At 41.9% G+C, this 57,671-nt stretch carries 48 protein-coding genes and 1 pseudogene; 20 read left to right on the plus strand and 29 right to left on the minus strand.

The features are described from left to right. Positions 1 to 81 precede the first annotated feature (81 nt). Positions 82 to 1,386 (minus strand): annotated as a pseudogene (locus RM049_RS00005) (AAA-like domain-containing protein). A gap of 190 nt (positions 1,387 to 1,576) precedes the next feature. Between RM049_RS00005 and RM049_RS00010 the strand changes: the two are divergent. From RM049_RS00010 to RM049_RS00030, 5 genes are all read left to right on the plus strand, one after another. Next, entirely contained in the window at positions 1,577 to 2,911 is a 1,335-nt protein-coding gene (locus RM049_RS00010) for an AAA-like domain-containing protein (RefSeq protein ID WP_322702724.1), read from the plus strand. 56 nt (positions 2,912 to 2,967) lie between these two features. Continuing rightward, positions 2,968 to 3,237, plus strand: coding sequence for a type II toxin-antitoxin system prevent-host-death family antitoxin (locus tag RM049_RS00015; RefSeq protein WP_322702725.1), 270 nt, complete (start codon positions 2,968 to 2,970; stop codon positions 3,235 to 3,237). 280 nt (positions 3,238 to 3,517) lie between these two features. Continuing rightward, complete coding sequence (locus RM049_RS00020) at positions 3,518 to 3,649, plus strand: hypothetical protein (protein ID WP_322702726.1); 132 nt, start codon at positions 3,518 to 3,520, stop codon at positions 3,647 to 3,649. 133 nt (positions 3,650 to 3,782) lie between these two features. Then, entirely contained in the window at positions 3,783 to 4,031 is a 249-nt protein-coding gene (locus tag RM049_RS00025) for a type II toxin-antitoxin system HicA family toxin (RefSeq protein ID WP_322702727.1), read from the plus strand. Next, on the plus strand, positions 4,028 to 4,258 hold the full coding sequence (locus RM049_RS00030) for a type II toxin-antitoxin system HicB family antitoxin (RefSeq protein WP_322702728.1): 231 nt from the start codon (positions 4,028 to 4,030) through the stop codon (positions 4,256 to 4,258). Before RM049_RS00025 ends, RM049_RS00030 begins: the two co-directional genes overlap by 4 nt. Before the next feature lie 185 nt (positions 4,259 to 4,443). On the opposite strand, the gene RM049_RS00035 is transcribed toward RM049_RS00030, so the two are convergent. Next, the gene (locus tag RM049_RS00035) at positions 4,444 to 5,640 is read right to left on the minus strand and encodes a 1-deoxy-D-xylulose-5-phosphate reductoisomerase (RefSeq protein WP_322702729.1); all 1,197 of its coding nucleotides are present in this window, start codon (positions 5,638 to 5,640) and stop codon (positions 4,444 to 4,446) included. A 51-nt stretch (positions 5,641 to 5,691) separates the two neighbouring features. Further along, a complete protein-coding gene (locus tag RM049_RS00040) occupies positions 5,692 to 5,832 on the minus strand; it encodes a hypothetical protein (RefSeq protein ID WP_322702730.1) in 141 nt (46 codons plus the stop codon). 275 nt (positions 5,833 to 6,107) lie between these two features. Between RM049_RS00040 and RM049_RS00045 the strand changes: the two genes are divergently transcribed. Then, positions 6,108 to 7,415, plus strand: a complete 1,308-nt coding sequence (locus RM049_RS00045) for a mannosyltransferase family protein (protein ID WP_322702731.1) — start codon at positions 6,108 to 6,110, stop codon at positions 7,413 to 7,415. A gap of 45 nt (positions 7,416 to 7,460) precedes the next feature. Beyond that, the gene (locus RM049_RS00050; RefSeq protein ID WP_322702732.1) at positions 7,461 to 9,446 is read left to right on the plus strand and encodes a DMT family transporter; all 1,986 of its coding nucleotides are present in this window, start codon (positions 7,461 to 7,463) and stop codon (positions 9,444 to 9,446) included. A gap of 65 nt (positions 9,447 to 9,511) precedes the next feature. Here the strand turns inward: RM049_RS00050 and RM049_RS00055 are convergent, their stop codons facing one another. The 6 genes from RM049_RS00055 to RM049_RS00080 all read right to left on the minus strand — a co-directional run bounded on the left by RM049_RS00055 (position 9,512) and on the right by RM049_RS00080 (position 17,355). Further along, positions 9,512 to 11,050 carry a glycosyltransferase family 39 protein gene (locus tag RM049_RS00055; protein ID WP_322702898.1) on the minus strand — a complete coding sequence of 513 codons (1,539 nt, stop codon included), beginning with the start codon at positions 11,048 to 11,050 and terminating at the stop codon, positions 9,512 to 9,514. A 205-nt stretch (positions 11,051 to 11,255) separates the two neighbouring features. Next, the gene (locus RM049_RS00060; protein WP_322702733.1) at positions 11,256 to 11,906 is read right to left on the minus strand and encodes a Uma2 family endonuclease; all 651 of its coding nucleotides are present in this window, start codon (positions 11,904 to 11,906) and stop codon (positions 11,256 to 11,258) included. A gap of 166 nt (positions 11,907 to 12,072) precedes the next feature. Further along, on the minus strand, positions 12,073 to 12,459 hold the full coding sequence (locus RM049_RS00065) for an endonuclease domain-containing protein (protein WP_322702734.1): 387 nt from the start codon (positions 12,457 to 12,459) through the stop codon (positions 12,073 to 12,075). Positions 12,460 to 12,803: 344 nt separating this feature from the next. Next, entirely contained in the window at positions 12,804 to 13,277 is a 474-nt protein-coding gene (locus tag RM049_RS00070; protein ID WP_322702735.1) for a hypothetical protein, read from the minus strand. 81 nt (positions 13,278 to 13,358) lie between these two features. Continuing rightward, entirely contained in the window at positions 13,359 to 15,647 is a 2,289-nt protein-coding gene (locus RM049_RS00075) for a PhoD-like phosphatase (RefSeq protein ID WP_322702736.1), read from the minus strand. A gap of 316 nt (positions 15,648 to 15,963) precedes the next feature. Continuing rightward, complete coding sequence (locus RM049_RS00080) at positions 15,964 to 17,355, minus strand: malic enzyme-like NAD(P)-binding protein (RefSeq protein ID WP_322702737.1); 1,392 nt, start codon at positions 17,353 to 17,355, stop codon at positions 15,964 to 15,966. 302 nt (positions 17,356 to 17,657) lie between these two features. On the opposite strand from RM049_RS00080, the gene RM049_RS00085 reads away from it, so the two are divergent. Beyond that, on the plus strand, positions 17,658 to 19,079 hold the full coding sequence (locus tag RM049_RS00085; protein WP_322702738.1) for a protein kinase domain-containing protein: 1,422 nt from the start codon (positions 17,658 to 17,660) through the stop codon (positions 19,077 to 19,079). A gap of 130 nt (positions 19,080 to 19,209) precedes the next feature. On the opposite strand, the gene RM049_RS00090 is transcribed toward RM049_RS00085, so the two are convergent. From RM049_RS00090 to RM049_RS00125, 7 genes are all read right to left on the minus strand, one after another. Further along, positions 19,210 to 21,861 carry a tetratricopeptide repeat protein gene (locus RM049_RS00090; protein WP_322702739.1) on the minus strand — a complete coding sequence of 884 codons (2,652 nt, stop codon included), beginning with the start codon at positions 21,859 to 21,861 and terminating at the stop codon, positions 19,210 to 19,212. Continuing rightward, positions 21,858 to 22,685, minus strand: coding sequence for a serine protease (locus RM049_RS00095; RefSeq protein ID WP_322702740.1), 828 nt, complete (start codon positions 22,683 to 22,685; stop codon positions 21,858 to 21,860). The genes RM049_RS00090 and RM049_RS00095 overlap by 4 nt, the downstream gene beginning before the upstream one ends. A gap of 22 nt (positions 22,686 to 22,707) precedes the next feature. Further along, positions 22,708 to 23,295, minus strand: coding sequence for a COP23 domain-containing protein (locus RM049_RS00100; protein WP_322702741.1), 588 nt, complete (start codon positions 23,293 to 23,295; stop codon positions 22,708 to 22,710). Positions 23,296 to 23,494: 199 nt separating this feature from the next. Beyond that, positions 23,495 to 24,577 (minus strand): photosystem II q(b) protein, encoded by a 1,083-nt coding sequence (psbA, locus tag RM049_RS00105; protein WP_322702742.1) that lies wholly within the window; start codon positions 24,575 to 24,577, stop codon positions 23,495 to 23,497. Between the two features lie 462 nt (positions 24,578 to 25,039). After that, the gene (gene psbA, locus RM049_RS00115; protein ID WP_322702743.1) at positions 25,040 to 26,122 is read right to left on the minus strand and encodes a photosystem II q(b) protein; all 1,083 of its coding nucleotides are present in this window, start codon (positions 26,120 to 26,122) and stop codon (positions 25,040 to 25,042) included. Between the two features lie 352 nt (positions 26,123 to 26,474). Further along, on the minus strand, positions 26,475 to 27,974 hold the full coding sequence (locus tag RM049_RS00120; RefSeq protein WP_322702744.1) for an MBOAT family protein: 1,500 nt from the start codon (positions 27,972 to 27,974) through the stop codon (positions 26,475 to 26,477). 115 nt (positions 27,975 to 28,089) lie between these two features. After that, the gene (locus tag RM049_RS00125; RefSeq protein ID WP_322702745.1) at positions 28,090 to 31,110 is read right to left on the minus strand and encodes a DUF1574 family protein; all 3,021 of its coding nucleotides are present in this window, start codon (positions 31,108 to 31,110) and stop codon (positions 28,090 to 28,092) included. 473 nt (positions 31,111 to 31,583) lie between these two features. Here RM049_RS00125 and RM049_RS00130 point away from each other — a divergent pair, with 473 nt between their 5' ends. The 3 genes from RM049_RS00130 to RM049_RS00140 all read left to right on the plus strand — a co-directional run bounded on the left by RM049_RS00130 (position 31,584) and on the right by RM049_RS00140 (position 35,326). Then, positions 31,584 to 31,838, plus strand: a complete 255-nt coding sequence (locus RM049_RS00130; RefSeq protein ID WP_322682203.1) for a hypothetical protein — start codon at positions 31,584 to 31,586, stop codon at positions 31,836 to 31,838. Positions 31,839 to 31,922: 84 nt separating this feature from the next. Continuing rightward, the gene (locus tag RM049_RS00135) at positions 31,923 to 35,027 is read left to right on the plus strand and encodes a phosphoenolpyruvate carboxylase (protein WP_322702746.1); all 3,105 of its coding nucleotides are present in this window, start codon (positions 31,923 to 31,925) and stop codon (positions 35,025 to 35,027) included. Between the two features lie 44 nt (positions 35,028 to 35,071). Next, positions 35,072 to 35,326: a hypothetical protein gene (locus RM049_RS00140; protein WP_322702747.1), complete on the plus strand. Its 255-nt coding sequence runs from the start codon at positions 35,072 to 35,074 to the stop codon at positions 35,324 to 35,326. Between the two features lie 109 nt (positions 35,327 to 35,435). Here the strand turns inward: RM049_RS00140 and RM049_RS00145 are convergent, their stop codons facing one another. Continuing rightward, positions 35,436 to 36,221 (minus strand): ferritin-like domain-containing protein, encoded by a 786-nt coding sequence (locus RM049_RS00145; protein ID WP_322702748.1) that lies wholly within the window; start codon positions 36,219 to 36,221, stop codon positions 35,436 to 35,438. Between the two features lie 113 nt (positions 36,222 to 36,334). Between RM049_RS00145 and RM049_RS00150 the strand changes: the two genes are divergently transcribed. From RM049_RS00150 to RM049_RS00160, 3 genes are all read left to right on the plus strand, one after another. Continuing rightward, positions 36,335 to 36,640 (plus strand): DUF4090 family protein, encoded by a 306-nt coding sequence (locus RM049_RS00150; protein ID WP_322685429.1) that lies wholly within the window; start codon positions 36,335 to 36,337, stop codon positions 36,638 to 36,640. Positions 36,641 to 36,884: 244 nt separating this feature from the next. Next, entirely contained in the window at positions 36,885 to 37,856 is a 972-nt protein-coding gene (locus tag RM049_RS00155; protein ID WP_322702749.1) for an aldo/keto reductase, read from the plus strand. A gap of 561 nt (positions 37,857 to 38,417) precedes the next feature. Next, the gene (locus RM049_RS00160; RefSeq protein WP_322702750.1) at positions 38,418 to 39,212 is read left to right on the plus strand and encodes a DUF2993 domain-containing protein; all 795 of its coding nucleotides are present in this window, start codon (positions 38,418 to 38,420) and stop codon (positions 39,210 to 39,212) included. A 141-nt stretch (positions 39,213 to 39,353) separates the two neighbouring features. Here RM049_RS00160 and RM049_RS00165 read toward each other — a convergent pair whose 3' ends face one another. The 8 genes from RM049_RS00165 to RM049_RS00200 form a co-directional block, all read right to left on the minus strand. Then, positions 39,354 to 40,745: a UDP-glucose/GDP-mannose dehydrogenase family protein gene (locus RM049_RS00165; protein ID WP_322673254.1), complete on the minus strand. Its 1,392-nt coding sequence runs from the start codon at positions 40,743 to 40,745 to the stop codon at positions 39,354 to 39,356. A 148-nt stretch (positions 40,746 to 40,893) separates the two neighbouring features. Next, positions 40,894 to 41,844: a UDP-glucuronic acid decarboxylase family protein gene (locus RM049_RS00170; protein ID WP_322689629.1), complete on the minus strand. Its 951-nt coding sequence runs from the start codon at positions 41,842 to 41,844 to the stop codon at positions 40,894 to 40,896. A gap of 469 nt (positions 41,845 to 42,313) precedes the next feature. Continuing rightward, complete coding sequence (locus tag RM049_RS00175) at positions 42,314 to 44,452, minus strand: cation:proton antiporter (RefSeq protein WP_322702751.1); 2,139 nt, start codon at positions 44,450 to 44,452, stop codon at positions 42,314 to 42,316. A 148-nt stretch (positions 44,453 to 44,600) separates the two neighbouring features. After that, on the minus strand, positions 44,601 to 45,257 hold the full coding sequence (locus RM049_RS00180; RefSeq protein ID WP_094351696.1) for an HAS-barrel domain-containing protein: 657 nt from the start codon (positions 45,255 to 45,257) through the stop codon (positions 44,601 to 44,603). A gap of 79 nt (positions 45,258 to 45,336) precedes the next feature. Next, positions 45,337 to 45,534, minus strand: a complete 198-nt coding sequence (locus RM049_RS00185; RefSeq protein ID WP_322673257.1) for an NAD(P)H dehydrogenase subunit NdhS — start codon at positions 45,532 to 45,534, stop codon at positions 45,337 to 45,339. A gap of 95 nt (positions 45,535 to 45,629) precedes the next feature. After that, positions 45,630 to 46,943, minus strand: coding sequence for a rod shape-determining protein RodA (gene rodA / locus RM049_RS00190; protein ID WP_322702752.1), 1,314 nt, complete (start codon positions 46,941 to 46,943; stop codon positions 45,630 to 45,632). A gap of 161 nt (positions 46,944 to 47,104) precedes the next feature. Beyond that, on the minus strand, positions 47,105 to 48,175 hold the full coding sequence (locus RM049_RS00195) for an Mrp/NBP35 family ATP-binding protein (protein WP_322685435.1): 1,071 nt from the start codon (positions 48,173 to 48,175) through the stop codon (positions 47,105 to 47,107). Between the two features lie 376 nt (positions 48,176 to 48,551). Further along, entirely contained in the window at positions 48,552 to 49,076 is a 525-nt protein-coding gene (locus RM049_RS00200; RefSeq protein WP_322673260.1) for an SRPBCC family protein, read from the minus strand. Between the two features lie 450 nt (positions 49,077 to 49,526). Between RM049_RS00200 and hemF the strand changes: the two genes are divergently transcribed. Both hemF and RM049_RS00210 read left to right on the plus strand, forming a co-directional pair. Beyond that, complete coding sequence (gene hemF / locus RM049_RS00205; protein WP_322702753.1) at positions 49,527 to 50,567, plus strand: oxygen-dependent coproporphyrinogen oxidase; 1,041 nt, start codon at positions 49,527 to 49,529, stop codon at positions 50,565 to 50,567. 261 nt (positions 50,568 to 50,828) lie between these two features. Then, positions 50,829 to 51,197: an STAS domain-containing protein gene (locus tag RM049_RS00210; RefSeq protein WP_094351701.1), complete on the plus strand. Its 369-nt coding sequence runs from the start codon at positions 50,829 to 50,831 to the stop codon at positions 51,195 to 51,197. Between the two features lie 83 nt (positions 51,198 to 51,280). Here the strand turns inward: RM049_RS00210 and RM049_RS00215 are convergent, their stop codons facing one another. Continuing rightward, on the minus strand, positions 51,281 to 51,886 hold the full coding sequence (locus RM049_RS00215; RefSeq protein ID WP_322702754.1) for a chromophore lyase CpcT/CpeT: 606 nt from the start codon (positions 51,884 to 51,886) through the stop codon (positions 51,281 to 51,283). Between the two features lie 209 nt (positions 51,887 to 52,095). On the opposite strand from RM049_RS00215, the gene psb29 reads away from it, so the two are divergent. After that, a complete protein-coding gene (psb29, locus tag RM049_RS00220) occupies positions 52,096 to 52,803 on the plus strand; it encodes a photosystem II biogenesis protein Psp29 (protein ID WP_322673263.1) in 708 nt (235 codons plus the stop codon). A 75-nt stretch (positions 52,804 to 52,878) separates the two neighbouring features. Here psb29 and RM049_RS00225 read toward each other — a convergent pair whose 3' ends face one another. The 3 genes from RM049_RS00225 to RM049_RS00235 form a co-directional block, all read right to left on the minus strand. Then, entirely contained in the window at positions 52,879 to 53,241 is a 363-nt protein-coding gene (locus RM049_RS00225; protein ID WP_289798955.1) for a phage holin family protein, read from the minus strand. A 446-nt stretch (positions 53,242 to 53,687) separates the two neighbouring features. Beyond that, complete coding sequence (locus tag RM049_RS00230) at positions 53,688 to 54,371, minus strand: ExbD/TolR family protein (protein ID WP_322702755.1); 684 nt, start codon at positions 54,369 to 54,371, stop codon at positions 53,688 to 53,690. Positions 54,372 to 54,413: 42 nt separating this feature from the next. After that, on the minus strand, positions 54,414 to 55,142 hold the full coding sequence (locus RM049_RS00235) for a MotA/TolQ/ExbB proton channel family protein (RefSeq protein WP_322673265.1): 729 nt from the start codon (positions 55,140 to 55,142) through the stop codon (positions 54,414 to 54,416). 397 nt (positions 55,143 to 55,539) lie between these two features. On the opposite strand from RM049_RS00235, the gene trmB reads away from it, so the two are divergent. The 3 genes from trmB (at position 55,540) to RM049_RS00250 (ending at position 57,458) form a co-directional block, all read left to right on the plus strand. Further along, entirely contained in the window at positions 55,540 to 56,187 is a 648-nt protein-coding gene (gene trmB, locus RM049_RS00240) for a tRNA (guanosine(46)-N7)-methyltransferase TrmB (RefSeq protein WP_322702756.1), read from the plus strand. A gap of 397 nt (positions 56,188 to 56,584) precedes the next feature. Beyond that, positions 56,585 to 56,872, plus strand: a complete 288-nt coding sequence (locus RM049_RS00245) for a hypothetical protein (protein ID WP_322702757.1) — start codon at positions 56,585 to 56,587, stop codon at positions 56,870 to 56,872. A 148-nt stretch (positions 56,873 to 57,020) separates the two neighbouring features. After that, complete coding sequence (locus RM049_RS00250; RefSeq protein WP_322702758.1) at positions 57,021 to 57,458, plus strand: nitrogen fixation protein; 438 nt, start codon at positions 57,021 to 57,023, stop codon at positions 57,456 to 57,458. Positions 57,459 to 57,671: the final 213 nt, after the last annotated feature.

Consider the following 57,671-nt stretch of genomic DNA (forward strand, 5'->3'; position numbering starts at 1 on the left):
GTCGTGTGGCAGGGCTACGCCCCGCCCGCTATTTGTGCCAGTTGCGTAAGTCCTGCATAAATACATTTGTTTCATTAGTACTCAGATACATTTTTGTAGATTCAACAACGTCAGGCTTTTCAGTTTGCTCTGGTGTGATATCTGAAATTTCTTCACCGGACTATTACTAGAAGCAACCTTTTGCATTGCATCCCATAATTCTGGTTGTTGCTGCAAAATAGATTCTAGACGTTGCAGATGTTTACTATAAATGCCTTGTGCTGTAGCTGCGGGTTGCAAAAATTCCGCTAAATTGATTTTTTCCAGAGCAATTTTATACAGAGCTAAACGCACTAAAAATGGATGCCCTCCCACCAGTTATGTCAACTTTTCTACCTCTGTATTGCTCCAATTGAGTTGATGACGTTGGGCTAAATCTTTCACTTGCTCGTGGCTAAATTCTAGTAATTCCACTGGCAAGCCAACGTTAAATGGTGATTGGTTGATATCTACTGGTACATAAGCTTCAGTGGAATATACTAACACCAATTGAAGTTTTTTCCAGATATCTCGACGTTTGGCTTCTTCGTGTAAAGCGCGTAATAATCCAAAAAAATCACTGTATATTTTGGGACATTCAAATAGTCTCTCGACTGTTTCTAAGCCTAAAACTAACGGTTGGTTGATTTCTCGAAATAAATAGCGCTCAAAGTAATTTTTACAAGTTTTCATATAGCCAAAGCGCTGTACTGATTTCCAATGCTCATCGAGTTGTTGCAGCAATTTTTCGAGTAATTCTCGATTATCTCCCGCAACTGCTTCGGTGACGGTATCGCAAAACCAGTGCAGAAATTTATTTAAATCCGAGAAAAACTCTTCTTCTACTAGCTGAAAATCGATAGCTACTGTTATATTTCCTTGATTTTCTGATTGATGCAACATCCGCGCTAGGAGTGAAGACTTACCCATCTGCTGCGGTGCTTTGATCCGAATTAGGAAACCTGGTTTTTTGATTTCTTCGTAACAGCGTTGTTCGATGGGAGGACGTTCTAAATAAAAGAGAGAATTTAATGCTACTTCCCCTTCTGGATATTCGAGTTCGCAAGTGGAGAGTAAGGAAGGAGAAAATGAAGAATTATTTATTTTTTCTATTTTTTGGGGTTTTTCTGCATGTGTATCTGCCAGTTCTTCAAAATCAGCAATTTCCTGAACTTCAAAGTCTAATACCTTGCAAAATTCTAAAAAATTCAGGTAGTAAATTCGTTTTCCATTAAGAAAACTGTAAGCTGTTGATTGCGCTAGACTGATTCTCTCAGCTAAATCAATTTGACGGGCAAAGCCTTTTTGTCTCATTCTTTGCTTAACGAGGGGAATGCACTCTGTACGAACTCTAATTCCGCGTGGCATAGCTGAGTAATAAAAACACGATGCAATTTAGCTTACAGGATAACTATTTATTTGGTAAAGTCAATTACAACTCAATATCAACTCATACAACTCAATAGCAACTCAATAAAAACTCAATACGTACTCAATATTCTCGAAATGAAACTCAAGATAGGCATCGATGTAATTATTTTCTATTAGAAATTAAGTTATGACAGGAGACTACGAGTATAAAGTTGGTGGTTGTTTAGAAGAAAACGCTCCCAGCTATGTCACACGGCAAGCGGATTCTGACTTTTATTACGGATTGAAAGCAGGGGAGCTTTGTTATGTTTTTAACTCCCGGCAGATGGGAAAAACGAGTTTGTTGGTGCGGACGATGAAACAGTTACAAGCTGATGGTTTTGCTTGTGCTGTGATTGATATTTCGGGATTGGGTAGTCAGGGTATGACCCTTGAGCAGTGGTATGGAAGTATTGTTGATAGCCTGTTGACTGAACTTAATTTTATTGAACCAGAAGATTTAACTGTGTGGTGGGACAAATCTATCGAAATTGCTCCGGTACGACGTTTGGGGAAACTTTTTGATGAGTTATTACTGCCAAATATTAGCCAACATATTGTGATTTTTCTCGATGAAATCGATAGTATCCTTCGCTTGGAGTTTCCGGTGGATGATTTTTTTGCTTTGATTAAAAGTTGCTATCAAAGACGCTCTTTTAAATCTGAATATAGACGTTTGACTTTTGCTTTAGTTGGGGTAGCAACACCTTCAGATTTAATTAAAGATGAGGAAAGAACGCCGTTTAATATTGGTACAGCGATTCAACTTTATGGTTTTAAATTAGATGAAATTGCACCTTTGGCAAAGGGGTTAGAAGGGAAAGTGGAGAATTCTCAAGCTTTGATGCGAGAGGTTTTGGCTTGGACGGGGGGACAGCCTTTATTGACGCAAAAGGTTTGTAATTTGTTAATTCGGGATTTGAAGAACCCTAATCAGCTAGCGAGGAGGGGAGAAAAATGGGTGGAAAGGGTGGTGAGGAATGGAGTTATTGATAATTGGGAAGCGGAGGATGAACAAGAGCATTTAAAAACTATTCGGGATAGGATACTTACTAATGAACTAATTGCTGTGGGTTTGTTGGGTTTATATCAGCAAATTTTGCAGCAGGGTGAGATTAATGTCGATCGCAGTCTCGAAGAGATGAGGTTACGGTTGACTGGTTTGGTGGTGGAACAGCAGGGAAAGTTGAGAGTTTATAACCAAATTTATGAGAATGTTTTTGATTTAAATTGGGTTGAGAATGAGTTAGGTAAATTACGTTTTTATGCTGATAATTTAAAGGCTTGGGAAGAGAGTAAATATCAGGATGAGTCCTATTTGTTGCGGGGGAAAGAATTAGAAAAGGCTCGTCTTTGGGCTGATGGAAGGAGATTAAGCGATGCTGATTATCGGTTTTTGTCTGCGAGTGTGCAAGCAGAGTTAAATCAGAAGGTTGTGGAAGCGGAAGGGAGACAAAATCAAGCTTTATTATTGATGGAATGAAGGGCAAATGATGTACTTGCTATAATCACCTCATAAGCATTTAGGAAAGCTTGAAAATGCGCCGATTTACCCTTGGAGACATCCAAAATCTCCACAGCGATGTTTTAGAACAAGCTGCGACGGAACCAGTGGTACTGACAAGCGAATCGCAAGCTAGTTACGTAATTATGTCGGTGGACAATTACGAGCAATTAATGAATCGAATTGCTCAATTAGAAGATTTAATTTTAGGTCAACAAGCACAAATGGCTGTGGCTAATTCTAAAATGGTTGGTTCGGAGATTTTTACAGCAGAACTAGAAGGTTTAGCAGCGCTTGATGATTAATTTATAGTATGGCGAAGTTAGACGGTTTAGAGACGGTTCTCGATTTTCTCAAAGTTTACAACCTAAAATAGCTGCCCAAATAGCGAAAAAAGTAATAAGCTGTTCCACATTTTAATTGCATAATTAGGGCGGGCAAGATGCCCACCCCACAAAGCATACAGCTTAACGTACTGCTGCAAAAAAGCAAATTAGCAAGAGCGTCTTGTAGAGAAGTTATCGCGTTTGTGATATTGAAAGGCGATCGCCATGCTAGTATCAATCCAAAGCTGAAATAAATTATATGACAGAACTTAACCTTGACGAAGAGAAAATTAAGCAACTATTTAAAACTGCACTCACCGAAGTTATCCAAGAACAGAAAGAAGTATTTGCTGATTTGTTAGCAGAAATTATTGAAGATATAGCTTTATAAAAAGCCATTAAAGAAGGTGAGGATACAGAAACAGTCAACAGGGAGGCAATTTTTAATATTTTGAAAAATAAAAGATAAATAGTTATGAATTCTTTAGCAAAGAAAATAAATCAGGAGTTGGCTGTAAGAGGTAATGCCGAAAAAAGTAAGAGAGTTGAAAGCGATAGTGTCAAAAGTCGGCTATATCCTTCAACCAGGAAGAGGTAAAGGAAGTCATACATATTGGAAGCATCCGTTGTTACCTGAAGAACCTCTAACCATACCGGGTAAAGACGGTGATGATGCTCCGTTATATTTAGAAAAAAACATCCAACGGGTGCTGAAAAAACTGCAAGAAATGGAAAACACGCAAACCGAAGAAAAACAGGAGCCAGAAGAATGAACTATCACTACAGTATGGTAATTCAATGGTCGGAGGAAGATAGACTTTTTTTAGTACACTTACCTGAGTTCCCCTGGCAACAATTTCATACGCATGGTAGGACTTATGAAGAAGCAGCCAAAAATGGTCAGGAAGTAATTGAGACTTTTGTTGAAATGTTAAAAGACGAAAATAAACCACTACCAGAACCAAGAATACTTCCTACAAAACCGTTGCAAGTTGCGTGAGTTAAGTGGGTGTTAATACTAGAAATAATTATCGCTCGTGAGTGCGATGTCTGACGACAAGCGACTGTGCGTTTACGCATTGATTGGGGTTTGTGGTATGTTAGCCTTCAGCATTAGACTGAAGGCTAAACAATAATTATTCAAAAGTCAGAAAATCTGACTTTTGGGTATTTGAGTAAAGGCTTTTATCGCAGAGAGATTATCCGCGAGTGAGTTTCTAACGTTTCACTTGCTATTAAAACTTCTTGTCTTGCCCATTTATCTGCTGCCAAAATGTCATCTAAAGAGGGATTTGTACGGTTATCATTTTGATGGCGATCGCACACCCACTCGATACACCGAGGAATATCTAAAAACCGAATTTTTTCTTCTAAAAATAAAGCTACAGCTTGTTCATTGGCAGCATTTAACACAGCAGGCATCGAACCACCAGCTTTACCCACAGCATAAGCCAACTGCATACAAGGATATTTTTGATGGTCTGGTTCGCGGAAGGTTAAATTTCCAGCTTTCACCAAATCTAAGCGTTCCCAGTCGGTGTAAATGCGATCGGGCCAAGATAAAGCATACAGCAAGGGTAAGCGCATATCTGGCCAGCCAAGTTGGGCTAAAACTGAAGTATCTTGTAGTTCAATCAGTGAGTGAATAATGCTTTGGGGATGAATGACAATTTCGATATCGTCATAATCCAAGCCAAACAGGAAGTGAGCTTCAATTACTTCCAGTCCTTTATTCATCAAAGTAGCAGAGTCTACCGTGATTTTACGTCCCATCGACCAATTAGGATGCTTCAAGGCATCAGCAACGGTTACATCTGCTAACTTTTCTACATCCCAGTCGCGGAAAGCCCCACCAGATGCAGTCAGTAAAATTTTCCGTAAGCCATCTTTGGGAACACCTTGGAGGCATTGAAAGATTGCGGAATGTTCGGAATCGGCAGGGAGTAATTTTACACCATGTTTTTCCACTAAGGGTAGAACCACAGGGCCGCCAGCAATCAGAGTTTCTTTGTTTGCTAAGGCAATATCTTTACCAGCTTCAATTGCTGCGATCGTGGGTAGCAAACCAGCACAACCAACGATCCCAGTGACTACGGTTTGGGAATCGCCGTAACGGGCAACTTCTATCACTCCGGCCTCACCAGCCAGTAGAATCGGTTGGGGATTGAGGTCAATGATTGCTTCTTTGAGCGCTGGTAATTTATCTTCTGAGCAAATGGCTGCTATTTCCGGCTGAAACTGCCGGATTTGAGCAGCCAACATCTCTACATTGTTCCCAGCTGCCAATCCCACAATCCGAAACCGATCTGGGTACTGAGTGACAATATCTAAAGTCTGAGTACCAATAGAACCAGTAGAACCAACAAGAGTAATCGCTTTCACAATTGCTTAAGGATTTACAGACAACTCTCACTATAAATTGCTGGGGACTCTTTAATCACAGCGATCGCCATAATCGATACACTGACGAGGAGGAGAGACGCAAAGAAAGAAAATATCCCCGTGTCTTCTTGTTCGCGTACCTGTCTGTGCCACCCCCAATCCGTTAATTTCGACTCGATAGACTGTTAGCACGGCGGAAATCCTGCTACGATCTCAAACCAGACAAGGTTTAATTTTCATATAACTAGACAAAATTTGTATTTATAAATACTATATTTTAAAAGATAAATTCTGAGAGAATTGGCAAAAGTAACCAAATAGGAAATAATTTCAATTAATTACTCATCTGTCCAGTTTCTTAATTATGTTGGTGGAGGATTTAATATGCAAAATCTTACTCATAAATTGCTGGATTGCAGCCATAGGTAGAAAGATACATAAAGGAGTTTGTTGAAGCACTCAACCCTATGGTCAAAGCTCAGATAGTTATAAAAAAAATTTTATGGAAAAATGATTTCCTGTTTCCAGCAGCAATATGGCTTGCCAGTCGAATATTTATCTGGACAGCTATGTTGCTGGTTGCGCCAAAACTATCATTACCAGCAGAGGAATTTTTGCCCCGTTTTGGCTGGGGAGTTTTTGATGCTTGGGACAGTATCCATTACCGTGCGATCGCAACTTCTGGTTATGAATTTGTGAATGACGGCAAGCAACATAATTTGGCCTTCTTTCCCCTGTTTCCCTTAAGCATCTGGTTTTTGATGGAGTTGGGCTTACCGTTTGAATTGGCAGGCACGTTAGTCAACAACTTGGCATTTTTTGCAGCACTTTACTGTTTGTACTTTTGGGTCAAGGATTGTTATGGCATCAATGCAGCACACTGGGTAACTGCTGTGCTTTCTTTGTATCCAGCTTCGATGTTTACGGGAGTGATTTACACAGAGGGGCTGTATTTGTTTTTGAGTACGGCGACTTTGCAGGCGTTCGATCGAAAGCAATATGGCTGGACTGCTCTTTGGGGCGCGATGGCGACAGCAACACGTCCTACAGGTATGGCACTAATTCCAGCATTGGCGATCGCAGCCTGGAAAGAACGCCGACCACCTATTGCCTATATAGCCGCTTTGACTACTGCTATTGGCATACTTCTATTCAGTTTGTATTGTGCCATTTATTTTGGCGACCCTTTAGCTTTTATCGAAGCACAGCGAGGATGGCGACCAACTCTCGGATTTGATTGGCAGGGTTGGTTAAATATGTTCATGCAAATTGCCGTTGGCAGTAAAAATTGGCAATTTGGTTGGGTTCAAAACTCCTCTGGCGGGATTCAAGATCCCTGGTATCTGTTGTTATTTGGTGCGATTGTTGTCAGTGGCTATCTTTTATTGCATTTCCGTCAACGTTTTAGTTCTGTAAAATTATTTTATAGCTTTTATGGTTTAGTCTTACTTTTGTTGATTCTGGCAAGCGAACAGTGGATCGATAACTTCCTCAACTTGTTCATGGTCTTGGGTGGCGGCTATGTGTTGTGGCGCTTCCACACGCAACTGACCCCAGTTACAGTTATTTATGGCTTTTGTGGTATTGGTTTACTGCTAGCCTCTGGAGGCACTATTTCCTTGAGCCGTCTCGCCTACGGTATTGTGCCTCTGAATATAGCCATTGGTGTGCTGCTATCTCGCCATCCTCGTCAAGGATATTTAATATTAGGCGCTTTTGTGACATTACTAGCCAAAATAGCTGTAGGATTTGCCCAAGAGCATTGGGTTGGTTAGAAGGTTCGATCCATTATTGCGAAGAAATTGAATTTAAATTTCCTAATGAATGTATTCAATCAAACGAAGATAGCGATCGCTTCATTATTTTTAGGTGTAGGTGCCATTTCTTTTGGCTCTATTTTTATGAAATTGAGCGAAATTGAACTTAGCCCCAGTGCAACTGTATTTAATCGCTTTTGGCTTGCTAGCGTGGCCTTCTTGATTTGGCATGGATACAAAGCAATACGGCAGCGATTTTCCGCAGACAAACCTGTAGAACAGCAGTCTTACACCAGTCAGGATATGTTGCTATTACTAGGTGCTGGTATTCTTTGGGCTGCCACTTTAGTTTTGTTGGCTTGGTCGCTGACTCAAACTAGTGTTGCGATTTCTAGTGTGTTGCATAATCTCGCTCCCATATTTACTAGTTTAGGGGTGTGGCTGCTATTTGGTAAGGGTTTTGAGAAGCAATTCCTGATTGGCATGGTCATCGCCCTTGGGGGAGCGATCGCCATTGAATTTGAGGAATTGCAAATTGCCACAGATGAGGTTCAAGGAGGCTTGGCTGCGATCGTTTCGGCGGTTTTATTGAGTGCATACCTGCTGATCGTAGAAAAATTACGAACTAAATTTTCTCCAGCTACAATTCAATTGTGGATCTGTGCGATCGCCGCTCTAGCTATCTTCCCCATACTTTTGTTTACTCAAGATCGGCTTTTCCCCTCTACAGTCAGTGGGTGGGTGTGGGTAATTTGCTTGGCGCTGGTTTGCCAAGTTTTAGGTCATGGACTTTTGACCTATAGCCTTGCTAAGTTTTCCTCTGTGGTTGTCTCCTTGGTGCATCTGTTAGAGCCAGTATTTAGCGGCATTTTCGCTCTGGTAATTTTTTCAGAAAAATTAACTTTCTCGAATTGGATAGGTTTCGCTGTAGTTTTAATGGGTTTATACTTAGCCATATCTAGCCAAGCTGCTATTAATTATCCGTTCCAGGCATCAGTCAACAATATAGTTAACACTTTCGTTAAAAGTATGACGATTAAACTGTCATTACTAAAGCAACAATTTTCAGAAACACCAGCTTTATTAGGAACTGTATCATTATTGTTTGCCTTAATTCCCATATCTTTAGCACCATCTTTGACTAAATTGTGTCAACAAGAAATTGGTGCAAATGCTGTAGTATTTCATCGCAGTTGGATTGCAACAGTTGTCTTTGGTTTGTGGAATGGACTTGAGGCTTTTCGCTACCAACAGTCTATTGAAGAAGGCAGGAGGCAGGGGGCAGGAGGCAGTATTACTCCTGTCTTACTTGATAACCAATCTATAGAACAGAAGCCTTTCACAAGTCAAGAAGTGTGGCTATTGTTGGCAATGGGAACCTCTGCTGGAACCTATCTTCTATTATGGGCTTGGTCGCTGAGTCAAACTAGTGTTGCCAACGTGGCTTTACTGTCTAATTTGAATTCTTTATTTGTTGCTTTGGCTGGGTATTTATTATTCGGTCGGCGTTTCGACAATAGATTCGTGATTGGTCTGGTTGTCGCTTTGGGGGGAGCGATCGCCTTTGAACTAAATAAGGTACAATTTGCAACCGATCAAATATTAGGTGATGCATTAGCATTGCTAACTGCGGTTTTCATGGCTACGTGTATGCTGCTGATAGAAAGACTCCGAACCAGATTTAGCACTGCAACTATCATGCTGTGGCGATGTGGAGTAACAACAATGTTTCTATTACCAGTCCTCCCATTCCTCGAAGATAGACTATTGCCCTATTCCTGGATGGGTTGGTTTTTCATAATTTTTCAAGCCCTCTTCTGCCAAGTGTTGGGTCAAGGACTTTTAGCTTATAGCCTTAGCAGAATCTCGTCAGGCGTTGTTGCCGTCACGCTTCTTTTAGAACCAGTTCTAGCTTCCATTTTTGCTTGGTTTATTTTTGCAGAACAAGTAGCTTTGTTTGACTGGGCGACTTTTGCCGTAGTTTTAATGGGTATCTATCTAGCCCAATCTAGTCAATCCATTGTTCAAGTAACAAACGAAGGATCGTAGCAGCGCTATTTATCCAAAGTTCAATTTTAGAGAATATGTCTCTAAAGGATAAATTCATTCATAAATTATGGTGAAATTAGTGTCAATCCTTGAGCCGAACCGATAATTTTACTACCAGTTAAATTGATTTGCTGCAAAGCCCCATTGTCTAACAGCAAATAAGATTTATTAGATAACATTTGTTGTAAAGTTGGGACAGTTGCAGGAGTTACCTTACAATCGCAGTAAAAGTCTAAACTGGGACGCCCATAAGCAAAAGAAGTATAAATTTGTGTTCCTGTTGAAACATTTGCCCGAATTAATTCTGCTACTGGTTTAACCGGAAAAGCTTCCTTTAATTCCCAGATCCATGATTGCGAACTCATTAACAGTGCTAAAACTAAGTAGATCCCAGAAAATAGCACTGGAATAAAGTTGCGATCGCGTTGTTTAATTAGCCATGCTGCAATGCTCATACTGATTGCCAAAACAATGCTCATGACTATTAAACTAGGCTCTTTCTTTGCAAGAAGAAAGTAAACACAACCTCCTAAACCAGCAATAGCAATAATAGTTATAAATATTCTCAAACTTCGCACCTTAAAATGACCGTACTGCCAAATTTCGCTAAGTTTCGCACCAATTGCCAAAGCTAAAAATGGATATACAGGCATAACATACCAAGGCAGCTTAGTTTTCATTAAAGAAATAATCCCTAAGTAAATAATTGTGCCAATAAGAATTAAGCGACCCCAGGTAGTATGACGTTTTTTCCAAGCTAGATAAAAACCTCCTGGGAAAAATAGTAGCCAAGGAAAACTATATTTAATTAACTCAATTAAATAGTACCAAGGTGGCCCGCTATGACCTTCAACAGATTGTGTCAGACGATCAAAAGTTTGTGTTTGAAAGTTCACTTGGAAGAAAGTTTCGCCATAATGTTGCCATTGAGCGACAAACCAAGCGATCGCAGGTGCATTTCCTAAAAATATTCCCACTAATAAATAGGGACTTGTTAACAAAGCAAACTGTCGATCTGCAATCAAAAATAAAAAAGCGATCGCTCCTAGCGGCAAAACTATCATCCCTTTGGTGAGAGCGATTAACCCCAGACAAAATCCCACACCTAGAGCATATCGACGATTTTGACGTGCTTTTAGCAAACAAAACAACAGCAGCAAGAAAAAGGTAATAGTTGTACCATCTAGCATTGCTAGCCTTCCGTGACGCACTACAGGCAACATCGTCAGGTAAACTAAAGCGCTAAACAGAGCTGGTATTTGGTTAAAAAGCAAACATCCCACCAAGTAAAGCAAAGGCACGCCCAAGGCAGTTAATACTGCACCCGGTAGACGCGTTGTCCACTCATTCACGCCTGCGATCGAGTAAGTCCAAGCAATTAATAAGTGCATCAGGGGTGGCTTATTATGATAGGGTTGCCCTCCCAATGTGGGATAAAGCCAATGCATTGAACCAAGCGGGGCACGCCAAATTTCACGCGCAACCTGTGCCACAGTACCTTCATCCCAATCTCTTAAAGCCGAGTTTCCCAAAAATATCAGCCATAGAAATAGAGATATTATCAGTAAGCTAAATAACCATTCTTTTTCTCGGAATAGACGCATATTTAAAATCGGGATAATCATCTCAAACCTCACTAATCGTTAGATGATTTCCATTAGAAATCATTGCTAAATTTTGTAAGTATCTTGGATGAAGATTTGAGATTTTCTTCTTCTAAAATAGATACTCAGGCTGATAATACTCGGAATCCAATCGTAAATCTGATAGAAGCTGTGAGTAATTAACAATGCTCCAAACTGCCAAAGTTCAACCCTCCTTTTGCTGAAACTGGCTCAATAAACAAGCTCCAACTTCAGATTGATTGATTTCACGGCTACGGCGTAAGGCTTCTTCTAAAATTGCAATTATCAATCCAGGCAATACCTGTGATTCTTGAATACGTTTACTGCCTCGATCTGCGATCGCATAAGCTATAATTTCGGCATTTTGGACATCTACTACCCAGTATTCAGCAATACCCAATTCTTCATAGAGCGATCGCTTTGTACCCAAGTCATCCAGCAGAGATGTTTTCGCAATCTCAATCACTAAATCCGGTGCAGGATAGCGATCGAGGTTGACAATTGCTGTACCTGCTGGGATAGTTTGGGCACGTTCTCTAAAGTAATACGCTACATCGGGCTGACAATCCTGAACACCAGTTTTACGAAAGGTGGTTGTGTCTAAACCTGTCGCTAGAATCCCCTTAATGGTCGCAAATAGAGTTACAGCAAAAATAATTATTACATGGTCTTTACCATGAGCAAAACTAACTGGTGGCATCTCCAGCCTCATGTGTCCTTTGTAGTAATAGCTTTTTCCCTTCTCGTTGAGCAAGTTAGCGACTATCTGCTCATACTCCTGCCAAGAAGCACAAATCCATGTATCTGTCGGTAACTGGGTCTGAGTTTCACTCATTGTCTAACCCTTGTGCCAGTAATCTATATCTCTTGTAACTTAAATTCTAAACTCCTAGCTCGACTCTTTAACCTCTGAAGTGCAACCTTCAAGTTCTGAGGTTAGATGATGAGGGTTGAAAGGCGATCGCTGCTGTAAAAAAACTAAACTACGATTTCCCCCCTTTTTAAGGGGGGTTAGGGGGGATCAAACCCTGTATCTGCTCACACACACTATCAAACTGATTTAAAACTTGGCTATTTGTAAACCTGAGAACCTTTAAATCATAGCCTTCCAAAATATGAGTTCTCTCCATGTCATAATCTTGACCTCGATCTGTAAAATGACTATCTCCATCAATTTCTATCACTACTTTTAAAATGGGACAGTAGAAATCAACGATGAAATGATTAATCGTCCGTTGTTTTAAAACGCGAAATTGAAAGGTTCTTAGATATCCATACCAAAGCTTCTTTTCTGCTGGAGTCATATTTTTGCGAAGTTCTTTTGCTCTTTCCACAAGCTTTGGATTGTAGGGTAGATGAAAATCGCTATTATTGAGGTTTTTGGTCATAGTTTATAGTTTTGATCCCCCCTGCCCCCCTTAAAAAGGGGGGTAATATATAGGTTATATGCACCTTTTTACTCGAACGTTGAGCCTCTGAACTCGAACGTTGCACCTTTGAACTCGAACGTTGCACCTTTTTGCTGGAACGTTGAGCCTTTGAACTCGAATGTTGCACCTTTTTGCTGGAACGTTGCACCTTTGAACTCGGAAGTTGCACCTTTTTGCTTGAACGTTGAGCCTTTGAACTAAAAAAAAGAAGCTCAGAACTCGAAATGTTGTGCTTTTAACTCCAACATCCAAATTCTGAGCTTCAACGTTGCATCTTTTAAGTGCAAGTACTGAGCTATTTTCTACAACGCTGCTTTTTGAGACTTGGATTTTACAGGTTTACGAGTAAATCGTTTTCCCATTTCTGCGACCACTGTATCTAAACCCGCCCCTTGTCCACTGGCTTTGGCATAGTTATACACCTGCAACGCGGCTGCATAAGCTTCACTACCGACTGCCAAAGAAGTATCATCTACGAGTTCTTGCAATTGTGTCAAGGACAATAACACCGGATACAACGCTTCAAATAATTGCACATCCTTTCGCATTTCATCCAAGTCAAACGATCGCGGTAAGAACTCTGGATTTTGCGCGGCCACCTCTAATGCAATGCTTACAAACGCCCGACTTTTATCTCCCATCTTGGGTAAAGTCTGGCGATCGTCGGCACTCAAATCAACCAAAAATGGTAACTTTTCTTTAATGGGGCTAATCGCTTGCAACACAGCATCTCTGTCTGTTTGTGCCAATGTTGCACTAATTAGGGTCGTAGACATAGAAATCACTCTCCAGTAAGTTTCTCCAGTCTAGAGTGCCCACATATACAACTAAACTTTCCATTCACATAGCAACACCGATCATCGTAATAAAGACTGATTGGGCGTTAACTGGCTCTCAAAACGGCTGTAAACAATTTGGGTTGGATACCAACAAGAAAACCAGTATAAATCTTGCATAACTTTGCAATAATTACTCTCATCTGCTAACTCAAAGTGAACCAAAGCTAAATTATTCAATCCAACTACTTCTCGTCCCTCCTGAAACCAACGAGACTTCCAAAAAATCAGAGGTTGTAACCATTTCCATTTAGCATTTTCGGCTCGTTTCCAAGGAGCTATCAATGATAATATATCTGCTGTGTAAGTAGAAGTCTGAACGCTGTTTCTAGGTATCCACTCCAGTACACAATGCCAGTCAGGGTCATTCAGCAGCTGAGAATTATGGTGTAATTGTTTCTCGGAAATTTCTACCATATTGGGTGGCTTTATCCAGCCGATCATCCAATGTCGTACCTGTTCTGGTAGCAGCCAATCTTTCAATCGTGTATGAATCAGCCGCGTCAACATCTCTTCATTCTTCAATGCACTAGCGGTTAGCTGTATCAAGACAGATTGTAATTTGGAATGGGTGCGTGCATAAGATAAGTGAGCAACAGAACTGTAGTGAATATCCCCAGATAGAATCACGACTTGTTGACGTTCCTCAAACAAAGTAGTTAGGAATTTCGCCAGTGCTTCAACATTGATATTCCAGGCATCTCCAACATCTGTTGAAAAAACTTTCTCCTGGTTTAAGTGCCAATGATGAATCCAATCAATCACTTGTAATCCAAAAACATTTGTGGGCGCAATCACAAATGTAGTTTTAATCTGAGTTTGTTCAGTTACTTGTTGTAAAGGCAAAAGTAGTTGTTGCTCAAAAGCCTTTGGACACAACAGCATCGGCGGCGCAATTGGTTTTTGATCGGCTGGATAACCCCGCCATGTACGGGTATCTAGCACAATTACTTCATGGCAATCGCTTCTCACTATGTAATGCCAAGTCAGCGCTTCCGGATCTCGATCCAGAATAAATACTGCGCCGTCTCGGACTAAAATAGGTAAACCTGTGTGGGGGTCGTTGGCTGGCATACCTAGATAACGAGCGATCGCCTGATTAGCCTTTGCATCTCTTCCTTGAGAAGCTGACCAAGCTTGTGCAGCCGCCAACAGCTTTTCACCTGATTTTCCTTCTGCAAATTGCTCTGGTGTATTGCCCCAACCTTGAAATACTGTATAGGCTAACAATGCATTTTGGACTATTCTTCGCCCTAATGGTTGCCCCAGCACGCGCAAACACCAAGCTTGGTTTAAATTCCAGTCATCAGTAACATCATGGTCATCAAAGATGGTGTACATGGGGATATTGGCAAGGGCGCGGCGCACTTTCCAAAGGGTGTAGATGAATTGTCGCAAATGCTTGACTGCGCGATTCCAGTCTTTGATAGCATGGCGATCGCGCATTACTTGCTGCCCTTTGGGAAATGTTGTCGGCCAGCACACTGGCGACCAAGCGAGTAAATAAGTAGCGTAATATTCACCCAGACTGAAAAGATGACTGTTGACTTTCTCTGCTTTGTTATGTAGTCCTGCCGTCAAACCAGCTTGATTTGTCGCAGCATCAGCCCGTTCTCCAGGGGGTAGTTGCTGGGGAGTGCAGTACACTCCATTCACCGGAAGTCGTTCTTCCCAACCCAAGAGGGCATCACCAAGAGTAGTTGCAACCCACAGAGATGGTTCTGCTACATCATCTCCATAAATTTGATCTCCTGTGAGAAACAGCTGGTGAGGTCGGTGCTGGGGTTGATTTGCTGATGCCTGAATCATACTGTCGAGAATTGGCAGTGCATCAAACCCATGCCCATGAGGTTTACGGCAGGAAGCATGGACAATTTGCAAATCTTGAAAACGGTTTGGCGGTAGAGCAAAGGTTGGTTTTTGATGAGCGAAGTAGCTGATGTTGACTGGAGGAGAGGAGTTTGAACATAATGCTTGTTGCATTTGCAGGGTTTGGTCAGCAACAGTAAACTGGAGGTCGTATGCATAGATGTGACCTCCAGTTAGGCAATGTCCAATTGTAGACCGAGCGGTGATGGCAACTACATGAAGATACTTACCCAGAGCAAAGGTAGAGCGTTCTCCCTCCAATAAGCAATTTCCTAGTGTTTCACCATCATTTGTTGTGTCATAAATCTTAAGTTCTACCTGACAAGACTGTTTCAGTGCCATCCATACTGTCACAGACTCTGGCTCAGTATGTTTGAGGATTGGCCCCGCTAAAATCAGTGGTAGTTCTTGTAAAAACTCGTCCCCAACTTGGTACTTCATTGCAAACAGTTGACATGATGGTGTTTTAGATGTGTTACTTTGCTCCTAAATTGGTAGCCCAACTCATCTAATCACCAATCATGCATCAATTCTTATCTGTTTAACATCAGTTGATAGCGCAAATAGATTGCAGCCTAAAAGTTCAGGGACAGGCGATACGCCCATCCCATGAAAGTGATTATTTTAGGGAAATCCAAGAAATAAACTATCCAATCTTGTGGGGTGGGCAACATGAGCGCCATATAAACTGGGCGCTCATGTTGCCACCCTACAATCAATAATTGAATATTTTTTTATTTGGAAATCCCTTAATTAATTAATTTCGCGCGATGCCTTCTTCCCGCGCGGCACGTTGCACAGCAGCAGCAACAGCAGTGACAACACGCTCATCAAAGACTGAAGGAATAATGTGTTCCCGATTTAAGTCTGAAGGCTTAACTAAAGAGGCGATCGCACTTGCAGCTTCTAGGTACATTTTGATGGTAATTGTCTGTGCCCGACAATCTAAAGCACCACGGAATACCCCAGGAAAAGCGAGGACATTATTGATTTGATTTGGGTAATCGCTACGACCGGTCGCGATGACAGCCACATCTTTACTGATTAATTCTGGCTGAATCTCTGGAATCGGATTTGCCATTGCAAAGATAATTGGATCTTTCGCCATCGATTGCACCATTTCTGGTGTCAAAACTCCTGGTGCGCTGACACCAATAAACACATCTGCTCCTTGCATTGCACCTGCTAATGTACCCTGACCTTTCACAGCAAATTCGAGTTTTTCTTCTGTCAAATCGCTGCGACTGGTAGAGAGAATCCCTTTAGAGTCGCACATCCAGATTTTTTCTGCCCCAGCTTTACGCAGTAACCGAGCGATCGCCACTCCCGCCGCCCCAGCACCGTTAATCACGATCTTGATTTCTGCTAAGGATTTATGTACGAGTTTCAAAGAATTAAATAACGCAGCCAAGGTGACAATTGCTGTACCGTGCTGATCGTCGTGAAAAACGGGGATATCTAATTCTTGGCGTAATCTCTTTTCAATTTCAAAGCAGCGAGGTGCAGCAATATCCTCTAAATTCACGCCCCCAAACACCGGCGCAATATTCTTAACTGCCTGGATAATTTCTTCTGTATCTTGGGTAGCGAGACAAATGGGAAAAGCATCCAGCCCAGCAAATTCCTTGAATAACATTGCTTTGCCTTCCATAACTGGTAGGGCGGCAGCTGGGCCAAGATTTCCCAAACCCAAAACGGCACTACCATCGGTAACAATGGCAACAGTGTTTTGTTTGATGGTTAACTTATAAACTTCCTCTGGATCTTGAGCGATCGCAGTACAAATTCGACCGACTCCGGGCGTGTAAGCCATTGCTAAATCGGAAACACTCTTCAGGGGAATTCTACTGCTAATGCTGATTTTGCCACCGCGATGCAAATTAAAGGTGCGATCGTAAACACTGAGTAACTTGATATCTGGCAACACCTTGATTGCTTGCACAATGGTTTCAGCGTGTTCAGTACTAGCAGCATCCACAGTCAGATCGCGGGTGGACTCTTTGCGGGTTTGCTCGATTAAATCGATTTGACCGAGATTACCGCCACAAGTTGCGATCGCATGTGTTATCGACGCCAACATCCCTACACGATTGGGAATTTGCAAGCGCAGTGTCAAACTAAAACTAGAATTAGGAGTTAGGTCTGCCATGTTGATTTTGGATTTTAAGTTTTAGATTTTATATTGAATTGCTTAGTAAAAATCTGCTGGAAATCTAAAATGAATATTTTACACATATATAACGAGTAACAATTTATTAAATGTAATCAAAAGCACACAATATTTTTAGAAAATAATCTCTTACAACTCTAACCTAGAACCTATTTTTGTTCCTGATCATACACCCTTTAACTGACTAAAGCTTGTAATTTTGGACTCTATGTTAAATTCTGTGAGAAAATCAGTATCAATCATTCGATGAGTGATATATAACAAGAGCCTAGGTGAATTTAATGCTAGGAACAATGCTCCGAGGACGCTACAAAATCGTCAGAAAATTGGGACAAGGAGGGTTTGGGGAAACTTATCTGGCTGAAGATATGGATTTACCTCGCAATCCTTATTGCGTTGTCAAGCAGTTTAAGCCTCAATTGACTAACCCGCAAGCTTTGCAACAAGCAATGCGGTTATTCGATACGGAAGCGGATGTTCTTTATAGGTTAGGCAACCACGAGCAAATACCCCGACTTTTGGCTCACTTTGAAGAAAATCAAGAATTTTATTTAGTTCAAGAATATGTACAGGGTGATGATCTAAGCACAGAATTAAAACCTGGTCAACAATGGAATCAAGAGAAAGTAATTGCTTTTTTACGGGACATATTGAAAATATTAGAGTTTGTCCATCAGCAGAATGTTATTCACCGCGATATCAAACCTGCCAATTTAATCAGACGTGCTGCTGATGGCAAGCTTTTTTTGATTGACTTTGGGGCAGTAAAAGAAATCAGCACCTTGATGGCTAATAATCAGGGAAGAACAGTGGCTGTTGGCACTCCTGGTTATATGCCTAGCGAACAATATAACGGACAGCCACAACTTTGCAGCGATATTTACGCTGTGGGAATGATTGGAATTCAAGCACTGACTGGTATTTTCCCTCTCAAACTACCAATTGACCCGAAAACATTAGAATTTATTTGGCGTAACCAAGTCCAAGTCAATCCTCAACTAGCAGACATTTTAGATCGAATGGTGAGATACCATTTTGGTCAACGCTACCAGTCAGCACCTACAGCTTTACAAGCACTGACAAACTTAACGATAAATAATAAACAGTGGTCAAAAACTAAAAAAACCGCCCTAACTTTGACGGTGTTAACTATCATATTTTCTATGACAGTGCTGGTGATTCCAAAATTACAACAAATATTTAGCTCAACCTCACAAGAGCCATCACTTGTAACAAACTCCTTGATTTACGAAAATCTTACTTATGGAATTAAAATAAAATATCCTAAAACTTGGTCAATCAAAGAAATAGAACAATATAATACAACCACAACAGATGTAGCTAGATTTTTATCACCTCAAAAAAATGTAGAAAAACCTTATCTAAGCAACTTGACTGTAGAAATTGAAGATTTAAAAGAACCTATTTTATTGGATGAATATACTAGCTCAAAAGTTAATGAAATAACGCAATTTCTTGCAGATGCAAAAATTGATAAATCACGTTTAACTCAACTAGCAAATCGCCCAGCGCATGAAGTAGTTTATTCAGGTAAAGAAGATAAATATACTGTAAAACGAAAAGCAGTTTGGACTTTAAGCAACAATAAAGCCTACATAATTACTTATGCAGCAGAAGAAAGTCAATATGATGATTTATTAAAAACTGCTGAACAAATGATTGATTCATTAGAAATTAACTAATTTACTGAAAGGGCACAGAGTGTAAGCAGGGGAGCAAGGGTAGAAAATTTTTAACCCCTAACTCCTGTACAGACGCGATTAATCGCGTCTGTCCTAACTCAGCACTGTGATCCACTCTTTACCGACGATATTATAAGGCTTGAATTTTTGGATTCTGTAGCAGCTTTTGTACGTCTGCCAAGATACGATCGCCCCAAATATTTTTCTTAAGAAACTCTAAATCAGCAAACCTTTTGTCTAAGCGTAGAGCAGCTTGTGCCAATTCTAGAGCTTGTTCGCGATCGCCTTTAACATATAATGCTGTTGCTAAGGCTAGTTGAGGTTCGGCAGATTTACTGTCAATGTCAATAGAAGCCCGAAACTGACGGATGGCTCCTTCAATATCTTGGAGTTCATATTTGATTAACCCCAGGTTGTTAACAGCTGCTAATAATTTAGCATCCTGGACAGTTGCTTTTTCATAAGCAGCAAGTGCCCCTTGATAGTCTTCCTGGATATGGTAGCTCAAACCCCGCGCAAAATAAGCAATGGCATTATTCGGATCTACCCGTGCTGCTTGGTTGAAGTCCGAGATCGCTGCCTTAGTTTTTCCCTGACGCTGGTAGGCTAGACCTCGCAAAGCATAAGCTACAGCACTTTTGGGATTCAGGCGAAGTACTTCGTTATAATCTGCAATCGCTCGTCGATAGTCTCCGCGATCGGAGTAAAGGTTTGCTCGGCTGAAATACAAATCAGCAATTTTGGCGCTACCCCATTCACTATTAGCTTCAAGTGCGCTGCTGTAGGCAGTAATCGCTTCTTCGTTTCGTCCCAATTCCTGTAATATGCCACCGCGCAAAAACCAAGCTAGGGAATGTTTAGGATTGAAGCGAGTGGCTTGGTTTAAATCCTCCAATGCTTTTTGTTTGTCCCCTTGCTGATAGCGCCCAGCTGCCCTCCTAGTGTAGGCATTAGCATCTTTAGGATTTCGAACAATTGCTTCGTTGGCAGTGGCGATAATTGTCTGAGGATCTGCTTGGTTTGATGGGGTAGTTGGTTGTGAAGTTGATGCAATATTTTGTAGTTTTCTGAGAGAGTTTAGTGCAGTTTCGGACTCTGCTTTTTTTCCTTGCCTTTCGTACAAATCTGCGGCTTTTTGCAAATCCGCGATCGCTCCTTGTTTATCTTCCAACCCAGCGCGGGCAATGGCACGGTTTTGATAGATTTCTGCAGCTTCGGGATCGCTAATTAATATCCGGTTCAGCTTGAGGTCAAAGTCATTTCTACCTTGGCGTTTTATTCGCAACGTGACTTGACTACCCTCCTGACCGCGCAGCAAGTTGGAGGCATCGTCCAGTTTGATCTTGAGAGTGGGTTTGCCGTCAATTGCCAAAATCCGATCGCCAACTTTCACCCCGACTTTCGAGGCTGGAGAGTTATCGTTAACCTGTTCAATTAATAGCCCCTGATTTTGTTTGTTGTTGAACTGAATCCCAATGCCGGAGTACTCAGAAAAACTCAGTGCCTTGTTATAATCGGCGATCGCTAGTTTATAGTCTTTCAGCACCACGCGTAACAGACCCCGGAGATTGTAAGCATCAGGATTGTTGGGAAGTCGCTGTATTACTTGGTCAACATCGGCGATCGCTTTTTGATAGTCATTTAAACCTAAATGAGCAACACCCAGGACAACGTAGGCAACGCCAGAAGTACGAGATTTGGGATCGTCGTTGAGGCTAATGGCTTTTTCACCATCAGCAAGGGCACCCTGATAGTCTTTTAGTTGAGCGCGGACATAACCTCGGTAGGCATAAGCAATTGCATTTTTAGGAGTGAGGCGAATTACCTGCTCAAAGTCTTTAAAAGCTGTTGGGTAATCTTTGAGTTCATTGTAGGCTGCACCTCGTCGGAAGTAAGCATCAGGATTGTTGGGATTAATTTGTAGGGCTTGGTTGTAATTAGCGATCGCTCCTCGATAATCTTTTTTATCGGCTTTAGCCCCCCCCAAGCTGATGAAGTCTTCAGCAGTTTGTTGTCGTTTCGGCGTTGGTTTTTCTGTTGTATTTGATTGTCCAGATGTAGCTATATTGGGTTTCACACCTGGTTTTGGTGCGGAAGTTGGCGAACTCGCGGTTACTGGTTGTACATTATTTCTGGCTGCCAAAAAGGTATTAATCGGAATTCCCAACCTTAAAACTGTACCTGTCTTCTCTTCTGGTTCTGTAGCTCGTCCATTAATCCCTACTAAACGTCCATTCTCGTCTAATACTGGGCCGCCACTCATCCCCGGAATCGCCTCATTATTGTAGACCAAGGCATAGCCTTCATCTGGGTTTTTCAGGCGACTGCGAATGCTGCCATTAGTAAATTGATAACTGCGTTCATCAATGCCTGGTAATCGGTCTGCCCAACCTACCACATAAACCGTCATGCCTTCTCTAATTTGGTCAGAGTTGCCTAAACTAGCGATGGGGTAACTTTTATTACTATTGAATTGCAACACCGCCAAATCTAATCCCGGCAATTCTTTGCTGTAGTAAACCGGATACTTACCGCCATCTTGGGTATGAATCTCATATCTTCCATCTCTAGACACTACATGTCGATTGGTGAGGACAAAGTAAGTTTCACCTTTACGTTCAAAAATTACTCCAGAACCAATACCGTCTCCATCAATGCGAACGGTAACTGTTTGAGCAATATTGTTGACCTCTACCGGAGTTAAAGATAAGGCAACTTGAGGTTTTATCAACACTACAGCTGCACCAACAAGTATTGCTGGAAGACTACGAGCAAAATTCATCGCCTCACCTCTACCTGAATATTTGTATCAGAATAATTATTTGTAAATGATGGTGATCCCATCTGCATAAACTCTTCAATCGGAATACCCCAGCTATACTTACTCATTTGTTTGAGCAGGGGTGGTTCGGGCTGTGTTCCATCTTGATATAAATATGGCTCACCCCAAAGAGGTTCAGCGTGTCTCCCATTGATAGCCACGACCTGACCGGCACGATTCAGCAGTGGACCTCCACTCATACCTTTGACAATATCATTGGTATATCCAATCCGATAGCCGCCTTCCAAGGCTTTGTCTAGTACTAGAGAAACTTTACCTTTGCGGAAAACAAACCCGGTATCTTGAATACCTTGGCTATCAAAGGGAAATCCAGCAGCAAAAACTTCATTGCCGACACTCAAAGTTGATGCATGACCGAGAGATGCAACTTGATAGTTAATCTTGGGACTGCGAAACTGTAAGACAGCTAAATCGTTACCATTGAAATAGGAAGGAACAGAGCGATCGCTGATCTTGGACAAATTAGCCTCATAGATTCGGCCATCAGGGGTCTGAATCTGATAAGGTGGGTTCCCCGACCGGAGTACGTGAGCATTGGTTAGCACCTGATAAACTGACCCTTTTCTTTGAATCAGAATCCCCGATCCCAAGAAGTCTTTTGATAATACTTTGACCGCGATCAACTCAGCTAGCTGTTGTACTTGCTTGGCAGAGTCTTGGGTTAGGTTTTGTGCATCTAAAACCTTAACATTTGGTTTTGAGCCTAGCGGTGAAATAGATAAACTGCCAATACAGGTAATCAGCATCATTAAGCGCCAATCCATATTCGTTTAGATTGCGATTTACTCAACATTCCCAAGCTGGTTTTCCTGCTGGACAGGATTCGCCTCTCCCCGAACTTTCTATCCGAGATATGAACTTGGCTACATCCAGGTAGGCCGCCTCTTCAGAGTAGGAGAACAATTCTTTACTCTCGCCACCGCTAAGGTTAATTGCTCTGCCGCCACCCGAACCTTGGCGATCCAATAACCTTTGCAGTGTCAAAGGAGCATTAGTACCAACTTTTAGGGTAACTAAGACTCCGTTCGGCAAACAAGAACCACCCTTGTAACTGGCAACACACAATACAGGTTGATTGCTGAGTTTTCCAGCTCTGAGGAAATTTAGCGTCCCATTGTCGTAGAAACGTTGGAATCTTGCAGATATCTCTTCGCAGCGCTGTTGGGGAGTCCAAGGTGGAGGAAAAGCATTGTCAACCCAGCGAATTACTGGGATATTTCCTCTAGAAGTCCGAACTAGTGTTGAGGGAACACCTGCACTCATACCACAGTAAAACTTATTACTCTGCGTATAGCCAGGTTGAACTAGAGAGGCAGTAGAGCCAAGTGCGATCGCAATGGTACTCAGTATATGAGCAAAGAAACCGAGTTTCATAGTAATCTTCATGCTTTCTGAAGTTTTTAAGTATATATGGCGTAATTAAAAATATTTTTGAGTATAGAGGATATCTTGTACCAAAAGAGCAGAAATTTAAGTAAATATAAGATCGCTAATTTTTAAGTATCTGTTTAGACATATTAAAAAACGCCCCCTGTTTCCAGAGAGCGGTTTTGATTTAGCTAAGACTTAAGTATTAGCTATAAATTACAGGCGCTTGCAAAGCCAGAGGGACTGCCTCACCAGCCGCTAAATCCAGGGGGAAGTTGTGAGCATTGCGCTCGTGCATCACTTCTATACCCAAATTGGCGCGGTTTAGCACATCTGCCCATGTATTAACTACATGACCTTTAGAGTCAAGAATTGACTGGTTAAAGTTAAACCCGTTGAGGTTGAACGCCATCGTACTGATGCCCAATGCCGTTAACCAGATCCCAACTACAGGCCAAGCAGCCAAGAAAAAGTGCAAGGAACGCGAGTTGTTAAAGCTGGCATATTGCCAGATTAAACGCCCAAAGTAACCATGAGCCGCTACAATGCTATAGGTTTCTTGTTCTTGACCAAACTTGTATCCGTAGTTTTGAGATTCACTTTCAGTCGTTTCTCTAACTAAAGAAGAAGTCACCAAAGAACCGTGCATCGCGCAGAACAGGGAACCACCGAACACCGCCGCTACACCTAGTTGATGAAATGGGTGCATGAGGATGTTATGCTCGGCTTGGAATACGAACATGAAGTTAAACGTGCCGCTAATGCCCAGAGGCATCCCGTCAGAAAAGCTACCTTGACCAATTGGATAAATTAAGAAAACCGAAGTCGCAGCAGCTACAGGCGCAGAGTAAGCAACGCAAATCCAGGGACGCATCCCCAAACGATAGCTTAACTCCCATTGCCGACCGAGCCAGCAAAAGATACCAATCAAGAAGTGCAAGACAATGAGTTGATAAGGGCCGCCGTTGTAGAGCCATTCATCCATTGAAGCAGCTTCCCAAATTGGGTAGAAATGCAAACCAATTGCATTAGATGTAGGTACAACAGCACCAGTGATGATGTTATTGCCGTATAATAAAGAACCAGAAACTGGCTCCCGAATGCCGTCAATATCAACGGGTGGTGCAGCAATAAAGGCAATAATGAAACAGATGGTAGCGGTTAATAGGGTAGGAATCATTAAAACGCCGAACCAGCCAATATAAAGCCGATTGTCGGTGCTAGTAATCCATTGACAGAAACGATCCCACAGGTTGCCGCTTTCGCTTCTTCCTAAAGTTGTGGTCATAACTGTGTTATTGATAAATCGGTGACAACAAACTTTCCCAATTTTAAGAATTGAGAATTAAGCTGTTTTCAAAGACTTCGCCAAATACCTTCTCCCTAATAGCCGGGACTCTCTGGAATTACCTCACACCAAAAATGCTGTTAACTAATTTCCCAAGGGAGACTGTCTGAAAAAAGGGAAAAATTTCCCGGCTCCTAATATCACGTTTTACATTAGTAATTTTTATTTTTCAAGACATTATTTTTAAATTTTATTAAGCTAAACGCTCAACAAGCTCAGCGTGTTTTTTTGAATTTAACCCTTGTTGCAGTACTGCTAAAACTTTTGTCATATCTCCTATGATTAGTGAGGTGACAGCTAACCACAAACCTGGAAAGACTTTACTTTTAATCTTTAAAATAATTACAACTAAAAAGCGCCCCCATTTGTGGAGGCGCTTTTTATTTAGCTAAATCTTCAGAATTAACCGTTGATAGCAGGAGCAGTCAGAGCGACAGGAGTAATTTCACCAGCAGCTAAGTCTAGGGGGAAGTTGTGAGCGTTACGCTCGTGCATTACTTCCATACCCAGGTTAGCGCGGTTGATTACATCTGCCCAGGTGCTGATGACGCGACCTTGGGAGTCAATGATTGATTGGTTGAAGTTGAAACCGTTCAAGTTGAATGCCATCGTGCTGATACCTAAAGCGGTGAACCAGATACCGACGACAGGCCAAGCTGCTAAGAAGAAGTGCAGTGAACGGCTGTTGTTGAAGGAAGCGTATTGGAAGATTAAACGACCGAAGTAGCCGTGGGCTGCAACGATGTTGTAGGTTTCTTCTTCTTGACCGAATTTGTAACCGTAGTTAAGGGACTCGGTTTCGGTTGTTTCACGAACCAAGGAAGAAGTTACTAGAGAACCGTGCATTGCTGAGAACAATGAACCGCCGAATACACCAGCCACACCTAACATGTGGAAGGGGTGCATCAAGATGTTGTGTTCTGCTTGGAACACAATCATGAAGTTGAAGGTTCCAGAGATACCCAAAGGCATACCATCAGAGAATGAACCTTGACCAATTGGGTAGATCAAGAATACTGCGGTAGCGGAAGCCAGAGGTGCGCTGTAAGCTACGCAGATCCAAGGACGCATACCTAAGCGGTAAGAAAGTTCCCACTGACGACCAAGGTAGGCAGCGCAACCGATCAAGAAGTGTAAAATTACCAATTGGTAAGGGCCGCCGTTGTACAACCACTCATCAAGAGAAGCTGCTTCCCAGATCGGGTAGAAGTGCAAGCCGATTGCGTTTGAAGAAGGAACAACTGCACCAGAGATGATGTTGTTTCCGTAAATCAAAGAACCTGCAACTGGTTCGCGGATGCCGTCGATGTCCACAGGAGGAGCAGCGATGAAGGCAATTACGAAGCAGGTTGTAGCAGCTAGCAGGGTTGGGATCATGAGTACACCAAACCAACCGATATATATACGGTTGTCAGTGCTGGTGATCCACTCGCAGAAGCGATCCCATACATTAGCGTCGGAGCGCCGTTGTAAGGTTGTGGTCATGGTTTTATAAGTGCTATGGGTTGTTAAATATGCAACAAGCGGATTTATTTTCGCCTGTTGAAATACAGTCTACATGAATTTACTTTGACGGGATCTTTGGCTTAATATTCTGTAACGTAATTCTTTAACAAGCTCATCGATCTGTAAAGTTTTCCTTCTATGAAATAATCAAAATAAAAGTAATAGATTCAGGCTTTTTAAGCCATTTCAACAATCAACTAGCTACCACTTTCAATGAAGCGATCGCCTAGTTATTTACCTTTACACTTCTTTACAATTAGTCGATGAAAAACATTTTAAGTCTTGTTGATTTGTAACAAGATATTAAGTTCTATATTGTCTGATGGTTCAGTTAAAAATCAAAGTAGATATAAGGCAAACTGCCTTCAGGAGCTAATAACCAAACAGCGTAAAAACATAAGGGGACGAAGACAAGCTTAAGGGGCCAGTTAAACTCTAACTTCAGCATTCGATTGAATGCATAGACCACAGCCATAAGCGCAGCTAAACCTAGAAGTACCCAAGTGAGTTGGGATTGGCTCATATTTAAGGCTTCGACATAGACCTTTTCAGCAAACTGGGCGTCAGCCGGATAACCCCAAAGATGGCGAATTACCAAAGAAGAGTCTTGGAGATTAGGTAGACGGAACCAAATCCAAGAGGTAAAAACCATCATTTGAGTTAAGAACCAAGCGACAAAGATACCCAGAGGATTTTGCCAGAATTGTTCTAAAGTTTCAAAGCGATCGCTTATAGAATCTGTAAGTCGATGAACCACCAAAGCTAATCCGTGGAGTATACCCCAAACGACATAACCCAAAGCAGCACCGTGCCAGATACCAGCAATTAGCATCACAATAAATAAATTCCAGCAGGTACGGACTAAACCGCGACGGGAACCACCCAACGGAAAGTAGACATAGTTACGTAACCAATCACCCAGAGTCATGTGCCAGCGCCGCCAAAATTCAGAAATATTGGTGCTGAAATAAGGAAAGTCGAAATTTTCAGGTAGAACTAAACCGAAAAGCATAGCACTACCACGGGCAATGTCTACGTAACCGTTGAAATCTAGATATAACTGCAACCCATAAGCAAATGTAGCTAACCAGAGATCCGTACTACCGGCCCGTTGCAAATTACCGAAACATAAATCTACAAAAATTCCCAAGTGGTCTGCAAAAATACCTTTTTTGACTGCGCCCCTAGCAATCAACCACAGCGCTTGGGCTACTCTATTAGTATTGGGTAATTCTAATGTATTGAATTGATTTGCTAAGTTGTGGTAGCGCGTAATTGGCCCTGAAATTAGTTTGGCGAAGAATAATTTGTACGTAGCAAATTTGAGAAAATTATCAGTAGCAGGGGCACCGCGATAGACATCTATTAAATAAGCAATACATTCAAAGGTGAAAAATGAAATTCCCAAGGGTGCAATTAATTTAAAAGAGCTATCTGGTGAGTTTGTTTGAACATGAAAAACAAATTTGAATAAAGGGGTAAAATACTTAAAAGCTAATAGCAGAAAAACATTTAGAATTATACCCACCCACAAAACCTTTAAACGGCGGCGATTCCAATCAACTTGAGCAAATTGCCACTCTTCGTTAGAAATTTGCCAGTCAAGAGAATGTTTCCCTGGTGATGTGTTGTTACCAATTTTCAGTCCTATACGGAAATTGATAAACGTCAATGCTAATAGTAATGGTATGTATTGGATGTGCAAAGAGGAGTAAAAAACCAAACTAGCAATTAGCAGCGTCCACAATCGCAATTTATGTTGTGCTAAAGACCAGTAAATTCCTAACACACTCAATAAGAACAGCCCATAGAAAATTGAGATAAAGTTCATTTTTTAGTCATTTGTCGTTTGTCATTTGTTATTTGTCATTTGTCATTGGTCATTGGTCATTAGTTATTCTCGCCTGCCCCCTGCTTTCTGCTTTCTACTCCCTCACTCCCACTCCCTACTTCACTGGCCAAGGAATCATCGGATCGTTAGCTAGCTTTTTCGATACTTCGTATGCACCAAATCGATTAAGGTGGCTAGGATCGGAAAAGAAATCATTTACTTTTGGCCACTGTTGGCTTAAATCACGATAAATAAAGTTGGGATTAGTAGCCAAACGCAACATATATTGCTGAAATTGTTGCTCATATTGTTTACGCACTGGATCTAAATAATCTGCCGTCAAAGGCATATTGACAAATACTAAGGAGATTTTCTGAGACTGGGTAAACTGAAGCACTTCTTGAAAAGCAGTATCTTGCTGTCCTTCTACTTGGAAAGATTTATAGTCGTTGTCATAATTTCCGGGAACTCTGGAATGTTTTTGATAGTATCTCGCGGGATTAAAACGAATAGACAAGGGTAGAAAGCCATCAAAGTCAACCGCTTGTTGGGAAATACTTTCATCTGAAGTACCGTCTGTCAACTGTTTTTGTGATGCAACTGTTTGATTCTTACCAAATAAGAGCAGTTGTTTTTGCAGTAAACTTTTAATTTGATCGCGGTTTTGATAGCTAGCAGAAACAGAGGCTAGAGCCTGATTTAATGACTGATTGACGGCTTCATAAGTACTAATCTCTTGTTTTTCTTCGTTTGTTTTTTGTTCTTCCGAATTTACTATATTCTCTGGTAAATCATTGCTATTTGCAGTGGTTGCTGTTTTTTGGAATGCTTGCTTATAACCAACGGATGCCGCAAGTGATTTAAAGGTAATATCCTCGCGTCCACCATTGAAAGCACGCGCCCCATCTGCCCAGATAATTATTTTGGGTAGTTCTGATGGTTCCAAAACGTGACGAATCACAAAGTCTACAACTTGTGCCGTAGCACCGTTGATTCCGAAGTTAAACACGTCAAGATTTGGATAGCCTTGAGTTGCTAAAGCTTTAGAAAGTGCTGCGGGATCTACTCCTCTGAGGGCGCGCGAGGAGCCAATAATCAACACATCTGGCGGACTACCAGTTCTAGCCAAACGCTGTTTATACAGTGCTAGTTGCTCGTCTAACTGCCTAACATTAAAACTTGGCATCTGCGATCGCGCTGCTAAAAGAATAGCTGTTGCGGTTGCTTTTTCCTTCAGTGGTGCGGCTGCCAAATTATTTTTTGGGGTATCATCACTCTGGGTAAATTCCGAAGCATTAAATACAGAACTCTGATTTGGAGGAGATTTTGTCTTGGAAGTGCTGCTAAAAAATGTCGTTTTCTCACTCTGATTTTTTCCAGATGTCAAAGATGCCTTTTGCTCGGAAGATGAAGATGGCAGGGTGGCACTAGCTACTTTTGGTGAACTGGGCGTATTGCGTGCAATAATTCGACCCAATACCCAATCAGTTTGGAGGGTGAGCAATAATCCCAGTGTTCCCCAAACTAGAGCAATTTTAATTCCTTGAACATCATGGTTACGTTCTGCTGACTCGTTGCTTTCGGTAAATAGCTGGCTTTTCAACAGGAATTTTCTCGCAGTTGAACTCGCCGTTGCTATCCAATCTCGCGCTACTTCGGTTACAAAATTTTGAACTTCTTCTGTCGTTAAGTCTGGGCGCAAAATTGGTTCACTAGTCTCAGATGTTACTAAATCGTCAATGTATATAGAAGTAGCAGCAAATTCTGGGGTTGCTTCTGGTACTAAACGTTGGCGATGTTCAAGATCGACGCCATAATGCCAAAAAGGTTCTTTATTCCCAGCACGGCGACCGTAGATACGTACTCCCATAATAATACCGGAAATTTTTAACTGGCGGATAAACTGCGTAATTTTACTTGCTACTTGTTGTCGCTGTGGACAAACAGGTGCATCACACATAATGTGCAATAAACCATTTTTGTTCAGTAGAAGTACGCGAATTCCACCTGTCAATAGTCGCCAATCCAAATCAGGGTTGAGTAAACGCTCTAGTAAAAATACCATCGCTGGTTCATCACCAGTATTTGCCAAATCAAGTGGTGATATGGCAAAAGCGGGATAGTTTGCTGCGGGTAAACTCAACCAATCAATCCAAGTGGGTTCTTTGTCGCCTGCTTTTTGTCCGTATACGGTGGCGGCGAGAATGGCTTGAGGAGCGATCGCTTCTAGTTGCGGTAAAATCGCCTCTAAGCACGCTACCTTGTCTGGGATCGGGGCAGTTCCTAAAGGATCGAAAGCTGGGATACAAAAAATATGTAGCGTTGATTCTTTCAAAGAAACTTGCACACCAACTTTTAATCCTGATAGAACTTCAGCTAATAATCGAGCGATCGCTTGGACATCTCCCCAACGCGCCCACTCTTTCAGCATCACCTCTGGTGGTGTCAAATCCACCCGCAGCAGCCAATCAGGAGCAGTTTCGCCGCTCACCTGAGAAACAATTACAGCATCTTGGTACCCGGAAAGCTTGAGATAACGCAACTTTTGTGCTATTGGTTCGGCAAGCAACGATGCATCAGGGCTATAGCTCGACTGGCAAAATATCCACAGGCGATTTTCTTCTGGCTGAGAATTCTTGGGCTTATATGGCTTAATCTTTACCTGTACTGATACACCTAGCGTACTTAGAGTTTCGCTTAAATATCGAGCGATCGCTTCTGGATTCCCTTGGCGTGCCAAACTTTCGTTAGAGACAATTAGCGCCCCACCCGATTGTTTTAATTTTTCCGAGTCTGCTAGCAGCGCTTGTTGCACCTGATCGAGATGCTTATCTATTTGATTCAAGTGAACCCGATGGCACCACGAGGGACGCTGCTCCCCTTTTCTGCGGCCATAGACAAATACTTGATATATTGAGGTTTGTTCGCTGTTTGTGAGGATATCTAAGTTTGTTTGCTGTAGTGCTTGCAGCAAATCAGACAAAGTACGCCAACGCTGCGGACATTCTGTACCTTCACAAAGAATATGAAGGTCATTTCCCCGCAACCGGACTTTCACTCCGAAAGTGTTGATCCCTGTTGCTTGGCTTACCCATTGCACTAAGGATTGCTGGCGATCTGGTACTACTGTTTTCATGCTCAGTTAACTTTACAGTCAGCGATGGTTGGGGGATAGTGCCTGCACTTGTAAACTAGAACCATAGGTTTATCACACTCTGACGTTTTTTTTTAACAATTTTGTTACCTTCGTAGCTCACAAAATCGGACAAGATAGTCTTGTATAGGTTGCAAGTCTGACTAATGTTGAGTTTTGCGTTTATTTTACTAATAGGGAGTCAGAAATCAGAAGTTAGGAGTTAGGAGTTAGGAGTTAAAAGTTAGGAGCCAGGAGCTAGGAGTCAGAATAATTCTATATGACTGGCTGATGACTTGTCCTTTAAAGCCGGATTTGTGTCCGACTACGCTAATGTCCCGGATCGGCTAAACAAATAATCAGCTTATCTCATTTCAACTCCATTCCTTTATCGTTGGAGTCATCCTAACTCCTAACTCTGAACTCCTAACTCCTAACTGCTTTTTACTCATAATTCCCATAACCAAAAATTAGCAATGCCTCCTACCAACCAACAGTCTTCACCTAAACCCGCATCCAATCTGGATTTGTTTCCCATTCCTCAATCGTTCCTTTTACAAATAGGTACAGCGTCTATATTACTGCTGCTGATTACTGGAAAAACTACAGTAAGAGCACTAGAAGCCATAGGAGAAGCTAGTGAAGAATTATTTCGAGGCGATCGCCTACCCAATTTAGATTTCCCAGATGAACGCGAAATCAATCAAGATGAGAAGATATACACCAAATAATTATTTGCTCAGGAACAACCCAGCGAGCATTAAGTGCAAAACCTAGAACCGTAAACAGTAATTAGCTTTACAAGAATAGAGAATATGGGTTCCCTTTTATACTCTTCGTCTCAAACTGCTGATATATACCCGGTGTCGGAATTATTTTTGCGTCATCGTCTCCAGGTAGTGGAAGAATTGTGGGAGTCAGTTCTCCGGCAAGAATGCGGTCAAAATATGGTAGACTTGTTGGGTGAGTTGCGCGATCTATGTTCGCCAGAGGGACAAGCAACAAATGACCAAGCATCCTCAGCCGTAAAATTAATTGAACAACTAAATATCAACGAAGCAATTCGCGCGGCTCGTGCTTTCGCTCTGTATTTTCAGCTGATTAACATCATAGAGCAGGAATACGAACAACGGCAGCAATTGAGTCGTTATGAAGCAGAAACAGAGGCTATGGAGCCGGAAACACCGTCTAATGTTAACTATTCCTCCAATCAAAGAGAAGATGATGCGCCTGTTAGCAAGGGAATAGCAGCAGCCTTCCTGAAAAAGAATTATCTCGAAAAGGCGCAAGTCAAACCAAAAGGTACTTTTGCTGCCTTGTTTCCCTATTTATTCAAACTGAATGTACCACCCCAGCAAATTCAACGTCTAATTGCACATCTGGATGTGCGGTTAGTTTTTACAGCGCATCCGACGGAAATTGTTCGTCATACCATCCGGGATAAGCAGCGACAGGTGGTACAACTTTTGCAAAAACTGGATACCTTGGAAAATCACTCTGGGAGTACGCCAGGAGCATATCCTTGGGAAGCAGTAGATGTCCGCGAACAATTGCTCGAAGAGATTCGCCTGTGGTGGCGTACAGATGAACTTCACCAGTTCAAACCCACAGTGCTAGATGAAGTAGATTATGCCCTGCACTACTTCCAAGAAGTTTTATTTGATGGCATTCCCCAACTGTATAAACGTTTCAAACACGCTCTATCCAATACCTTTCCTTGGCTTGAACCACCGAGTAAAAACTTTTGCTCTTTTGGCTCATGGGTAGGCTCAGACAGAGATGGAAACCCATCAGTCACACCTGAAATCACCTGGAAAACAGCTTGCTATCAGCGCAAAATGGTGATCGGGAGATATATTCAGTCAGTGAAAAATCTGATTGAATTGTTGAGTGTGTCGATGCACTGGAGTGATGTTTTACCAGACTTACTGGAATCTCTAGAATTGGATCAGTCCCAATTGAGTGAAGTCTACGATGCACTGGCACTGCGTTATCGACAAGAACCTTATCGGCTCAAACTGGCTTACGTACTGAAACGGCTGGAAAATACTCGCGATCGCAATCTCGCTTTGTACAATCGGGAAACGCCAACAAATCAAGACAGTCCCCTATATCGTTCGGGTGCCGATTTTTTAGCAGAACTGCGGATGATTCAGCGCAACTTAACAGAAACAGGTTTAAGTTGTCGAGAATTAGAAAATCTGATTTGTCAGGTAGAAATTTTTGGCTTTAACTTGACACAGTTAGATATCCGCCAAGAATCGTCCCGCCACGCCGATGCGCTCAATGAGATTCTGGAATACCTGCAAATATTACCCCAACCTTACAACGAACTATCCGAGGAGCAAAAAGTTGCTTGGCTTACAGGCGAACTGCAAACTCGCAGGCCATTAATTCCCGCAGAATTGCCATTTTCCGAAAAAACCAACGATGTAATTGAAACCTTTCGCGTCGTGCGATCGCTCCAACAAGAATTTGGTCTGAACATCTGCCAAACTTACATTATCAGTATGTGCCGCGACGTGAGTGACGTGCTGGAAGTATTGCTTTTAGCTAAAGAAGCCAGACTTTTTGACCCCGCCATTGCCGTCGGAACTATTCAAGTTATCCCCCTTTTTGAGACAGTAGAAGATTTACAACGCTCCAGAAGCGTCATGCGGAAACTGTTTGAACTGCCGTTATATCGCGCTTTATTAGCCGGTGGTTACGAACAGACAAAAACAGAAGGTGCAGATGAAAATTCACCCTCTCCTGCCCCCCCTGCCTCCCCTGCCCCCCTGCTCCCCTGCTCCCCTGCCTCCTCCATCACCCCCAACTTACAAGAAGTAATGCTGGGGTATTCTGACAGCAACAAAGACTCTGGTTTTTTAAGTAGCAACTGGGAAATTCATAAAGCTCAAAAATCACTGCAACAAATAGCAGAAAACTACGATCTAAATTTGCGAATTTTCCACGGACGTGGCGGTTCTGTGGGACGAGGTGGGGGCCCTGCTTACGAAGCGATTTTGGCTCAACCAGGTCATAGTATCAATGGGCGAATCAAGATTACCGAACAAGGAGAAGTTTTAGCTTCCAAATATTCCTTGTTGGACTTGGCTTTGTATCACATGGAAACCATCACCACGGCTGTGATTCAAGCTAGCCTCTTGCGGACAGGGTTTGATGATATTGAACCCTGGAATGAGATTATGGAAGAATTAGCAGCGCGATCGCGTCAACATTATCGAGCTTTAATCTACGAACAGCCTGATTTTGTTGATTTCTTCCACGAAGTAACCCCCATTGAAGAAATTAGTCAACTGCAAATTAGTTCCCGTCCCGCCCGTCGTCCATCTGGTAAAAAAGATTTAAGCAGTCTGCGAGCTATTCCTTGGGTATTTAGCTGGACGCAAACCCGCTTTTTACTTCCTTCCTGGTATGGCGTTGGTACAGCCTTACAAGAATTCCTGAACGCAGAACCAGAAGAACACTTGAAATTACTGCGCTACTTTTACGTTAAGTGGCCCTTTTTCAAGATGGTGATTTCTAAGGCCGAGATGACTTTGGCAAAAGTAGATATGCAAATGGCACATCACTACGTCCAAGAACTCTCAAAACCAGAAGATCAACTTCGTTTTGCCAAGGTTTTTGACCAAATTGCTAGCGAGTTCTATCTGACAAGGGATTTGGTGTTAAAAATCACCGATCACAATCGACTCTTAGATGGCGATCCGGTATTGCAACGATCTGTGCAGTTACGGAATGGGACAATTGTCCCCTTGGGATTTATTCAAGTTTCACTACTTAAGCGTCTACGGCAGTCCCAAAATACTACTGCTACTTCTGGAGTAATTCATTCTCGTTACAGCAAAGGCGAGTTACTGCGAGGAGCATTGTTAACTATTAATGGGATTGCTGCTGGAATGAGAAATACAGGTTGATTGGGCATGGGGCATAATGACCAATGACCAATGACAAATGACAAATGACAAAAAACAGAATTTTAATTTGCACTTTCTTGGCGCTGTCATCAGGTTTTTTTGGTGCTTACACTAGTGGGCAAATTACCATGATGCTGCATAGCCAAAAGTGTCAAAACCAACCTTGGGGTTTAAAGGAGATGTGCAACGCTTGGATTACACCAGGAGCAATATGGCAAGGTAGCACAACAGGGCTATGGACAGGAACTATCTTAGGGGCTTTTGTTGGTGGTGTGGTGACGCGACCAGCTCGTGATTAATCTAACGTGAGTTCGATGAACCTCTCCCTGCCTTGAACTAAAGTTCAAGTCTGTCCCTCTCCAACTCGGAGAGGGACGGTTTTGCTTAGTAAAACATCTTAGAGGTCTTTTATTGATATCTTTCTGGTTTCATTCGCTCCCATGCAAAATTCATTTTTACCCAAGCATCCCGCCAGTAACTTTTGAAACTATGCCCTCCTGCTCTGAGTGCGCGATGATGACCCATCCAGACCAGAATCACTGGTACATAGTAAAGAAGTTGCTGTATAAGATAAGTGAGCTTCCGTAACCATGCAGGGCGGTTTTTTTGTATAATTGCCAAACGCTCGTATTGAAAACGAATATGCTTTACTTCATCTCTCAATATTTGTTGACACAACTGTTTTAGAACTGGGGAATTTGTTGCGTTTTGAATTGCTTTATAATAAACCAACGCTAGAGTCTCAACCATAATGACGGGAGTTGTCCAAATCTCCATTGTTGGGATTGCATAGCGTATTTTCCGAAACAACGTGTCACCCCAGTTATGCTGCAACCGAGGAATTTGGGCAAGGTCAAGAAACCGTCCTAAGTCCCCTCCATGACGTTGTTCTTCCTTTATGAATAGTTCAATTACGTCAACATATCTGGGATCTTTGATGTGCTGTGCATAGTTTTTAGCAGCAGCCAGTAAGTGCAATCCATCTGATGTCTCACCCAACTGCCAAGCTGCTAAAGAATCTCCTATTGCATTTCGTTCATCCTCTGTGATTTCCGCACCTCGCTTCCAAGGGATCTCTAATTGAAACTCAGCGTTGGCTTTGTAATAAGTGTACCACTTATCAGATGTTGTAATTGAAGGCAAAGTAGGTAACAGCTTATGAGGATTCATCAAAACTCCAAATGTGTATAACATTATGTTGTTTTAATGATTCCCAAAACTTTGTTTCGACTAACAATACTATTGTTTCAACTGATATGTTAGCAAGACTGGTAAAATCTACCCATAGCGAAGAAGAGTAAATCACTATGCCTACCGAAACTAACCCAGGGAATCAAACTACTACAGGAGCTGATGCGATTGATGAAGCGATCGCACAGGGAATTGATTTTGATGGTTCTCCCATTCCACCTGCCAAGCTAGAACTTTATAGTAAAGTAATGGCCCTAGAAGCTAATAGACAGCGCAGTGGTGTATCTAATACTATGCGATCGCGCATTGTACGAATTGGCGCAAAACACATTCCCCAAGCAGAACTCGACCAATTACTTGTAGATGCTGGTTTCGCACCCCTAAAAGAAAAAGAAATTGCCTTTTTTTATAGTGGTAAATAATTGTTAATTTCGTACAACAGTTTTCATTTATTTGAACCAAATATGTTCTAGGGGTACAGCAATGCTGTGCCCTCAATTCTTTACCTCAAACATAGCAAATTGCCATCGATATTTTGGCTTCTTCAGTAATTTCCTGATGAGTTCAAAAGTGTATCTTTAGCAAGATATTGTCAACTTACTCTTGTGTTTGAATTGGCAGATGGCTATATGTACTTAAGTAATAGCTGAAAGACTTGGAAAACTCATGTCAGAAACTACGTCAAATTCAGAAATGCAATACCGAGTTATCGGCAGTACAGGAGAGAAAGTTTCCGCCATCGGATTGGGTGGTTGGCACATCGCCTTGAAGCATGTTGATGAGGAACTAGGTATCCGAATTGTTAGAACTGCAATCGATCGCGGCATCACTTTTATGGATAACAGTTGGGATTACAACGGTGGAGTCAGCGAAATTCGCATGGGAAAAGCACTCTTGCATGGCTATCGAGACAAAGTGTTCCTGATGACGAAAATCGATGGTCGCTCTAAAAAATCAGCAGCAAAACAGCTAGACGAATCACTGCAACGCCTGCAAGTTGATTGCATCGATCTCGTTCAGCACCACGAAATCCTGCGGCACGAAGATCCGCATCGAGTTTTTCACGAAGAAGGGGCGAATGCTGCCTTGATTGAGGCACGGAAAGCTGGCAAACTCCGATATATAGGTTTTACTGGGCATAAAGACCCCTATGTTCATCTGCATATGCTGGAAGTTGCAGCCACTAACGGGTTTAAATTTGATACAGTGCAGATGCCTCTGAGTGTGATGGATGCCCACTACCGAAGCTTTGAAAAGCTGGTTTTACCAGAGCTAGTTAAACAAAACATCGGCGTTTTGGGAATGAAAAGCTTGGCAAACGGTATTCTTTTACGGTCAAATACTGTAACGCCAATTGAGTGTTTACACTATGCTTTGAATCTGCCCACATCGGTTGTGATTACCGGAATTGACAGCATGGAGATTTTAGACCAAGCTTTTGAAGCAGTGCGGACGTTCCAGCCAATGAACGACCAGCAAGTGCGATCGCTCTTAGCAAAAACGGCAGAAGCGTCATCACGCGGCGAGTTTGAGCCTTTCAAAACTTCATCAATCTTCGACAGCACTGCCCAAAATCAAGATTGGCTGGGAGAAGAACCACAGGGCATCCAGGAATTGATGTCAGCATCAAGAAAATAAACTCAATATCAATATATTTTGAATTCTAGAAACTTGATTAATGAATTTAAAATTATAAAAACTATGGAGCGATCGCCACAGAAACTATAACGAAAATTGCCAAAGAACGTGAATATCTTGATATGATTCTGGTTTTATGCATTAAATAAATCCAGAATCATATCATAATTAGCACAATTAATATTGCTAATGCGGTATTTGAGCGGATCGTAAGACCTCGCGATACGTGTGGAAACCATGAGGTTGAAGCTGATTCAGGAAGACTCAGCCTTACTTTATGTAGTACTAGAGTATCCAAAATGTATTATAACCGTATAAATGATACATTTTAACCATGTATAAAATACTACGCCGCAGTAATCTGATTCTCTTAGGATTACTATTGTCATGAAGACTACGACTTTATCTCAACTTAAGTCACATAGTAATATTTAATACATAGTTCATCAATTATCAGCCATTCTATGCCTATCCATTAGCACAATTAATCACGGGATCGCTTGCTGTATTCTTCATGATTTGTTACAAAAGTACAAAGAACTTCTAGAGACCCAAAACCACATGTTCGGCGGACTTACTGGTTTACAAGATCCTAAAGGCACAGATTGGGGAGAGCGAATGCTCAACACAGTCGCCAGCCAAACGATTCGCCACCTGTTTAGCACGAGCGAGTCAGTAGAAGTCTTTGTGCGCTGCTATCCTTCCAGCAAGCTCTTGCAAGGCAGCATTGATAGCTTCAAAATGAGCGGCCGTGGCTTGGTGATTCGGAGAGATTTCGCGGTTGAGGAGATGTCGTTTGAAACTGATGCGGTGGCGATTGACTTCGGCTCGGTTTTAAAGGGCAAACTTAGCCTTAAGCAACCTACTCAAGCGATCGCTCAAGTAATCTTATCAGAAGCAGGGATAAACCAAGCTTTTAATGCAGAACTGGTGAAAAAGCGCTTGCTTAACCTCACCGTACCATCACTGACAGAATTATCTGGTGGAGAACCAGTCTCCTTTACAGATGTTCAGGTACAGCTATTGCCAGAAAATCGCTTACAGCTTGTAGCAAAAGCAGATTTAAATAATGGCGAACTCGTACCCCTGAACATGATTTTAACTGTAGGTATTGAAAGACGGCGGCGAGTTTCTTTCAAAGATCCGAAAATTCAACTTGACCAAGTGCCAGAAGGGCAACAGGAAATCTCGCAAACCTTGAGCGTAGCACTGGTAGAAATTTTAGATAATATGGTCGATTTGGATCGTTTTGATCTTGATGGAGTAAAAATGCGCCTCAACCGATTAGAAACTGAAGGTCAAAAAATTATTTTCAGTGGATATGCTGAAATTGAACGTATTCCAAATAGTCCTTAATCCAAAATTATAGGCAAAAAATTAAAGTATAGTGAAGCTTTAAACAAATTAAATACCGCCTAGATGATTCTAGACGGTAATTTAAATCTTTAGTTTTTGAAGAAAGTTAGGAGTAATTAATAACTCCTAACTTTTAACTTTTTATCTTCCCACACCTACATACTGGAATCCAGCGCGGATCATTGCTTCGGGGTCGAGGAAGTTACGACCGTCGATGATAACAGGGTGGGCCATCAGTTTCGCCATTTTCACATAGTCCAGAGTGCTGAATTGCTGCCATTCGGTGACAAGTACTAAGGCATCACAGCCGTCAGCGAGTCTTTCGGCATCGGTTTCTACTAGCACACCAGAAAGTCCATGACGTAGACCTGTTTGGGAAACAATGGGGTCATAGGCTTTAACTTTAGCTCCCAGTCGGTTTAGCTGCTCAATTAGGTTGAGTGCTGGGGCGTCGCGCAAGTCGTCGGTATCGGGCTTGAAGGTCAGTCCGAGTAGTCCGACTGTTTTGCCTTTGAGAATTTTTAGAACTTGTTGGAGTTTTTCCAAAGCAATCAACCGCTGACGTTCGTTGACACTGACAGCAGATTTCAGTAGCTGGGCTTCATAACCATAGTCATCAGCAGTGTGAATTAGAGCGGAGACATCTTTGGGAAAACAAGAACCACCCCAACCAATACCAGCTTGTAAAAACTTGTTACCAATGCGGGAATCTAGACCAATACCTCTAGCTACTTGGGTGACATCAGCACCAACGCGATCGCAAATATTAGCAACTTCGTTAATAAAACTAATCTTAGTGGCTAAAAAGGCATTAGCAGCGTATTTAATCATCTCCGCCGAACTCAGGTCTGTTGCCAGAATTGGCACTGGGGGTAAAGATTGATCGTCAGCGTACTTGCGTTCTACAATTGGGGCATACAGTTGTTGCATTAAAGCTACTGCTCTTTGGCTATTGCCTCCTAGTACGATGCGATCGGGGTTAAAGGTGTCGTGAACTGCCGAACCTTCGCGCAAAAACTCTGGGTTGCTGACTACATCAAACTCGGCTACAAATTCAGGTAATTTCTCATCACTCGGCACTCCACCTGCGGGTATCAGTGTTTTCTGCCGCTCTGCAACACCATCTAGAACAAGCATCCGCACCCAGTCACCTGAGCCAATGGGTACTGTAGATTTATTCACTATGACTTTATAACCACCGTTGAGATTTTCACCAATCCCACGAGCTACAGCTTCGACGTAACGAGTATCACTTTCACCAGTGGGTAAAGGTGGCGTTCCCACAGCAATAAACAGAATTTCTCCGTGGGAAACTCCAGCAGCAAGATCGCTAGTAAAATGAATCTTCTCTGTTTGAATGGCAGACTGCATAATTTCTGAAAGTCCCGGCTCAAAAATTGGAGACTGCCCAGACTTCATTAACTTAACTTTTTCTTCGTTGTTGTCTACGCAAATTACATCATGCCCAATATGAGCCAAGCAAGCGCCTGTAACTAAACCAACGTAACCAGTACCAATAACGCAAACACGCATTTATTTAACTCCTCACTTATTTGGGTTTAATCTTCAAAAACAAATTATCAATTTTACACTTAGACGCTTGGGAAAAATCAGCAACTAAATATACTAGCTACAGATGGGGTTAGCCTGCATGAAAATTTAGAGCGACGCTAGACGTAACTCAGGTGGTTGAATTATTGACATCGCTTTGAATGCGATCGCGAAAATCTTCTATTGTTAGTTTTAAACCCTCTTGTAGAGGAATGGTAGGTTCCCAATTTAACCAAGTTTTTGCCTTTGTGATATCAGGCTGGCGACGTCGGGGATCGTCCGAAGGTAGTGCCTCGAATTTAATCTGCGCGTCTGGATTGATCATATTTTGCACAGTTTGTGCCAATTGTAAAATCGTGTATTCACCAGGATTACCCAGATTGACTGGGCCAATGTAGTCGCTATTCATTAGGCGGATGAATCCTTCTACCAAATCGGAAACGTAGCAGAAACTACGAGTTTGCGAACCATCACCGTACACGGTTAAAGGATTACCCTGCAAGGCTTGAACTATAAAGTTGCTCACCACCCGACCATCATTTTCTAACATTCTCGGTCCGTAGGTGTTGAATATCCGCACAACTCGAATATCAACTTTATTTTGCCTGTAGTAATCAAATGCTAGAGTCTCAGCAATTCTTTTACCTTCGTCATAGCACGAACGTATTCCAATGGGATTGACGCTACCTCTATACTCTTCAGTTTGGGGATGAATTTCTGGATCTCCGTATACTTCACTAGTGGAAGCTAAGAAAAACCTCGCTTTCACACGTTTAGCTAGCCCCAACATATTCAGTGTTCCCATCACGTTGGTTTTAACGGTTTTAACTGGGTTGTACTGGTAATGTACTGGTGAAGCAGGACAAGCTAAATGATAAATTTGATCGACTTCTAACCGAATTGGTTCGGTAATATCGTGACGGATCAATTCAAAGTACGGATGGTCTAACCATTTCAAAATGTTGCGTTTATGACCAGTGTAAAAATTATCCAAGCATATTATTTCATGCCCAGCAGCCATTAGTCGGTCGATGAGATGGGAACCAATAAACCCAGCACCGCCCGTCACCAAAATTCTCATAGTTTCCCAGTTACTTACAAATATTTTCAGTAGCTATTGCACTTACTTTTAGATTACCCACCTTGGGCACAAAAATACAAAACAAAAAAAAATAACAAGGCTCAATCAAAAATTGTTGTTGAACTTACCTATTTTTTCACAGTTGTAGTTTTGTTATATTTTTACCTGTTTTCTTAAGAATTTAATTAGCAAAATAACAGAAATTGTTTAAAAGTTGTTTGTTGTTCAGCCGAACTTTATCAAATCTTCAAAAATATAAAGTATTTTTACGGTTATCAAGTTTTTAATTGGATACAAAAAATTAGTCGAGATGGCGTTGACACTCGCGCTACAAATATATCCAAATAATACAGATGTAAATCCCTACAGCTTATTCATTTATTAGCAATATTTTCGAAAATTTGATGCCTCCGGCGGACTATTCTAATGCAGCCCAGGTTTACTTACTTGAACTGTATTCTGCTTTACATCATACAGCAGATGTAATGCTGCTAGCCGTGGTAGACATAATTAAATTTGTGCTTTGAGTGCGTTGCGGTTCTCCAAGCATAATAATTGAGCAGGTGAGTTGTCTGGCTAACTGGGTTGTGACATCGCTAATGGCTAACCCTCCAGGACTGGTACGATTACGTATAAAAGGTAAAACTACTAAATCATATAATCTTGCTGCCTGTAAAATCGCTTGGGCAACATTTTCGTGAGCGATGATTTGAATTTCTGGGGCATTGGCTAAAGCCAATTTAGATACCAATAAGGAGAGATGCGATCGCCTCCAAGCAATTTTACTAGAACTAGTACGGCGATCGCACACATTCAGCACAGTAATGTGGCTCTGATTTGCCTGTGCTAGCAGCTGGGCAAATTGTACGGGTTGTAATGTTGGTGCTGTTAAGTTTTCTATTGGTACTAAGATCCGCTGAATTTTTTTCGGTGATTCTACTAGACGTGTCACTGCTACTGGACAATGAGATGCCCAAAGCACACCATCAATCACATTCCCAAATAAACGCGCTCGTAACCCAGTCCGTTTACCCCAACCCATAACAATTAAATTAGCCTTTTGTTCGCGAGCCGCTCTGCTAATTCCTTGAGCAAAAGCATCATCGATTCGCAGCATTGGTTCTGCGGCTACGCCCAAGGTTCGACTTTGTGTCGTGGCTTTATTCAATAACCACTCACTCCGTTGTAGAGACGCTTCTAACTGGGGTGCATCCATGTGAGCAGCAGCAGTAGCGATCGCCAGGGGTATAATTTTGCCATGAGACTGACGTGCTAATAACGCTGCCATTTCAATCAAATACTGCTGGGTCTGAGGATTATATATAGGTACGACTATAGTAAAAGCATTGTCTGTTTTTGATGCATTCTCCTCAGCTAGGGGTGGTGCTGGATCTTCATCTGGTGGGGAATTCAAACTCACAGCTATTCGACTAGTTATCAACGGCCCCAAGGTTGATGTGACCACCATTAAAACAATCACACTATGTAATATTTCTACTGGCAGCAACCCAGACTGATATCCCACTAAAGTTGCTGCTAACGTTGTACCAACCTGGGGTAGTGACAGCGACCACATCGTTAGCATTTCTTGCCATTTATAGCGGTAAACCAGTTTTGTCAACAAAGCTGCGATCAATTTACCGATAATCAAACCAACTACGATCGACAGCGTTAATTTGAGCGTGTTCAGATTATTCACAAAGGCGGGTAAATCGATCAGTAAGCCAAGGTCAACAAAGAAAATAGGAATGAACAGCACACTGCCAATAAATACCACCTTTTCTTTGACTGGGCCTTCACCCACAGCTTCATTCACTGCCAAACCCGCTAAAAAAGCACCAACAATTTTTTCTACCCCAATCAATTGAGCGCCCACAGCTGCCAGAAACACAGAAAGCAACACAAATAAAAACTTGTTTCCTTCATCGTCTCCAGACCGTTTGAAAAATTCTTTGCCTGCCCAATCAAAGCCTGTCACAACGGCCACAGAGTAAATAATTAACCAACCAGACAAAGTGAGTAGTTTCGCAAAGCTGAATGCTTCAGTATGAGAGACAGCTACACAAATGGCTAATATTAGTACTGCACCAATGTTTGTAAAAATCGTAGCTCCAATGGTGACAGTAACAGCTTCGTTGTTCATTACTCCCAAACGGCTGATTATGGGGTATGCCAAAAGGGTATAGGAAGCAAATAAAGAGCCAATTAAGATTGAAGTATTCCACCCATAGCCGAAAATCAGCCCTACTAAGGTTCCCATGAGTAGGGGTACACTGAAAGTAAAGCTAGCAAACCCAAAAGCACGACTTTTTTTCCGGCGAAACTGTTCTAAATCAATTTCTAGCCCAGCGACAAATAGCAAATAAATTAACCCAATGTCTGATAGTAGGTTAATCATGGGTGAGTCAGACTGAAAAAGATTCCAACCTGAGGGCCCAAGTACTAGCCCTGAGAAAACCAAACCCACTAATCCTGGTAATCTTAGCCGCTCAAACATGATGGGTATAACTAAGATGACCACCAGCAAAATAGCAAAGGGAACAATTGGTTCTTTGCCAAGAACTTGGGAAGTTGGTTCCAGAACAAGAACTTGTGATATTAGTTCCATATATAGGAATTGAAGGGGCTATGGTAAAACAGCGATTACCTTGGAGGCGATCGCCCGATCAATATGAATAAATAGGGAAGCCACCTGACAAAAAATCAAAAATCTTCTTAATTTACACTAACTAGGCAATTATTTAAGAATTAACTACCTACGGGTGGATTTGACTCAAAATGAATCGTAAGCGATCGTAGTCGTCTTTAAGTAGCACACTTAAACTACGTCCAGCTTTAATTAGCCATTGTCGGTCAGCTTTGCGTAACTGGTATACATCTCGAATGGCAGCTGCGGCTAAAGACTCGATTGGCGCACCATTTATACACAGCAGTGTCCGTAAAAAATCTAGTTCTTCAGTAAATTTAATGATAGCTTCTGGTTCACATCGATAAACAGCTTGATGAATTTGCGGGGGACGGGGTGGAAGATACTGATATACTCTTTGGTTATAACTTTGATTTTGCGAAGATAGTTCAAATCCGACGATCGCAGCCCGGAATTCTGTGCGGAGCATGGCAAATATTTGGGGTTGTTCTTCCCGTAAGTCTTGCAAGGACAACCCTAATGCTCTCGCTCTGTGTACGGAATCTATGGGCATAGTTGTGGCATAATACACTACAGCATAAATTTGATTGCCAGATTCCTCATCTACAGAACAGACCCAACTACCAAAGGGTGGCATGGAGGGAAAGCTTAAATCTTCTGGCTCTAAACACTGAGCTAAAAATTCAGTACTAGTAGTTTCAATCACCTCCGCAATGTGGTTCGGATGGCGATCGCCAGTGGCAAACTGTGGTAGGGGGAGGCGCATAGTAATTTAGTCATTAGTCATTCGTCATTAGTCATTAGTTTTTGCCAATTGACAAAGAACAAATGACTAATGACTAATCTTATTTGGCTTTTTTACGTCCGGCGGTAGTTTCTACGAGTTCCAATTCGCTCAAACGAAAGGTAACTAATTTATCCCAGTTACCACCTTCAAATAATACGGCTACTTTGCCATCACTCACCCGTTGCACGAGTCCTTCGTAGCGATAATAGGTATCTGCGGGATTCTTAATACGAACAGTTGCTCCAGGCAGAATCATTTTTTTAGCCTCGTTTGTTTCCTTTTAATAGCTTAATACTTGTTAATAGTCATTTGTCATTAGCGAAGGACAAAGGACAAATGACTAATGACGAATCAATAATACTTCTGTCTTTGTCGAAAATTTGCTACCGATTCTACTATTCCCAAGGAAATGAAGTTGGTCAGCATCGCAGAACGCCCATAACTCATCCAAGGTAAGGGAATTCCTGCCACAGGTGCTAAACCAACAGTCATGCCAATATTGACAATCAGCTGAAACACAATCATGGACAAAACACCAATAGCCAACAAAGAACCAAAGTTATCTTTTGCGGTTTGGGCAATATGCAGTAGACGGAAGCAAATTAAGCAGAAGACAAACAGTACTAACAAACAACCGACAAAACCAAATTCTTCCCCTACTGCGGAGAAAATAAAGTCTGTATGCTGTTCTGGTACAAAATTCAGTTGTGTCATGGGCCCCTTGAACAGACCCCATCCCCAGATTTCACCAGCACCAATAGCAATGCGAGATTGGATTAAGTGATATCCAGCACCGAGTGGATCGTGATCGGGATTCATGAATACAGTTAGTCGGTCTTTTTGATACTCTTTCAAAACATGGTTCCAGGCGAAGACTCCTAATTCGCCACCCAGTATATTGAGAGTCCACGCACCGATAGCACCCAAACCAAATCGACGCCAGGGAAGAGTTTGCCAGCCCACAATAGCCATTGCAACTGACCAAATTAATCCTAATGGGCCAAAAGATAGTTCTTTGAATAAAACTATCGGCTCTGTTAAAGGCCAAGAGATACTAAACAAAATGGCGGCAACCACCGGAGAAATCATCAGAATTAACCAGCCTGGGTTAGCATTTGCCCAGTAAAGCATTCCTAAGACGATCGCACCAAATACCAGTGATGTTGCTAAATCTGGCTGTAAAAATACTAGTCCCCAAGGTATAGCGGTGATTGCCAAAACGCGGAAAACACCTTCGAGACTAGAAGCAGTCCGCCTGTGTAGCAAAGCTGCTAATGTGATAATCATGCCGACTTTGGCAAATTCTGAGGGTTGCACATTAAAACCGGCGATACTAATCCACCGTTGCGCCCCTTTGGCGCTAGTACCAGCAATCATCACGGCAATTAAACTGAAGTTCGTCAGTGTGTATGTTACCCAGTGCCACTGCATCAAGAGTTCGTAACGGATGCGAGATAAAAATAGGGCTATAAGCACGCCGATACCCGCTACCATCCAGTGCCACCACCAGTCAGTTACTGGCTGCTTCAGTTCCGTACTGAGAATCATCAGGCCGCCAAAAATACTAACAGCAATCGGCAAACAAAAAAGTAGCCAATCTACATGCTGCCAGGGCTTAACCCAAGACTTCCAGCGAATTTTGGGGAGCGATCGTTTTAACAACATTGTGCCAGTTTAGACTTTAGCTTTAATTGTTGGGGATTGGGGTTTGGGAATTGGTCAATAATCAATATTTATTCTTCCCCAACTTCTCTAATCCCTAACACCCAATTTCTAGTATTCCCAAGCTATAGCCCAGGAAGTAGATAGAAATATAAAATTTATAATTATGTCAGAGCAGCAACTGATACTTTACCAGCAATGGTAAGAGCGATCGCTATTAATGCTTTTGCTGAAGCTGAATCTGGGTCGCCAACAACTATCGGTACACCGCTATCACCACCAACTCGCGTAGAAATCTCTAGCGGCACGCACCCCAAGAGTGGCACTCCCAATTCCGCAGCTGTTTTGGAGCCACCACCGGAACCAAAGATGTCATATTGCTTATCTGGTCGATCGGGGGGGATAAAATAGCTCATATTTTCCACGATCCCCAATACCGGAACATTCATTTGCTGGAACATCCGCAATCCCTTGCGAGAATCTAACAGAGCTACGTTTTGCGGTGTGGTGACAATTACTGCTCCTGCCATCGGCACTGCTTGTGTTAAAGTTAACTGAGCATCTCCGGTTCCCGGTGGCATATCTACAATCAAATAATCCAGTTCTCCCCACTGCACTTGATAGAGAAACTGGCGAATTACACCATTGAGCATAGGCCCCCGCCAAATTACTGGTTGATCTCGGTCAATCAAAAAGCCCATTGAAACTAATTTGACGCCGTGATTAAAAGCAGGTTCCAGGATTTCACCTGTTTCAGTAGAACGCACAGTAATTTGAGCATCAGACAAACCCAGCATGGTTGGGTCATTGGGCCCGTAAATATCAGCATCTAGCAAGCCGACTTTCGCCCCAGTTTGGGCTAGAGCCACTGCAACATTTACCGCCACGGTACTTTTACCAACGCCACCTTTACCGCTGGATACAGCAATGATATTTTTGACTCCAGAAATGCCAGTGCGGTCAGGTAAACTTTTTTGTTGCGGTGTTTCTGCCGTCACTTCTATGCTGACATCTGTCACGCCTGGGAGTTTTTTGACAGCTTTCTGACAGTCTTCGACAATAAATTCACGTAAAGGACAGGCAGGGGTGGTTAACACTAAAGTGAAACTAACCTTACCACCGTCAATTTTTACGTTGCGAATCATATTCAGTTCTACCAGACTTTTGCGGAGTTCTGGGTCTTCCACTGGTCGCAAAATTTCTAAGACAGAGCGGGAATCGAGGACATCGTACATAAAAATTCAAAATTCAAAAAGAATAAATACACTTGTGGGGAACATCTTAGCTATTAACTAGATGCCTTCTTAAGTAAGGTCAGCTTAGTGTTATCACTGTTACTGCCGTGATAAAACTTAGCAAATTGCATTATTACCTAATAGAATCTTAACTTTCTTTGGGCATTAGGCATTGGGAGTGCTGAGTGCTGTTAGCGGAAGCAGGGCGTTTAGCCCGTGCTGTTAGCGGAAAACTAAGGTTTAGCCCGTGCTGAGTTAGGAGTTAGGAGTTAAGAGTTAAGAGTTAGGAGTTTTGTTTATCTCCTTGTCCTCTTGTCCCCTCATCTCCCTGCCCCCTGCTCCTCTGCTCCCTTGCTTCTTCCCCAATCCTCACTACCTAAAAATCAAAACAACTGTCATTAAGGGATTTTTTATTACCAGATACCGCTGGTAATGCCGTCTTTTCTACTGCCTCGACTAAAGATCGTGCAACTCTGTCTGCATAAGGACGGGATAAAGACCAAATCAGGGGTGATAACCAACCCCGTAACGTTACAGAATAAGATAAACAAGTACCACAAACCGTTGACTCTACTTGGTAAGTTACTCGTTCCTCTATTCCAGGAATCGCCATCACTCGGATACTCAGCATCTCTCTGGGATTGACGCGTTCCACAAAAATTCTGATGGGAATCGGCGAAAAGCGTGTTACAGCTTGAAAAATTAATCCTGGTTTGGGTACTAATCCGTGGGGAACATTAGTACTCTTAAGTTGTGGATGCCAAGAAACATCTGTTAAGTCAACCACTTTTTGCCACAGTTCATCTACAGAAGCAGAACTAATCTCTCGATATGTCCACACCAGAGAAGCGCAAAACCGACGACGTTTGCGGTGGATGAATTTGGATAACCAACCTTGCATTTTCCTAATCCTCCTCCCTAGATACTTTCTGGGAAATCTGGTATGGTGTGCAACTACGAGCAATTGCTAAATTAAAACTTTCTCAAAAATGTCCTAAACATAGCAAGCCTCGATTCGATACAGACCTAAACAGCCGACATCAGCAATATGGCAAAAAAGTTTTGAGTAGACCAGTCAAATCTTTGATACTTCAAGCTGAAGACTAAAATTTAGTCTTTATACCAGAATATTCCAATTAAGAATTTCAAACAAAACTAATTCAATATACAAGCCTATACGCATTTGAGGGAAAATAACTCTAGTGATGGCCATCAATCGGATAAATGCTTAACCCAAGAAGAAAAAAGCGGGTTGGGCAAATAAAGCTAGATTGTTGGCGCTTGTTTCCCCCAAATTTTAAAATGAAAAATTTGTGGCTTTCTGGAAATTGTAATTTAGGTTCGGGAATCTATGTTGACCAACTCGCAAACACCAACTGTAGAAGCAGAATCATCAAAGTCTTTGCCAGCACCTGATGCCCAGACTAGGGTCAGTCGGTTTATGAAACAACTGCAAGACGAAATTACCGAATCATTAGCGAAACTAGATGGTGTGGCTAAATTTAATGAAGATAGTTGGGAACGCCCAGAAGGAGGGGGAGGGCGATCGCGCGTACTGCGAGATGGTGCAATATTTGAACAAGCCGGTGTAAACTTTTCTGAAGTTCAGGGTTCCCATTTGCCACCTTCAATTTTAACCCAACGCCCAGAAGCCGCAGGGCATGGCTTTTATGCCACAGGGACTTCAATGGTATTACATCCTCGCAATCCTTATGTGCCCACAGTTCATCTCAATTATCGTTACTTTGAAGCGGGGCCAGTGTGGTGGTTTGGTGGCGGTCTAGACTTGACACCTTATTACCCCTTTGCTGAAGATGCGGCACATTTACACAAAACATTAAAGCAAGCTTGCGACCAACACCACCCAGAGTATTACCCGGTGTTTAAGCGCTGGTGTGATGAATATTTCTATCTCAAGCATCGTGATGAGACACGGGGTGTCGGTGGTCTATTTTTTGATTACCAAGATGGCCAAGGTGCTTTATACCGCGGTCCAAATCCCAATGGGGAAGCTGCCATTTATAGCAACCAGGTAGGAACACCAGCAACCCGCAATTGGGAAGATTTGTTTGGCTTTGTACAAGGCTGTGGCAGAGCATTTTTACCAGCTTACGTACCAATTGTAGAACGGCGACATGGGATAGAGTATGGCGATCGCCAACGGAATTTTCAACTCTACCGCCGAGGACGGTATGTAGAATTTAACTTGGTTTATGACAGAGGTACTATTTTTGGTCTGCAAACCAATGGACGCACCGAATCAATTCTCATGTCCCTACCTCCTTTAGTGCGCTGGGAATATGGCTATCAACCGGAACCCAATTCCCCCGAAGCCGAGTTGTATAAAACCTTCCTTAAACCTCAAGATTGGATCAACTGGACACCACATTAATTGGGCATTGGGCATTGGTTATTAATTCTTTATCCCTCACTTCCTCATCTCCCCCACCTTTCTCATCTCCCTATGTCCCATGCCCCATGCCCTATTCCCAATGCCCTATTCTCCACTATTTTGGTGAGTTATAACTACTAAAGTTAAGCACTTAGCCGAAAAAGGTGACAAATTTAGCTATAGCTTGTTAATCTCAAGTGACAGCATTAGAAAATTCTGTCACCAGTTAATCTTAAAAGGAATGCCACGGGGAGGGCTTTAGTGATTCATATAGACCAAAAAACTTATACAACTCAAGACGGAAACACCGTTATCGTCTTGACACCATCAGGCCGTCTGGATATCACCACTGCTTGGCAATTTCGCCTGAAGTTACAAGAGTGTATTTCCAAACTCAGTCGCCATGTGGTTGTAAATCTGGCTCAGGTAAATTTTATTGATAGTTCTGGTCTTACATCTTTGGTAGCTGGAATGCGTGATGCTGATAAAGTCAAGGGCAGTTTCCGCATCTGTAATGTACATCCAGAAGCCAAACTCGTGTTTGAAGTGACGATGATGGATACTGTTTTTGAAATCTTTGAAACAGAAGAGGAAGCTTTAGAAGGTGTACCTCGCAGCATTGCTAGCTAAAAAACAGTTAGGAGTGAGGAGTGAGGAGTGAGGAGTGAGGAGTTAATTCAAAATTCATAACTCATAACTCCTAATTCATAACTTTATCTTATTAAATACTGATTTCGCTTGGTGTAGCGATAAGGCCCCATAATCGCTCCCCAGGTTGCTTTTCCAGTTGCGGGATCAATTCCTTTGTCGTAGCTGTGAAATTCTGTCGCTGTAGCTGCAAAACCTAAAGAAACATGGATGCTATTGCCAAGATAAGTAAAGCTACAACGAGTCTCTGGAAGTGGGGTAGCGGTAAACTTATAGCGATCGCCAGCTAGTTTCTCCTGAGTAACTGTTAGGATACAACCTGGTAGTAAATCTAATTGTTCGGATGTCAGTGTGTTTAATAGAGCAGGATTATCACCTGCGCCTTTTAATCCACCTGGATCTTGAGGCATATAATATTGAACTTCCACCGTTGCGTCAGAGTCGCTGCTTTGACGCAACCGGATAATTCGTTGGCGATAAGGTTGATCTAAGGTATTAACGTTAGCCTGTTCAGCAAATAAGGTGATGCTATCTTCTGGGAACAGATTAACTGGTCTTTGCCACAGACGGAGGTGGACATACCAAACTGGTTCTGCTATGGCTTGTTCCCGATTATCAAATTCACCAGCTAGGTACTCACCTAAAGCAATTAACTGTGGCGAGAAGTTCATAAGTACAATAAATAAATCATTAAGGATAATAATTTTCGGCTAGTTTTTTAGGAGAAAAGGTCTTATTTCCTGTAGTTACCAGCTTATAAAATACTTTTGATGTGTATATATTGTAAATGAAACCGTTACCCGCTAAAAGCTCAACTTGGCAAAGTAGCCTTTAAGCGAGAAAATAAAGATACGTCGCCCTTAACATTTCTTTTTTCTTTGTGAATAACGTCCGTACAGTCTCTGATACAAAGCGAACTTTCTACAATCTTCACACCCGTCCGATCAACACTATTTATCGTCGGGTAGTAGAAGAATTGATGGTGGAAATGCATCTGCTGTCAGTAAATATCGATTTTAGCTACAATCCAATTTATGCCTTGGGTGTCGTCACTACTTTTGATCGCTTCATGGAAGGCTATCAACCAGAACGGGATCAAGAATCAATTTTTAACGCCTTATGTCAGGCTATAGAAACAGATCCGCAACAATATCGACAAGATGCCCAGAGATTGCAAGCTGTAGCTAAAGGTTTGCCAGTTAAAGATTTAATTGGATGGCTGGGCCAAACTACTTACTTAGATAGAGATGCTGACTTGCAAGCAACCCTACAAGCGATCGCCAATAATCCTAACTTTAAATACAACCGTTTGTTCGCAATTGGTGTATTTTCGTTATTAGAACAGTCAGATCCCGAATTAGTCAAAGACGAAAAGCAACTCACTGAGGCGCTAAAAGCGATCGCTGCTGGCTTGCACCTCTCTGATGACAAACTCAACAAGGATTTGGAGTTATACCGTTCTAACCTAGACAAAATGGCGCAAGCGCTAGTAGTGATGGCAGATATCCTCTCAGCCGATCGCAAAAAACGCGAGCAACGTAAACAACAATCAACTACTCCAGTTGCTCCTCCAAGTTCCAACGAATAGTTAGAATTTGGCAGTGATGAGTTAGGAGTTATGAGTGAGGAATTGTTAATAACTCCTAACTCCTAACTCTTTGCTTTATACGCCCAATATTTTGTAGATTAAGCTGTTAATTATAGTCAGCGTAAATGCCCCAATAACAGCACTCCAAATCCCGTAACGCAAGCGAAAGCCCTCGACTAACCAAGCAGCAATACTAAAACAAACCACGGCAATCATAAATGTGAAAATGCCAGATAATAAGTCTAATGTGAGTAGATTTGGTACTGCAAAAATGAGGCTTAAAATTGGTCTGACTATTGCTGTTACGATACCAAGCACTGCGGCAGAAAGAAACGCTTTACCAGGAGTATCAATTTCAACTCCCAAAGGCAACTTACTAATTATCAACAAGCTGATAGCTGTTACGACCCAAACAATTAAAAGCGTTACGATGTTCATGCCACAACCCCTGATACTAATTAGTAGTTTGTAATTCGTAATTCAGACACACTGAAATACGCTTGATATAAGCGCTTTTCAATCTGTTAACCTATTTGGACATCCTTCCCCAATTTGGTATGAAATGTGGCTGGTAATTGGTGATAAATTGCTCAGTCTATAGGTGGAAAAATCTTTAAAGCTCAACCAATTATTTGTAAATTAGCAGTTTTTTTTAATCTAGCCGAGATTTATTCTAGATGTCTTTAGGTTTGGGAAAAGACTTGCAGGGGAGGTGATGAATGGGGGACAAGGGGACAAGGGAGAAGAAGGAGTGGGGAGCAGGGGAGCAGGGGAGAAATCAATTCAAAATTCAAAATTCAAACATTGTAGAACTTCTGCCTCCAGCCTCCTCTTTCCCAATGCCCAATGCCCCATGCCCCATGCCCAATTCCCCTTTCCCTATCTCATCTTTTAAGAGGAGGTTGGGTTTGTTTGGGTGCTACAGGCGCTTGAGGCGCTGGTGAGTTAGGAACTACGGGAGAAATACCAGGATTGATGCCTTGCCCAGCTGGAGGCTGAGTGATGCTAGGAAAGGGTACAGAATTAGGTGCTAAGGGGAATTTTGGGGTAATATTTCCTTCGGGATTGATTCCTGGTACTGCACCAGTTCCAGGATTGATTGGGAAAGAAGGGACAGCAGGCTGGTTAGGCGAGTTTATAGATGGTTGAGATGGGCCAGGAATAATTCCCAAAGAAACGCGATCGCCCCCTACTTGTCGTAGCAAATCTAATGTCTCAATCACATCATTGTAAGTTGCTGTGCGCGAAGCATTCAGCACAACAACAGCATTAGGGTTTGCTTGGAGATACTGTTTTAAACTCTGTCTCAAATCTTCCTGTTTTACAGGCTGTTTTTCTATGTAAGTATTGCCCACAGCATCGATGGTAACAATCACACTTCCACTTTGTGACGTTATTCCAGAGACTGTACTGGGGCTGGCTTTAGGCAAATCAACATTTATTGCCTGTTGCCGTGTAAATTGTAAAGCCGCTAATAAAAAAAATGTCAGGATACAAAAAACGACATCAATTAAAGGGATGATTTGAATTTGGACTTCTTCAATTGGAGTATGTAGATTAACTTTCATGTCTCATTCACAAACCTGGTTTGGGGGTTGAATTATTGACTATTAATTAGGTGTATTCGGGGGTTCAGGAGGTTCAGAAACTCTAGTCTTTCCTGGCTTGCGGGGTGGAGTGAAATTTTCTGGCACAATTGCTGATGTCCTATTGCTAAAGTCAGGAGGAGACTGGCGATAGAGCAATTCCATCTCATTCCCTGCCTTCCGAAAAACTTTGACTTGGTTGACTACAAAACTTTGAAATAGACGGTAAAATACCAAACTAATGATGGCAACTATTAGCCCACTTGCCGTACTAATTAAGGATTCACCAATACCAGTAGTCACCCCAGCGGTAGATTCAGTTCCCAAATCGCCAATCCGAATTGAGCGCAGAGAGTGGATTAAACCCAAAACTGTACCCAACAATCCTAGCAACGGCGCTAGAGCAATCACCGCTTCTAAAAGTTTTTCGCCCCTGCGCATCCCAGCTAATTCGTCTTCTGCTGTAGCCTCCAGTGCTAGTCGAAAAGTTTCCGCATCAGTTTTGGCAAAACGTAGAGGGGCGTAGAGAAAACGCCCGACAGGCTGATGGCTTGCAAGTCTAGCCATGTCCGCAGCTACTTCCCAATTATCCTGGGCAGCATCCAAGACGCGATCGACTATTTGCTTTTCCTGAGTCAAAATTCGCAACCAGAACCACATACGCTCGAAAATGACACTCAAAGCCAGAATCGACAAAATGAGCAAAGGCCACATAGCTGGCCCACCCTTGTAAAACAAATCTAAAATATCCACTGTTTAAACTTCCTCCCTCCACGACTAAAGCAAATGTGTTAAGGCATTTTAATTCTAGAGATTAATGCAAAATGAGGGACTTCCAAAATATAAATTTCTCGAAATCCTAAAAAAACAGTGCAAGGATGATGTATTTGACTGAGACTGCTGTACTAACTTGCTGCTGGGTAGGCAATCGAATGATAGACCGGTAATTTTTGGCATACTTTTGCTAGACTTCCTTGTAATACCAATTTGAAAAAAGAATGCAATACATAGATAAGACCTTACCCAACCCTCTACAAGGCTTTGGGGAGGGTGTACGTCAGTAAGTGTGGGCATCTGGTCGCAAACATTTTTTAAATTGATATAACCTGAAATTTGATTACAGGATATTTTCGCGTAAAGGAGAAAAATTTTGGCAGCAGTCCGAGTCCGCCAGCATGTTAATCCACTTGGTAAAAAGTATCAAACACCAGCAAGTCCCCAAGACTTGGAAGAAATTTATGCAAAGCCAAATCAACCACTACATTTAGATATTGGCTGCGCTAAGGGACTGTTTTTGTTGAATATGGCCAAGATAGAATCTAACTGGAATTTTCTCGGCTTGGAAATTCGAGAACCGCTGGTGGTGGAGGCGAATAAGTTACGTTCTGAATTAGGTTTAACAAACCTGCACTATTTATTTTGCAATGTGAATAACTCATTGCACTCACTTTTATCTTCCCTGCCTCCAGAAAGTTTACAACGCGTTACTATTCAATTTCCCGATCCTTGGTTTAAAACCCGCCACGCTAAACGTCGTGTAGTCCAACCAGAACTAGTGGCAGACTTAGCTAACTATCTTGCGGTTGGGGGGTTGGTATTTTTGCAATCAGATATGGAATTTGTGGCTGTGGAAATGCGCGATCGTTTTGCAGCTAATTCAGCTTTTCAGAAAGTTGGTACAGAAGAATGGTTGGCTGAAAACCCCTTACCAGTCTCCACAGAAAGGGAAATAGGTACGCAAAAAAAAGGTGAACCTATTTATCGGGCTTTGTTTGAAAGAGTGAAAACTACAGAATAGAGATGTTTATAATACCAACTCTATTCCCCAATTTTGAATTTGAAGTTTTATTGAGCAGCCTTATAAATATTTGTTAATATTACTTAAGTATTGCTTATTATCTTTTTATTAAACATTGCCCAAGATTAGAAAATTTTTTGGGACATAAATGTTTTATTAATGGCCACAACTCTGCGGTTGAAGTGATTGATAGAGATATAAACTTTATCAATAAATAGTTATAAGTAAAACTTTCAAGTTATTGTTTAGTGACATAAAAGGTTTATTTATGTCTACTTATAAATTTTCAAAACATAATTAAATCATTATTACTATACTTAAAATATATACAGATTAGGTAATTACAGTCCTTAGTGATTCCGCCTATATCTAGTTATATATTCAGAGGAAAATCACAATGGAAAGGAATAAAAAGAATTCAGATTTTCAATTGGACATTAGCAATCTGATTGATAATGCTGTTAGCAATGCACTAGTACGACGAAACCCAAATCAGGATTCAGAAGATGCTTTGCTAACTCTGTCTGATGAAGAAATGGCAAACGTTGCAGGTGGTTTTACAACGGTTACAACATTGAATCCAACCATTGCAGGTGGTATTAGTGTAAAACCGACTAATGATATTCTTGTGATAAAACCGATTATTTGTGGACTAATTGCACAAGACCAGAACTTGATCTCTTGATCTGAAAGCACAAGTCTTTGAAATGACCAATCAGTATTAAACTCTTGGACATTTAATTTGCTTATTTAGGTTGATGGAGAAGAGTCGACCCAAAATTAGCTGTCAATCTCCATCAGCTTAAAAATACAATTTACTATAGGTTCAATTTATGGAAGACATCGCTACTGAAAAGACTACACTTTGCCCTAGTGCAAGACCAGAATGGCAGAACAGTGTTGTTTTCGGCGTCATTGGTGGCACAGTCACAGAACCCCGCGTAGCTTATCTTAAGCACCCCCAACCTGTCACAGATGAACTAATAGCAAAGGCTAGTCCAGTAACACCCACTGAAATTTTTCGGACGGCTGCACCCTGTGCAACTAAGGGTTGTCAACATTTTGATGGTAAAGATTGTCGTCTGGCAATGCGAGTTGTAGAAAACTTGCCAAAGGTAGTAGAGGATTTACCACCTTGTTCCATACGCCGAGATTGCCAGTGGTGGCAACAAGAAGGTAAGCCAGCTTGTATGCGTTGTCCACAAGTTATTACAGATAACTACAATCCCTCTGAACTACTAGTTAAGGTGGCGACACCGACTGTTGGCTAAACAAAGCTACAAAGTTTATTTAAGTAATTTAAGAAGAATATCATGTCAATGAACATTCATCACAAATATCTCACAAGTCAAATTGAAATTACGAACTTGATTGAAGAAGCTGTTGTGAATGCATCTGCAAGATGAAAACAAGTTTTAAAACAAAACTCACTCTCAGAACTGTCTGAAGAAGAACAGAAAAACATTACGGGTAGTGGAGTAGCA

The organism is Nostoc sp. DedQUE04 (assembly GCF_034530995.1).
In the GTDB taxonomy this organism is placed as follows: domain Bacteria; phylum Cyanobacteriota; class Cyanobacteriia; order Cyanobacteriales; family Nostocaceae; genus Nostoc.

Bases quoted from the DNA above. Each gene is read 5' to 3' on its own strand.
- RM049_RS00020 (WP_322702726.1), top strand. From the start codon at position 3,518: ATGACAGAACTTAACCTTGACGAAGAGAAAATTAAGCAACTATTTAAA.
- RM049_RS00100 (WP_322702741.1), bottom strand. From the start codon at position 23,295: ATGAAACTCGGTTTCTTTGCTCATATACTGAGTACCATTGCGATCGCA.
- psbA (WP_322702742.1), bottom strand. From the start codon at position 24,577: ATGACCACAACTTTAGGAAGAAGCGAAAGCGGCAACCTGTGGGATCGT.
- RM049_RS00045 (WP_322702731.1), top strand. From the start codon at position 6,108: ATGGTCAAAGCTCAGATAGTTATAAAAAAAATTTTATGGAAAAATGAT.
- RM049_RS00010 (WP_322702724.1), top strand. From the start codon at position 1,577: ATGACAGGAGACTACGAGTATAAAGTTGGTGGTTGTTTAGAAGAAAAC.
- RM049_RS00060 (WP_322702733.1), bottom strand. From the start codon at position 11,906: ATGAGTGAAACTCAGACCCAGTTACCGACAGATACATGGATTTGTGCT.
- RM049_RS00245 (WP_322702757.1), top strand. From the start codon at position 56,585: ATGGAAAGGAATAAAAAGAATTCAGATTTTCAATTGGACATTAGCAAT.
- RM049_RS00080 (WP_322702737.1), bottom strand. From the start codon at position 17,355: ATGGCAGACCTAACTCCTAATTCTAGTTTTAGTTTGACACTGCGCTTG.
- RM049_RS00165 (WP_322673254.1), bottom strand. From the start codon at position 40,745: ATGCGTGTTTGCGTTATTGGTACTGGTTACGTTGGTTTAGTTACAGGC.
- RM049_RS00050 (WP_322702732.1), top strand. From the start codon at position 7,461: ATGAATGTATTCAATCAAACGAAGATAGCGATCGCTTCATTATTTTTA.
- RM049_RS00185 (WP_322673257.1), bottom strand. From the start codon at position 45,534: ATGATTCTGCCTGGAGCAACTGTTCGTATTAAGAATCCCGCAGATACC.
- RM049_RS00130 (WP_322682203.1), top strand. From the start codon at position 31,584: ATGCCTCCTACCAACCAACAGTCTTCACCTAAACCCGCATCCAATCTG.
- RM049_RS00140 (WP_322702747.1), top strand. From the start codon at position 35,072: ATGACAAAAAACAGAATTTTAATTTGCACTTTCTTGGCGCTGTCATCA.
- RM049_RS00195 (WP_322685435.1), bottom strand. From the start codon at position 48,175: ATGTACGATGTCCTCGATTCCCGCTCTGTCTTAGAAATTTTGCGACCA.
- RM049_RS00225 (WP_289798955.1), bottom strand. From the start codon at position 53,241: ATGAACATCGTAACGCTTTTAATTGTTTGGGTCGTAACAGCTATCAGC.
- RM049_RS00025 (WP_322702727.1), top strand. From the start codon at position 3,783: ATGCCGAAAAAAGTAAGAGAGTTGAAAGCGATAGTGTCAAAAGTCGGC.
- RM049_RS00075 (WP_322702736.1), bottom strand. From the start codon at position 15,647: ATGAAGTACCAAGTTGGGGACGAGTTTTTACAAGAACTACCACTGATT.
- RM049_RS00135 (WP_322702746.1), top strand. From the start codon at position 31,923: ATGGGTTCCCTTTTATACTCTTCGTCTCAAACTGCTGATATATACCCG.
- RM049_RS00160 (WP_322702750.1), top strand. From the start codon at position 38,418: ATGTTCGGCGGACTTACTGGTTTACAAGATCCTAAAGGCACAGATTGG.
- RM049_RS00090 (WP_322702739.1), bottom strand. From the start codon at position 21,861: ATGAATTTTGCTCGTAGTCTTCCAGCAATACTTGTTGGTGCAGCTGTA.
- RM049_RS00095 (WP_322702740.1), bottom strand. From the start codon at position 22,685: ATGGATTGGCGCTTAATGATGCTGATTACCTGTATTGGCAGTTTATCT.
- RM049_RS00230 (WP_322702755.1), bottom strand. From the start codon at position 54,371: ATGAAAGTTAATCTACATACTCCAATTGAAGAAGTCCAAATTCAAATC.
- rodA (WP_322702752.1), bottom strand. From the start codon at position 46,943: ATGTTGTTAAAACGATCGCTCCCCAAAATTCGCTGGAAGTCTTGGGTT.
- RM049_RS00070 (WP_322702735.1), bottom strand. From the start codon at position 13,277: ATGTCTACGACCCTAATTAGTGCAACATTGGCACAAACAGACAGAGAT.
- RM049_RS00085 (WP_322702738.1), top strand. From the start codon at position 17,658: ATGCTAGGAACAATGCTCCGAGGACGCTACAAAATCGTCAGAAAATTG.
- RM049_RS00250 (WP_322702758.1), top strand. From the start codon at position 57,021: ATGGAAGACATCGCTACTGAAAAGACTACACTTTGCCCTAGTGCAAGA.
- RM049_RS00125 (WP_322702745.1), bottom strand. From the start codon at position 31,110: ATGAAAACAGTAGTACCAGATCGCCAGCAATCCTTAGTGCAATGGGTA.
- RM049_RS00065 (WP_322702734.1), bottom strand. From the start codon at position 12,459: ATGACCAAAAACCTCAATAATAGCGATTTTCATCTACCCTACAATCCA.
- RM049_RS00030 (WP_322702728.1), top strand. From the start codon at position 4,028: ATGAACTATCACTACAGTATGGTAATTCAATGGTCGGAGGAAGATAGA.
- RM049_RS00215 (WP_322702754.1), bottom strand. From the start codon at position 51,886: ATGAACTTCTCGCCACAGTTAATTGCTTTAGGTGAGTACCTAGCTGGT.
- RM049_RS00055 (WP_322702898.1), bottom strand. From the start codon at position 11,050: ATGCGTCTATTCCGAGAAAAAGAATGGTTATTTAGCTTACTGATAATA.
- RM049_RS00175 (WP_322702751.1), bottom strand. From the start codon at position 44,452: ATGGAACTAATATCACAAGTTCTTGTTCTGGAACCAACTTCCCAAGTT.
- psbA (WP_322702743.1), bottom strand. From the start codon at position 26,122: ATGACCACAACCTTACAACGGCGCTCCGACGCTAATGTATGGGATCGC.
- RM049_RS00120 (WP_322702744.1), bottom strand. From the start codon at position 27,974: ATGAACTTTATCTCAATTTTCTATGGGCTGTTCTTATTGAGTGTGTTA.
- RM049_RS00150 (WP_322685429.1), top strand. From the start codon at position 36,335: ATGCCTACCGAAACTAACCCAGGGAATCAAACTACTACAGGAGCTGAT.
- RM049_RS00145 (WP_322702748.1), bottom strand. From the start codon at position 36,221: ATGTTATACACATTTGGAGTTTTGATGAATCCTCATAAGCTGTTACCT.
- RM049_RS00170 (WP_322689629.1), bottom strand. From the start codon at position 41,844: ATGAGAATTTTGGTGACGGGCGGTGCTGGGTTTATTGGTTCCCATCTC.
- RM049_RS00015 (WP_322702725.1), top strand. From the start codon at position 2,968: ATGCGCCGATTTACCCTTGGAGACATCCAAAATCTCCACAGCGATGTT.
- RM049_RS00155 (WP_322702749.1), top strand. From the start codon at position 36,885: ATGTCAGAAACTACGTCAAATTCAGAAATGCAATACCGAGTTATCGGC.
- RM049_RS00200 (WP_322673260.1), bottom strand. From the start codon at position 49,076: ATGCAAGGTTGGTTATCCAAATTCATCCACCGCAAACGTCGTCGGTTT.
- RM049_RS00180 (WP_094351696.1), bottom strand. From the start codon at position 45,257: ATGCGCCTCCCCCTACCACAGTTTGCCACTGGCGATCGCCATCCGAAC.
- hemF (WP_322702753.1), top strand. From the start codon at position 49,527: ATGTTGACCAACTCGCAAACACCAACTGTAGAAGCAGAATCATCAAAG.